The organism is Vibrio sp. McD22-P3 (assembly GCF_021568915.1).
GTDB lineage: Bacteria > Pseudomonadota > Gammaproteobacteria > Enterobacterales > Vibrionaceae > Vibrio > Vibrio mediterranei.
In genome coordinates, this window is sequence record NZ_JAKGTN010000018.1 from 57,672 (window position 1) to 115,342 (window position 57,671).

57 protein-coding genes (2 of these 57 cut by a window edge) are annotated in these 57,671 nt (G+C 45.0%); 35 read left to right on the forward strand and 22 right to left on the reverse strand.

The genetic code is table 11. The annotated features are described in order from the left end of the window. The 5 genes in view from L2W36_RS19885 to L2W36_RS19905 are tightly spaced (at most 31 nt apart) and all read left to right on the forward strand, a layout consistent with a single transcriptional unit that may run on beyond the window. Nucleotides 1-166, forward strand: partial view of a flagellar basal body P-ring protein FlgI gene (locus tag L2W36_RS19885; RefSeq protein WP_006072123.1) — the 3' portion only. 956 nt of this gene lie to the left of the window's left edge; only the last 166 of its 1,122 coding nucleotides appear in the window; its start codon lies off the left edge, out of view; its stop codon occupies nucleotides 164-166. 9 nt (nucleotides 167-175) lie between these two features. Continuing rightward, nucleotides 176-730, forward strand: coding sequence for a rod-binding protein (locus tag L2W36_RS19890; RefSeq protein ID WP_062462608.1), 555 nt, complete (start codon nucleotides 176-178; stop codon nucleotides 728-730). Nucleotides 731-732: 2 nt separating this feature from the next. Next, nucleotides 733-2,106, forward strand: a complete 1,374-nt coding sequence (gene flgK, locus L2W36_RS19895) for a flagellar hook-associated protein FlgK (protein WP_236111278.1) — start codon at nucleotides 733-735, stop codon at nucleotides 2,104-2,106. Between the two features lie 9 nt (nucleotides 2,107-2,115). After that, a complete protein-coding gene (gene flgL, locus L2W36_RS19900; protein ID WP_006072129.1) occupies nucleotides 2,116-3,015 on the forward strand; it encodes a flagellar hook-associated protein FlgL in 900 nt (299 codons plus the stop codon). A 31-nt stretch (nucleotides 3,016-3,046) separates the two neighbouring features. Further along, the gene (locus tag L2W36_RS19905) at nucleotides 3,047-4,084 is read left to right on the forward strand and encodes a flagellin (RefSeq protein WP_124940493.1); all 1,038 of its coding nucleotides are present in this window, start codon (nucleotides 3,047-3,049) and stop codon (nucleotides 4,082-4,084) included. Between the two features lie 296 nt (nucleotides 4,085-4,380). On the opposite strand, the gene L2W36_RS19910 is transcribed toward L2W36_RS19905, so the two are convergent. The 18 genes from L2W36_RS19910 to L2W36_RS19995 form a co-directional block, all read right to left on the reverse strand. Beyond that, entirely contained in the window at nucleotides 4,381-4,674 is a 294-nt protein-coding gene (locus L2W36_RS19910) for a hypothetical protein (protein WP_006072133.1), read from the reverse strand. A 90-nt stretch (nucleotides 4,675-4,764) separates the two neighbouring features. Beyond that, entirely contained in the window at nucleotides 4,765-5,754 is a 990-nt protein-coding gene (locus L2W36_RS19915; RefSeq protein WP_006072134.1) for a flagellar motor protein MotB, read from the reverse strand. Further along, entirely contained in the window at nucleotides 5,754-6,611 is an 858-nt protein-coding gene (motA, locus tag L2W36_RS19920; protein WP_006072135.1) for a flagellar motor stator protein MotA, read from the reverse strand. Before motA ends, L2W36_RS19915 begins: the two co-directional genes overlap by 1 nt. A 9-nt stretch (nucleotides 6,612-6,620) precedes the next feature. Continuing rightward, the gene (locus tag L2W36_RS19925; RefSeq protein ID WP_006072137.1) at nucleotides 6,621-7,349 is read right to left on the reverse strand and encodes a FliA/WhiG family RNA polymerase sigma factor; all 729 of its coding nucleotides are present in this window, start codon (nucleotides 7,347-7,349) and stop codon (nucleotides 6,621-6,623) included. Between the two features lie 9 nt (nucleotides 7,350-7,358). Beyond that, complete coding sequence (locus L2W36_RS19930; RefSeq protein WP_006072139.1) at nucleotides 7,359-7,847, reverse strand: flagellar basal body-associated FliL family protein; 489 nt, start codon at nucleotides 7,845-7,847, stop codon at nucleotides 7,359-7,361. A 34-nt stretch (nucleotides 7,848-7,881) separates the two neighbouring features. Then, entirely contained in the window at nucleotides 7,882-8,931 is a 1,050-nt protein-coding gene (locus L2W36_RS19935) for a flagellar hook-length control protein FliK (protein ID WP_236111279.1), read from the reverse strand. Between the two features lie 4 nt (nucleotides 8,932-8,935). Next, on the reverse strand, nucleotides 8,936-9,247 hold the full coding sequence (locus L2W36_RS19940; RefSeq protein WP_006072143.1) for a hypothetical protein: 312 nt from the start codon (nucleotides 9,245-9,247) through the stop codon (nucleotides 8,936-8,938). After that, nucleotides 9,231-9,617, reverse strand: a complete 387-nt coding sequence (gene fliS, locus L2W36_RS19945; RefSeq protein WP_006072145.1) for a flagellar export chaperone FliS — start codon at nucleotides 9,615-9,617, stop codon at nucleotides 9,231-9,233. The genes L2W36_RS19940 and fliS overlap by 17 nt, the downstream gene beginning before the upstream one ends. A gap of 18 nt (nucleotides 9,618-9,635) precedes the next feature. Beyond that, the gene (gene fliD, locus L2W36_RS19950) at nucleotides 9,636-10,973 is read right to left on the reverse strand and encodes a flagellar filament capping protein FliD (protein WP_236111281.1); all 1,338 of its coding nucleotides are present in this window, start codon (nucleotides 10,971-10,973) and stop codon (nucleotides 9,636-9,638) included. 457 nt (nucleotides 10,974-11,430) lie between these two features. Next, on the reverse strand, nucleotides 11,431-12,297 hold the full coding sequence (gene lafA / locus L2W36_RS19955) for a lateral flagellin LafA (protein WP_006072148.1): 867 nt from the start codon (nucleotides 12,295-12,297) through the stop codon (nucleotides 11,431-11,433). A gap of 238 nt (nucleotides 12,298-12,535) precedes the next feature. After that, nucleotides 12,536-13,348 (reverse strand): EAL domain-containing protein, encoded by an 813-nt coding sequence (locus L2W36_RS19960; protein ID WP_006072151.1) that lies wholly within the window; start codon nucleotides 13,346-13,348, stop codon nucleotides 12,536-12,538. Then, nucleotides 13,341-15,434, reverse strand: coding sequence for a flagellar biosynthesis protein FlhA (gene flhA / locus L2W36_RS19965; RefSeq protein ID WP_198558540.1), 2,094 nt, complete (start codon nucleotides 15,432-15,434; stop codon nucleotides 13,341-13,343). Before flhA ends, L2W36_RS19960 begins: the two co-directional genes overlap by 8 nt. A 33-nt stretch (nucleotides 15,435-15,467) precedes the next feature. Next, on the reverse strand, nucleotides 15,468-16,595 hold the full coding sequence (gene flhB, locus L2W36_RS19970) for a flagellar biosynthesis protein FlhB (protein ID WP_236111282.1): 1,128 nt from the start codon (nucleotides 16,593-16,595) through the stop codon (nucleotides 15,468-15,470). Continuing rightward, complete coding sequence (fliR, locus tag L2W36_RS19975; RefSeq protein WP_006072156.1) at nucleotides 16,592-17,368, reverse strand: flagellar biosynthetic protein FliR; 777 nt, start codon at nucleotides 17,366-17,368, stop codon at nucleotides 16,592-16,594. The genes flhB and fliR overlap by 4 nt, the downstream gene beginning before the upstream one ends. Continuing rightward, on the reverse strand, nucleotides 17,368-17,637 hold the full coding sequence (gene fliQ, locus L2W36_RS19980; RefSeq protein WP_006072158.1) for a flagellar biosynthesis protein FliQ: 270 nt from the start codon (nucleotides 17,635-17,637) through the stop codon (nucleotides 17,368-17,370). Before fliQ ends, fliR begins: the two co-directional genes overlap by 1 nt. A gap of 11 nt (nucleotides 17,638-17,648) precedes the next feature. After that, nucleotides 17,649-18,362: a flagellar type III secretion system pore protein FliP gene (fliP, locus tag L2W36_RS19985; protein WP_050798619.1), complete on the reverse strand. Its 714-nt coding sequence runs from the start codon at nucleotides 18,360-18,362 to the stop codon at nucleotides 17,649-17,651. Between the two features lie 75 nt (nucleotides 18,363-18,437). Further along, nucleotides 18,438-18,806, reverse strand: coding sequence for a flagellar motor switch protein FliN (gene fliN / locus L2W36_RS19990; RefSeq protein WP_006072162.1), 369 nt, complete (start codon nucleotides 18,804-18,806; stop codon nucleotides 18,438-18,440). Further along, nucleotides 18,803-19,621 (reverse strand): FliM/FliN family flagellar motor switch protein, encoded by an 819-nt coding sequence (locus tag L2W36_RS19995; protein WP_236111286.1) that lies wholly within the window; start codon nucleotides 19,619-19,621, stop codon nucleotides 18,803-18,805. The genes fliN and L2W36_RS19995 overlap by 4 nt, the downstream gene beginning before the upstream one ends. Before the next feature lie 519 nt (nucleotides 19,622-20,140). Between L2W36_RS19995 and L2W36_RS20000 the strand changes: the two genes are divergently transcribed. The 15 genes from L2W36_RS20000 (at nucleotide 20,141) to tatC (ending at nucleotide 34,242) form a co-directional block, all read left to right on the forward strand. After that, nucleotides 20,141-21,010 (forward strand): MotY family protein, encoded by an 870-nt coding sequence (locus L2W36_RS20000; RefSeq protein WP_236111291.1) that lies wholly within the window; start codon nucleotides 20,141-20,143, stop codon nucleotides 21,008-21,010. After that, complete coding sequence (locus tag L2W36_RS20005; RefSeq protein ID WP_006072168.1) at nucleotides 21,011-22,339, forward strand: sigma-54 dependent transcriptional regulator; 1,329 nt, start codon at nucleotides 21,011-21,013, stop codon at nucleotides 22,337-22,339. Between the two features lie 12 nt (nucleotides 22,340-22,351). Then, a complete protein-coding gene (gene fliE / locus L2W36_RS20010) occupies nucleotides 22,352-22,708 on the forward strand; it encodes a flagellar hook-basal body complex protein FliE (RefSeq protein WP_006072170.1) in 357 nt (118 codons plus the stop codon). A 3-nt stretch (nucleotides 22,709-22,711) separates the two neighbouring features. After that, the gene (gene fliF / locus L2W36_RS20015) at nucleotides 22,712-24,460 is read left to right on the forward strand and encodes a flagellar basal-body MS-ring/collar protein FliF (protein WP_006072171.1); all 1,749 of its coding nucleotides are present in this window, start codon (nucleotides 22,712-22,714) and stop codon (nucleotides 24,458-24,460) included. Further along, entirely contained in the window at nucleotides 24,426-25,442 is a 1,017-nt protein-coding gene (locus L2W36_RS20020; RefSeq protein ID WP_006072174.1) for a flagellar motor switch protein FliG, read from the forward strand. Before fliF ends, L2W36_RS20020 begins: the two co-directional genes overlap by 35 nt. A gap of 3 nt (nucleotides 25,443-25,445) precedes the next feature. Next, nucleotides 25,446-26,195 (forward strand): flagellar assembly protein FliH, encoded by a 750-nt coding sequence (fliH, locus tag L2W36_RS20025; RefSeq protein ID WP_006072177.1) that lies wholly within the window; start codon nucleotides 25,446-25,448, stop codon nucleotides 26,193-26,195. Continuing rightward, entirely contained in the window at nucleotides 26,188-27,534 is a 1,347-nt protein-coding gene (fliI, locus tag L2W36_RS20030; RefSeq protein WP_124940498.1) for a flagellar protein export ATPase FliI, read from the forward strand. Before fliH ends, fliI begins: the two co-directional genes overlap by 8 nt. A gap of 28 nt (nucleotides 27,535-27,562) precedes the next feature. Then, nucleotides 27,563-27,994 carry a flagellar export protein FliJ gene (gene fliJ, locus L2W36_RS20035; protein ID WP_124940499.1) on the forward strand — a complete coding sequence of 144 codons (432 nt, stop codon included), beginning with the start codon at nucleotides 27,563-27,565 and terminating at the stop codon, nucleotides 27,992-27,994. 172 nt (nucleotides 27,995-28,166) lie between these two features. Beyond that, nucleotides 28,167-29,576, forward strand: a complete 1,410-nt coding sequence (gene rmuC, locus L2W36_RS20040) for a DNA recombination protein RmuC (RefSeq protein WP_006072182.1) — start codon at nucleotides 28,167-28,169, stop codon at nucleotides 29,574-29,576. Nucleotides 29,577-29,621: 45 nt separating this feature from the next. After that, nucleotides 29,622-30,404, forward strand: coding sequence for a bifunctional demethylmenaquinone methyltransferase/2-methoxy-6-polyprenyl-1,4-benzoquinol methylase UbiE (gene ubiE / locus L2W36_RS20045; protein WP_006072183.1), 783 nt, complete (start codon nucleotides 29,622-29,624; stop codon nucleotides 30,402-30,404). 10 nt (nucleotides 30,405-30,414) lie between these two features. Then, the gene (locus L2W36_RS20050; RefSeq protein ID WP_006072185.1) at nucleotides 30,415-31,059 is read left to right on the forward strand and encodes a ubiquinone biosynthesis accessory factor UbiJ; all 645 of its coding nucleotides are present in this window, start codon (nucleotides 30,415-30,417) and stop codon (nucleotides 31,057-31,059) included. Then, nucleotides 31,056-32,690, forward strand: coding sequence for a ubiquinone biosynthesis regulatory protein kinase UbiB (gene ubiB / locus L2W36_RS20055; RefSeq protein ID WP_236111295.1), 1,635 nt, complete (start codon nucleotides 31,056-31,058; stop codon nucleotides 32,688-32,690). The genes L2W36_RS20050 and ubiB overlap by 4 nt, the downstream gene beginning before the upstream one ends. Before the next feature lie 54 nt (nucleotides 32,691-32,744). Further along, a complete protein-coding gene (tatA, locus tag L2W36_RS20060) occupies nucleotides 32,745-32,999 on the forward strand; it encodes a Sec-independent protein translocase subunit TatA (protein WP_006072188.1) in 255 nt (84 codons plus the stop codon). Nucleotides 33,000-33,002: 3 nt separating this feature from the next. Beyond that, the gene (gene tatB, locus L2W36_RS20065; RefSeq protein ID WP_236111297.1) at nucleotides 33,003-33,404 is read left to right on the forward strand and encodes a Sec-independent protein translocase protein TatB; all 402 of its coding nucleotides are present in this window, start codon (nucleotides 33,003-33,005) and stop codon (nucleotides 33,402-33,404) included. Between the two features lie 82 nt (nucleotides 33,405-33,486). Further along, entirely contained in the window at nucleotides 33,487-34,242 is a 756-nt protein-coding gene (gene tatC / locus L2W36_RS20070) for a twin-arginine translocase subunit TatC (RefSeq protein WP_006072191.1), read from the forward strand. A 160-nt stretch (nucleotides 34,243-34,402) separates the two neighbouring features. On the opposite strand, the gene L2W36_RS20075 is transcribed toward tatC, so the two are convergent. Continuing rightward, nucleotides 34,403-35,164 carry a TatD family hydrolase gene (locus L2W36_RS20075; RefSeq protein ID WP_236111302.1) on the reverse strand — a complete coding sequence of 254 codons (762 nt, stop codon included), beginning with the start codon at nucleotides 35,162-35,164 and terminating at the stop codon, nucleotides 34,403-34,405. Between the two features lie 142 nt (nucleotides 35,165-35,306). On the opposite strand from L2W36_RS20075, the gene hemB reads away from it, so the two are divergent. The 4 genes from hemB to L2W36_RS27540 all read left to right on the forward strand — a co-directional run bounded on the left by hemB (nucleotide 35,307) and on the right by L2W36_RS27540 (nucleotide 40,555). After that, the gene (gene hemB, locus L2W36_RS20080) at nucleotides 35,307-36,344 is read left to right on the forward strand and encodes a porphobilinogen synthase (protein ID WP_006072195.1); all 1,038 of its coding nucleotides are present in this window, start codon (nucleotides 35,307-35,309) and stop codon (nucleotides 36,342-36,344) included. A 91-nt stretch (nucleotides 36,345-36,435) separates the two neighbouring features. Continuing rightward, nucleotides 36,436-36,864, forward strand: coding sequence for a GNAT family N-acetyltransferase (locus tag L2W36_RS20085; protein ID WP_236111304.1), 429 nt, complete (start codon nucleotides 36,436-36,438; stop codon nucleotides 36,862-36,864). A gap of 651 nt (nucleotides 36,865-37,515) precedes the next feature. Beyond that, nucleotides 37,516-40,314 carry a DNA polymerase I gene (gene polA / locus L2W36_RS20090; RefSeq protein WP_236111306.1) on the forward strand — a complete coding sequence of 933 codons (2,799 nt, stop codon included), beginning with the start codon at nucleotides 37,516-37,518 and terminating at the stop codon, nucleotides 40,312-40,314. Between the two features lie 193 nt (nucleotides 40,315-40,507). Continuing rightward, the gene (locus L2W36_RS27540) at nucleotides 40,508-40,555 is read left to right on the forward strand and encodes a hypothetical protein (RefSeq protein WP_438356636.1); all 48 of its coding nucleotides are present in this window, start codon (nucleotides 40,508-40,510) and stop codon (nucleotides 40,553-40,555) included. Nucleotides 40,556-40,956: 401 nt separating this feature from the next. Here the strand turns inward: L2W36_RS27540 and yihA are convergent, their stop codons facing one another. Then, nucleotides 40,957-41,616: a ribosome biogenesis GTP-binding protein YihA/YsxC gene (gene yihA / locus L2W36_RS20095; protein ID WP_031493055.1), complete on the reverse strand. Its 660-nt coding sequence runs from the start codon at nucleotides 41,614-41,616 to the stop codon at nucleotides 40,957-40,959. A gap of 195 nt (nucleotides 41,617-41,811) precedes the next feature. On the opposite strand from yihA, the gene L2W36_RS20100 reads away from it, so the two are divergent. The 3 genes from L2W36_RS20100 to dinF all read left to right on the forward strand — a co-directional run bounded on the left by L2W36_RS20100 (nucleotide 41,812) and on the right by dinF (nucleotide 45,435). Next, nucleotides 41,812-42,429, forward strand: coding sequence for a c-type cytochrome (locus tag L2W36_RS20100; protein ID WP_031493056.1), 618 nt, complete (start codon nucleotides 41,812-41,814; stop codon nucleotides 42,427-42,429). A 752-nt stretch (nucleotides 42,430-43,181) separates the two neighbouring features. Then, nucleotides 43,182-43,994, forward strand: coding sequence for a class I SAM-dependent methyltransferase (locus L2W36_RS20105; RefSeq protein ID WP_038228738.1), 813 nt, complete (start codon nucleotides 43,182-43,184; stop codon nucleotides 43,992-43,994). 94 nt (nucleotides 43,995-44,088) lie between these two features. After that, nucleotides 44,089-45,435, forward strand: a complete 1,347-nt coding sequence (dinF, locus tag L2W36_RS20110; RefSeq protein WP_236111308.1) for an MATE family efflux transporter DinF — start codon at nucleotides 44,089-44,091, stop codon at nucleotides 45,433-45,435. A gap of 44 nt (nucleotides 45,436-45,479) precedes the next feature. On the opposite strand, the gene sthA is transcribed toward dinF, so the two are convergent. Further along, a complete protein-coding gene (gene sthA / locus L2W36_RS20115; RefSeq protein ID WP_038228742.1) occupies nucleotides 45,480-46,880 on the reverse strand; it encodes a Si-specific NAD(P)(+) transhydrogenase in 1,401 nt (466 codons plus the stop codon). A 395-nt stretch (nucleotides 46,881-47,275) separates the two neighbouring features. On the opposite strand from sthA, the gene fabR reads away from it, so the two are divergent. Beyond that, complete coding sequence (gene fabR, locus L2W36_RS20120) at nucleotides 47,276-47,917, forward strand: HTH-type transcriptional repressor FabR (RefSeq protein WP_006075522.1); 642 nt, start codon at nucleotides 47,276-47,278, stop codon at nucleotides 47,915-47,917. After that, on the forward strand, nucleotides 47,917-48,288 hold the full coding sequence (locus L2W36_RS20125; protein ID WP_006075523.1) for a YijD family membrane protein: 372 nt from the start codon (nucleotides 47,917-47,919) through the stop codon (nucleotides 48,286-48,288). The genes fabR and L2W36_RS20125 overlap by 1 nt, the downstream gene beginning before the upstream one ends. Before the next feature lie 71 nt (nucleotides 48,289-48,359). Here the strand turns inward: L2W36_RS20125 and trmA are convergent, their stop codons facing one another. Then, nucleotides 48,360-49,469, reverse strand: coding sequence for a tRNA (uridine(54)-C5)-methyltransferase TrmA (trmA, locus tag L2W36_RS20130; protein WP_006075524.1), 1,110 nt, complete (start codon nucleotides 49,467-49,469; stop codon nucleotides 48,360-48,362). Nucleotides 49,470-49,817: 348 nt separating this feature from the next. Between trmA and L2W36_RS20135 the strand changes: the two genes are divergently transcribed. From L2W36_RS20135 to L2W36_RS20160, 6 genes are all read left to right on the forward strand, one after another. Then, nucleotides 49,818-51,227: a tyrosine-type recombinase/integrase gene (locus tag L2W36_RS20135; RefSeq protein ID WP_168523722.1), complete on the forward strand. Its 1,410-nt coding sequence runs from the start codon at nucleotides 49,818-49,820 to the stop codon at nucleotides 51,225-51,227. 4 nt (nucleotides 51,228-51,231) lie between these two features. After that, a complete protein-coding gene (locus L2W36_RS20140) occupies nucleotides 51,232-53,691 on the forward strand; it encodes a hypothetical protein (RefSeq protein ID WP_236111310.1) in 2,460 nt (819 codons plus the stop codon). A gap of 146 nt (nucleotides 53,692-53,837) precedes the next feature. Continuing rightward, the gene (locus tag L2W36_RS20145; RefSeq protein WP_236111318.1) at nucleotides 53,838-55,892 is read left to right on the forward strand and encodes an integrase; all 2,055 of its coding nucleotides are present in this window, start codon (nucleotides 53,838-53,840) and stop codon (nucleotides 55,890-55,892) included. 3 nt (nucleotides 55,893-55,895) lie between these two features. Beyond that, nucleotides 55,896-56,435 (forward strand): hypothetical protein, encoded by a 540-nt coding sequence (locus L2W36_RS20150; protein ID WP_168523715.1) that lies wholly within the window; start codon nucleotides 55,896-55,898, stop codon nucleotides 56,433-56,435. A gap of 177 nt (nucleotides 56,436-56,612) precedes the next feature. Continuing rightward, nucleotides 56,613-57,194 carry a recombinase family protein gene (locus L2W36_RS20155; RefSeq protein ID WP_168523713.1) on the forward strand — a complete coding sequence of 194 codons (582 nt, stop codon included), beginning with the start codon at nucleotides 56,613-56,615 and terminating at the stop codon, nucleotides 57,192-57,194. Between the two features lie 184 nt (nucleotides 57,195-57,378). Then, nucleotides 57,379-57,671: the 5' end (the start) of a UvrD-helicase domain-containing protein gene (locus L2W36_RS20160; RefSeq protein WP_236111311.1), read on the forward strand. The gene runs 1,195 nt beyond the window's last position; only the first 293 of its 1,488 coding nucleotides appear in the window; it begins with the start codon at nucleotides 57,379-57,381; the stop codon falls past the right edge of the window.

Below are 57,671 nucleotides of genomic sequence, written 5' to 3' on the forward strand. Positions count from 1 at the left end.
TATCAGTGAAGACCAAGCGCAAATGGTGATCTGGCCTGAAGGGACAGAGCTCAACACCATTGTGAATGCCGTCAACAGCTTAGGGGCAACCCCAACCGATTTGATGTCCATTCTACAGGCCTTGCATGAAGCGGGTGCGCTCAATGCTGAGTTGGTAGTGATCTAGGAGAGTGTGATGAAAATAGACGCGATGAATGACAGCACGAGAATTAATAGCATGCTCTATCACGACAATGCCGCTCTGACCAACATTAAACACAGTGCCGATGAGCAAGGTGCACTAAAAGAAGTCGCAGGGCAGTTCGAAGCCATGTTCTTGCAAATGGTACTGCGCCAAATGCGCAGCAGTAGTGACGTACTGGCCGATGAAGACAGCCCTTTCTCGTCGCAGCAACATGGCGTGTTTCGAGATATGCATGATGGACAATTGGCTATCGAACTTGCCAAAAAGCAGAATTCTGGCATTGCCGATATGCTGGTGAAACAGCTAAGCCCTACTCAAGCATCAGCCTCGAACCTCGAGGTGCAGTTCGACCCTAGCTTGACACGCACCCTAGGGTCGGCTAACGATATGGAAGCAACTTCACAGGTTAGCACAACAGCTTCGCTTCACAGTGACGATGTGATTAATGGCATCGATCATTCCGTCGCCTTCACTATTCAGTCCCCAAGCGAGGCGGCCACGACCATGGCGTTTTCTCAGCCTCTTATTAGAACAACGGAGCTCTAGTTATGAACCTCGTCAATATTGCGCTTTCAGGCATGAATGCCAACCGAGTGGCATTGGATGTGACCGCTCAAAACGTCGCCAATATTAATACGCCGGGATACAGCCGTCAGCAAGCGGTGATGGCGTCGTTGGCTGGGGGGAAATACGATAAAACCAACCCCGGAATGGGGGTGGAAGTGACCAGTATTCGCCGAGTGACCGATCAATATTTGGTGAAGCAAACGTGGTCAACGGCCAGTGCCGCTAACTACGCATCGGGTTATACCAGCGCCATGAGTCAGTTGGAAAACATGTTAGGGGCTGATGGCTTCAGCTTATCGGCGGGTTTAGATTCTCTATTTGCAGCACTGAACGATGCAACGACAAAGCCTGAATCAACCCCACTGCGTCAACAGGTGATTAATGAGTCGGAGGCCTTAGCTCGCCGCTTCAATACTTTGACCGAATCGCTGCACAATCAACATAAAGATGTACATGACCAGCGTAACGCCGCCATTTCTCATGCAAATAGCTTGATGTCCAATATCGCGGATGTGAATAAGCAAATTGTTGAAATGCAAGGCACGGGTGGTAACCCTGCGCAGTTGATGGACACGCGTGATGCGCTTGTGGGAGAACTTTCCAAAGTGATGGAAGTGAAGACCACCAATCAAGCGGATGGCAGTATTCAAGTCTCATTGGCTTCAGGGCAGCCTTTAGTAATGGGCAGCGATGCCAGTGTGATTAAAGCGATTCCTGACCCAAGCGATCCATATCTTGCCGACATCCATATTGAGTTTGGCAATCAAACCTTTGCGGCTAAAGGTGACCTTGGCGGTAAGTTGGGCTCACTTCATGACTATCAAGTGGATGTACTCAAACCCTATCAAGACGCCATTGATAATATGGCGCGTAGCTTGGCGGATGAAGTGAATGCGGTCTTGGCAGCAGGTCAGGATCTTAATGGCAATGCGGGTAAAGCCTTATTTAGCTACGACCCAGCTAACCCAGCTGCCAGCTTAACTATCACGGATATTAAGTCGGATGAGTTAGCATTTTCGAGCGATGGTAACCCAGGTAACAGTGATAACCTCAAGGACTTGATTGCCATCAGTAACAAACCAGTGTCCATTACTGGCTTTGGTTCCCTGTCGCTGAATGACGCGTTTACTGCGATGGTCGGAGAAACGGCAATCAAAGCCCGCCAAGCGGATTCAGATTACCAAGCGAAACAGTCAATGTTTGAACAGTCGGTGGCAGCGCGCGATAACGTCAGTGCCGTTAATAGTGATGAAGAAGCGGCGAACCTAATGACCTTTGCCAATGCGCACAATGCCAATATGAAGGTGATCAGTACGGCTAACCAGCTGTTTGATTCCGTTTTGCAGTTATTTTAAGGAGTTAGTATGAGAATCAGTGATACTCAATTTAGCCAGATGATGCTGCAAAGCTTGCAGACCAATAATGCTGGGCTTGGCAAAGTGCTACAACAAATGGCGACCGGTGATCGGCTAACTAAATTGTCTGACGACCCAATGGCCTCGATTCAGTTGTTGAACCTCGACCGTGAAGGCAGCGCAATTAATCAATATCAACGCAATATTGCTAATGTGAAAACCACGCTATCAAGCCAAGAGGTTTATCTTGATTCGGTCAATGAGAGTTTAAAAAGTATGCGTGAATTGGTGCTGTGGGGTTCTAATGGCACGCTAACGGACGAAGACCGCGACGGCATGATCACCGAGCTGGAAAGTCTACGTGATTCCATTGAGTCTTCGTTTAATGCTCAGGATGAAGAAGGCCACTATTTGTTCTCGGGCACCAAAACTGATACGCCAGCACTGTCAAACTCTGGGGCAGGTTATGTCGTGGATGGTAACAGCGATAAGCGAGTGGTGACGGTTGCTAAAGGCGTCACCATGGAGTCGAACATGACGGCCAAGGATATTCTTGAGCTTGGCGGAGGAAACAACGTACTTAATCAAATCGATGCGTTGATTGTTGAATTTAAGAACCCGAGTCCAAATTTCCAAGCTGAAGTTGATGCTAGCCTGAACGCCATAGATGATACCTTGGGTAACGTGCTTGGGGCGATGACAGAGATCGGTGGTCGCCACAATAACCTTGATTTGATGGATGGCGCACACGGTGAAAACAAGCTATTCGTTGATAAAGTGACCAGTGATATTTCTGCGTTGGATTATGGTGAAGCATCCGTTCGTCTCAGCAACTACATGGCAGCATTACAAGCAACTCAAGCCAGCTATGTAAAAATTAACGATCTCTCGCTTTTCGACCGTATTTAGGTCTAAGAATTAGTTAACAAGGAAAGGTGTTATGGCAGTAAGTACGGTTGAAGTTAGACCGCATAGTATCAAGTTAACAGGGCAAGAAGCGGCCAGTATCGCGCCCTCACAAGCGTCCACTGATACCAGTACCTCACTGTCAAAGCGCCTGCTAAGACCTCAAGCTGACATTACGTCAGCTTATTCACTTTCAGGCGTGTTGCTTACACAAGGTCAGCAACACGCTACTTCAGTGCAGATTGCCACTAAGGCACTGCAAGGTGTCGGTAAAGAGCTCACCCAAGTTAAACGCCAACTGACCCAAGCGCTTTCGCATGGTGTTAACAGTAACATGCCTGATTCGTTGGCACGCTCTAAAGCCACGATTGAAGCGACATTGAATCAAGCGAGGTTTGATGGCAAGCGAGTGGTGGATAATGAGCTTAACCTTAAGCTCGATACCGCCGATGTGCGCCGTTTTTCTATTCCAGGACTCAACGTCCATCGTATGAGCGAAAGGGCCGAGCAAATTCGACTGGATTTCCCAAGTGGCGGTTCGGTTGTGTTGCAGTTTGATGGCCAATCTGATGGTGTTCGAACGGTGAAACAGCTTGATCGCAGCTTAATACCTATGGGTATGCGTGCCTCTTTATCGCAGGATGGCAGCATTTTGTTTGATGTCCATGAATCTGCTTATGCGGCCATGCAACAACAAGTGCTGGTTACTGGGCAAGGACACCGTTTCCCTGCCGGACAAGCGAACGCATTCAATATTCAAGCTGAGCCTGATGGCATGGCGGAGTTAAAATTCGACTTAGCGTCTCGAGATGGAATCAAACAGTCCATTGCTAAGGTCAATCAACATCTACAGCAAGCACAAGTAAGCTTAAACGAAGCCAGACAATTTCAATCTCAATTGAATACCCAAATGACGCGCATTCAAAGCCAGTCTAATGTGCCATCTTCAGAACAAGTTTCCCAAAAGCTCAATGACTTCACTCAGCTCTCTCAAGACTTCACCACTACATTTAAAGCCCTCAACGCACAAGCGAATGTTCGTCGTCATACTGTAGTTGCGTTGCTTAAATAATCCCTTCGAAAAACCTCGGAAACAAATCACTCTCCTCTCGGATGTGAGGATTTGCAGCTGCCCGTGAAAAGAAAAATTGTCACGGCAGCATCCTGTCTCCTGCAATCTCAAATAGACCGTCATCTTCGTGACAACGAATAATTTCTAATTCGCGTAGATGACTGAAAATTAGAGAGTAAGTCATGTTATTTAGGTTTGAGATGCACTGTATGAGATTCCCTTTTTCAAGGGAATGATGAACGTTTTTTTGGGGGGGATGACACCTGAGGTAAATGACTTATTAAATAGGGTTTAAGTCACACCAAAAAGAAAAAATACAAAAAGCAGATAAACGCTAACAGCGTCGCTGAAAGAGTTGGGTAGATGATGTAGGCGTCGCGCTTATTGGTTCGGCGGAAGCAGAGGAAAGTCAGTAGGCCGTTATAGACTACGAGCAGCAAGCTGATCCCCGTTCCTCCTTTTAAAGACAGCGTAGATAACTGACTTAAAAACAGAGCAAGCAACGCGTAATCAATAATGATCAGCCACAAAAATGCTTTTTGAAGCGGGTCAGATTTGCTGTCTGCAATGTGAGGATGAGTTTGACGCATAACACGCTCTACTTCGATGAAATCAATAAGAAATTATTAGCATATTTAGGTGTTCTACCTAAGCATAGAACACCTGATTAAGCACGCAAGCTAAAGTGCTTGTGGCTCAACGGAAGAGGTGCCTTCCGACTCAAAGCGAATGGTATCGGTTCGGAACACAGGTTGATTAAACTGAGCCTTCTCACGTGCCTTTTCGACCTCGTTAGTCGGCTGTTCGCCAAATAAGGTGCTGATCACTTCGGCAGCTGGAGTGGTCAAGATAAACAGTTCAATACGGCGGTTCTCACTCGATTTAGGATCCTGTTGATTGAGCAGCGCTCGGTCAGACATTCCGGTGACTTGTAGCACTCTTTGCTCAGGCATACCGCCAGCGACCAAGGTTTGTCGGGCGCTATTGGCTCGAGACGAGGACAGTTCCCAGTTAGAGGAGCTACTAAACGCTTTACGGTATTGAGTTGCGTCGGTGTGTCCACTGATGATCATCGGGTTTTCAACGCGTTGGAATACCGGTGCTAATGCCAATAACAGGTCTTCAAAGAAAGGAGTAAGCGTTGAACCACCTCGTCGGAACATGTTTTGTTTGTAGTCATCTTGCAGCACGATTCTTAAGCCTTGTGGGGTGACCGTGACGTCAACGTTCCCATCAGCATTAATCTGGCGCATCATTTCATTGACCACTTTCGCCAAGGCTTCTAAGCGCTCTTGGGTATCAAAGGTGCCGTTGATCAGCGAGTCCGACTCTGGTCCATCGCGATCACCCTGGAAAAAAGAGGTCACGGTATGCACTGAGTCATGACGGCTGGTCACCGATGAGTCGGAGGCAAGATCAATAGGGGAGATACTTTGTGAAGTATCGAAAAGGCTGCCAGTGCTCTTATCAAAAACACTGGCCATTTGTAGGTGGGCGACAATCGCTTTGCGCTCTTCTTTGTCGACCACTTGCATTACCCATAACACGAGGAACAGAGCCATTAACGCGATCATAAAGTCGGCTAAGGCGACTTTCCAAGCACCGCCATGGTACTCATGGTCATGGCGGCGTCCTGAACGCTTAAAGACGACTTGCTCTTGTTTTTGCATTATCCCTCCTGTTCAGCTAACCACCTCTCCATTTGATTAAAGGTTGGTTTGATGTCGAGCTGAATGTGTTTGCGGCCAGCATCAATCGCGAGCAATGTCGGCTTCTTCGCTACATAGGCGACCAGTGTCGCGCGGATGCAATCGAAGGCTGACATATCACGCTTAACGCGTTGAGCCATGGCATTACTGGCTGGGTCTAAACAGCAGTAACAACCAAAAATACCTAAAAATGTACCTACTAGAGCGGCGGCGACGTGATAGCCAATCAAGGCAATGGAACCATCAATAGCTTGCATGGTGATGATGATCCCGCCAACGGCTGCCAATATCCCAAAACCGGGTAGAGCTTCTGCCGTACGTTGCATTGAGCGAGATGGAAGCAGCAGGTCTGATTCAATCGCTTCAATCTCTTGCTCTAGTAGTCCCTCTAATTCATGAGGCGACATTTGTCCCATTGCCATTAAACGCAAATTGTCGGTAATGAAAGAAACAAGACGATAATCACGGCTAACCAGTGGGTAACGGTTGAAAATCGGGCTTTGTTCAGGGTTTTCGATATGTTTATCGAGTGCTTTGAAGCCACCACTGCGAACGGTTTCTAACAAGACTTGTAGTAATGCCATTAATTCCATGTAGAACGCTTGCTCATCCTTGTGAGGTGACATAATAGAGCGAAGCTGGCTGCGCATTTCTTTCAAGACTTGCGGAGGGTTACCTATGATCAATGAACCGACTGTGGCACCTATGATGATCAGAAATTCGGCTGGCTGCCAAATGGCCATCATGCTTCCCCCGGCCCAAACGTAACCGCCGAAGACACACATCAGAATAATGATCGCGCCCATAAACTTTTGCATATGAGACTCCTAAGAAGATAGTAATTGGTTGAGTTGTTTTAGCGCTTGTTTGTGGAGCTGACAGATCCGTGGTGGTGTCAGTTCGAGTACCAAGGCAATTTCATGTAGGTTGAGTTCGTGCTGATAAAACAGTGTCATCAGCAGTTGTTCTCGTTTTGGCAATTTTGCGAGAGCGACCTCTAGACTGCGGCGAATATGCTCATGGCTCATGCCTTCATAGGCACTATCTACCTGACCTTCCAGCCCTTTTTCTATCAACTGATCGAGACTTTGCATCTCGCCAGCCATTGAGGCGCTGAGCCGAGTGTGATAATCCGCTTGATCGGTGCCAAGGGCTTTAATGATCTCTTGCTCCGTCGGCATTCGTTTCAGTGCTTTGGTGAGATCGCGGGTGATATCGTTGAGCTCATGCGCTTGCTGGCGTGTTTTACGTGAACGCCAATCAAGTCGGCGTAGCTCATCCAAAATAGAGCCTCGAATACGACACACAGCAAATGCAGGGAAGTTGGGGTCATCGATATTGCCATAGCGACGCCCTGCTTCCAGTAACCCTATCAATCCTATTTGCTGCATGTCTTCGATGCTGCAATGGGTCGTAGCATGGTTACGCAGTTGATTGACCACTCGTTTCACCAAAATCTGGTGTTGGCTCAGAAGACGATTTTCATCAATGGGTGTCGTTGGCGAATTCACTTCGTCGGCGACACCATAACTGTCCGTGTAATTCATATCCAACATAAGCGGCCTCTACTGCACGACGTACTTGGTAAGCAGTACATCGTCGATATCGCGTATCACCTCAGTTTTAGCAAACGCCATCATCACAGTGTTTTTTACTTCGTCCTGTAGCGATGCAAGGGCTTGTTCGCCATGAAGGTCTTCATAAGTTTTTTGGCTGAACAAGTTGAGCATGGCATTGCGGACAATGGGCATGTAGTCATTGATGTTCTGCAGTCGATCTGGGCGGCGAGTTTCTACTGCTAGCTCGATCATTACAAAGTGAGTTTGCTTCTTGCCTCTGACACTCAGTACTACCTTGTCCAATGATTGAAAGCTTGGGCCTTGGCTACTTTGGTTGTCTTGGGTCAAAAACGACAGTGGAGTGTCTTCAATCATGCTGCGGTCATCGCCCGCTTGCTTTAAATACCAGGCTGCACCAAACACAGTAGCAGCAGAGACCAAGGCACTGGTCACTATCATGGCGATGAACATGGCGAAGAGTTGCGGTTTAGTCATAATTTATTTCCTATGAGGTACTTAGTGCATAGCACTAGGCTTGCGTACTGAGCCAGTGTTCAGCAGTGGTAAAGGTGGATTGAAATGAAGAGTCATCATCAAAGCGACGAGAGGCGAGAACCGTCGACTCTTCCTCCTGACTATGCTGCGGTGATTCGTGTTGGCCTTCTCCAGTACCGACCTGAACGTCAACATGCATAAAGTTCTGATTTTGCAGTTCAAATCGAAGACGTTCTGAGACCTGCATTAATGCCTCGCGTGTAGCAGCGGCATTGGCATTGATTTGCACACTTAAGCGATCGCCTTCAACACGAACCATAAGATCCAATTTACCAAGATCAGGCGGATCTAATCTGATCCGAGCCTCTTGCAAGTTTTGTTGAGCTTGTAGAGTGACTCGGTCGTTGAGCACTTGCAGCATTTGCTCCCCCCATTTACCTGCTTGAGTGTCCACTCGAACCGGTGCCCATTCTGTTGTGGAAGGTGTGGTGGATACTGGCGCAGGAGTAGTCTGGTGACCTTGAGTTTGTTGGGCTGTCACTGGCTGGCTACTTAAGTTTGTTAGTGAGTTAGCTATCTCTGCATTAATGGGGCGAGAGACGGTGTTGTCTGGAGCTGCTTGTGTCACCAGCAGAGCCGGGTTGACCGAGCTACGTGGTGAGTTTTCTTTACCTATCGCTATTGATGGGTGAGCGACATGTGCCTCAACTTGAGGTGCCGCGGAATGGCGTGTATTGGCATTGACCACAAACTGACTAAGTAGCTCGGAAGCTTGTTGCTGCAGTGAGGTTGCAGGTGTTTGGCTTGTTGCAACGGCAGAACCTTGAGGCAACTCTGGCTCGGTAATCAGTGTCGCTAGTGTAGCGTGCACAGCACTTTCGTCAGCGTTATCTGCCTCGTTGGTTAACAAAGGGTCATCAACCACGGATTGATCGTGTTGTTTTGGCGCTTTAACTAGCTGGCCAAAAGGGACAGCAGCGTCCTTAGGTGATGAGGTACTTGCTGCATTAATGCTCTGGTTTGATGAACCATCACTAACACGCGCCGAACTGTCACCACTTTGAATATTGGTCATGGTTAGCATGGGGTTACTCCAATGTCATCGCAAGTTGATAAGCCACCGTTCGCTCTTTTTCCTCGCTCACACTGTGGAGGCGTTTTTTGAGTTCACTGGTTGCAACGGACAACGCTTCGTACGCCGCTAAATGAGTCTGTCTAGCATGTCGAATTTCGGGCGCTAACCTAGGATCCTTTAAGTAAGGTCTATGGGTGTCCAAAAGCTCACGAAGCTGTACGTCGTAGCGTTTTAGTGCGTGCCAATCTTCCGTTTTTGTCGCGATTTCAATAAGTTTACTGAGGTGTCGGAATCGCTCAGGGGACACCTTATGCTTGATTGCCAAAATTCAACCATCCTTCTCTGATATTGCCCATCACACGCTCTACACTGGCGAGTTTTTCCACGTCATTGTGAATACTGGCTTGATAGAGTTCGATTTGGCAGAAGTCATAAAGTTGGTGCAAGTTCTCGGCGATTTCGCCACCATTTTCATCATCAAGTGCGCTATCGAGGCCGACAAGAATGTTCATACACTTGCTGATACCATCACCTTTTTCAGCTAAGCGCCCTGCGCCTATATGACCGCGCACACGTTCAATTTCATTAAGTAAACCGTCGATCAGCATCACCACTAGTTGATGTGGGTTTGCGGCTGCTGCTTGGGCATCTAAATCGACCTGCTGATATGAGTCGTAGCCTGAATCCATTAGCATAATTTTGTACTCCTAGCCCTAACCAAACATGCTCATGGTTTGGTTCATTTGTGTCATTAAGGTGTTCATTTGAGTGAATTGTTTGAGGTAGCGGCTGTACGCCATGTCGTACTTGCGCTCTAACGTTGCTTGTTTGTCGTCAATGCGCGAAATGTTCTGTTGTAAGGAGTCTTTACGGGTTTTGAAAAGACCGGTGGTCGACTTCAAAAATGGGTCAACCATGGTGTCGATGGAATCCAGAAGATTACCGTCGCCGTTAAACATGGCTTCTAGCGCGGCACTGTTATTTTTTTGCGCCTCTTCGAACTTGGTAGTATCCAGTGTCATCTTGCCGCTGCGATCAATCTCAATACCCACTTCACTTAGGCGCATTCCGTTGTATTCACCACGAATAATGCTGGTAAGTTGGCTTTCAATAGAGCGAAGTGTTGGGTCACTCGCTAACACGCCACGTGCTTTATCCTCCCCGCCGATACCAGTGTATTCATCCATGGTAGACATCAGAGTGTTGTAAGCGTCAATGAAGGCGTTAACTTGTTCTTTTGTCGCTTCATCATCGGCACCAATAGTCAGCGTCAGCGGTTGCTCTCCCGAGACCTGCGCCTTGCTAACCGTTAGGTCAACACCATCAATAACGCCAGTAAAGGTATTGCTACTGTTGGTCAGTTTTAGGCCGCTACCCTCAGCGCCTAGCCAAATGACGGCATCTTGCGGTGTACTGATATTGCTGGTGTTAGTAAAGGCATCTTCAAACCAGGATGCCCCAGTGCCTGAAGCTGACACGTTTACAGTATTGGCAACACCCGTTTCTGTACTCGATAACATAAAGTGCGTCTGGCCATTTGAACGAACCAGAGTGGCATTGACGCCTGGGTTATCAGGGTCATTATTAATAGCTGAAACCAAATCGGCCATAGTTGCTTTGCCATCGCCGTCGGTATCAACTGTTGATAGATCGAGTGATAAGGTTTTACCGTCAACCGTTAAATCGAGCGTGCCTGTTGTTGGAATCTCAGTGTTGGCATCTAGGTCGGCTGGCATACCCGTTGAGAGTTGGTGTGCGGTGGCAACTTGTTCCACAAACACCTGATAGCTGCCCGCCATAGCACTGGCATTGGCCGTCGCAGAAAGGAAACCCTCTTGTGAAACCGTTGCTGTATTCTTAATGATGTTCGAGCTACTGCTGTTCATGTTGGTTACGGCAGTTCGGAACTCACGCAATGCCGATTCCACTTTACCTAGCGCAGTAATTTGAGCCTGATACTTATCCGCTTGCATTTGATAACGCTGCTGAAATGGCTGCACATCATAAGTGGCAAGGTTGGTCGCCATAGTGATTGGGTCAAACGAACTCATTGGAGTGCTCCTTAGTTTTGCTGCTCGCCGTGCAATAGGGATGGACAGCACAGTATTCTTAGTGGGTTAAATCAAGATGTATGCCATGATTTAAAACATTAAAATTCAATTGGTTAGGATAGTTTTCTCTCGTGGGCGGAAGCGGGGTTTCCATTGTGCTAGTTCCGCTTTTCCACCAGTAAACTGCCTATTACTCAGAGGGTTAAGGCGACTTGACGGTGAGAGGTATTAATCGTTGGTGATAAGATAAGTGGCAATATGAGATCTGGGTTCAGAGTTAGTTTTGTTTTCATCTCTTCACATCCCATCAAGCACCACCTAGTAATGAAAAAACCTCCCGAAGGAGGCTAAAAGGACGGATGAATAGTTAACGAAGGAAAATTCATCATATCCAAAAATAACCGATGCGGTTGGCTGGTAGCGATCACCGCACCAATTATTAAGGATGCTTGCTTTATTAGCGAAGTAGTGACATCGCCATACCAGGTAGCTGGTTAGTTTGCGACAGAACTGTTGTACCCGCTTGCATTAGCATTTGGTTCTTCGTCATGTTTGAAGACTCAACAGCGAAGTCAGCGTCAGTGATACGACCTTTCGCAGCAGATGTGTTCTCAACCATGTTGCCAAGGTTAACTATAGTGTGCTCTAGACGGTTGATGTTCGCACCAAAGCTTGAACGTGTAGTACCGATATCAGCAAGAAGACCTGTGTCACCTGTTGCACCTGTTAGAGTAGTAAGTGCTGTCTGAGCACCAGCTTCTGTCGAGATATCACCTAGAGCAAAGCCACCAGCTGCACCGATTGCTGTGTTTAGAGCTGTGATGTCTGTAGATACGTCAACTGCTAGTTGCTCACCAGCATTAGTACCGATTTGTAGGTTAACTGCACCCGCAGCGAAACCAGTCGTGTTAAACAGCTTTTGACCACCGAAGTTAGTTGAATCCATGATGTTCACTAGCTCTTCGTTAAGCTGTTGGAATTCTTTGTTCAGTGCAGTTTTGTCAGCAGTAGAAGCAGAACCGTTTGATGCTTGAGTTGCTAGGTCGTTCATGCGGTAAACGATGTTTGTCATCTCGTCCATCGCACCTTCAGCAGTTTGCATCATTGAGATACCGTCTTGTGCATTACGCATTGCAACGTTCATACCGCGAGTTTGAGATTCTAAACGAGTAGAGATTTGAAGACCTGCTGCATCATCTGCTGCAGAGTTAATGCGGTAACCTGTGCTCAAACGCTCCATTGCTGTGTTTAGCAGACCGTTTGTGTTGTTCAGAGTGTTTTGTGTAACTAGCGAAGCGTAGTTAGTGTGCATCGATAAAGCCATTGTCATTCTCCTTGAATCTATATCAATGTGGGACATTCGCCCCGCTCACTAACAAGAGGCGGTCGGTTAATTTCTAGGATTAATTGGAAAATGAAAAAAACTTGGAAATTATTGATTTTGGGTGGGAAAGTGTGAGGTTTATTCCGAAAAATAGAGGTTTTGTTAGAGAAGTTGGCCTCTCTTTTCTGCTAGAAAGAGTGAAAGGAGAGGCGCCGATGTGGTTTAAATAAGTGCTTGGTTAGTACTCATCATTACCGGCATCACCGAATGACTTAAACGACATTGAGGTCGGAATATCACTAAAGTAGCCAAAGTAATGACTGGCTCCAAGGCGCTTAAATTGGGTGAGTTCATCTTGATTACTGATTCGTCCTGCCACCCAAGCTAACTTATGATTACGACAGAATTTCACCAAAGGTAATAACCGTGTTCGGTCTTGTTTGTTTTCTAACGTTGCTGCCACTTTGAGCGCATCGGGCTCGAAGGGCAGTAACTGTTCGAACATACCTTGGCTTGGGTCAACGTCGAACCATAATGCGAAAGCTTGCTCTTTGAGGGTTTCGGTTAATGCATTAACCCGCTCATGCAAAGGGGTGGTCTCACCCAGTTGCAGTGAAGGGATAATATGGTAGAACGCGCCTGCGTGGTATCGAATCACTTGTTTGAGAAAGTGCTCACCCGACTCCCACAGCAGGGCATCACTACTAATAGGCACGACGACATTACTGGTGAGATCTGGGTGAAAGGTCTCTATTTGGAACTTGGTTTGGCGCAAGGCGAGATACAAACTGTACAAATCGAGACAAAAGCGCATCGTATCAGAAAGGTCAAACTGGTAGACGCTTTGCTCACTTTGGCTGCCGAATCGCAGCGTTAAATGCTGAAACTCGACTTCCCCGTTTTTGGTGTCGCGAATGGCCTGACAGGCATGGCGAATATCATTTTGTTCAAAAGCGTCAAAAATAATCTGGTCGTCTTCCGTAACGACATGCTGCTCCACTAGCTGATGTAGGTAGCGATACAGCGCTTGGTTTGAAGTTAGGTTATCCAAGGTTTCCTACCACGTTTATCTGTTTGTTTTCTGGGATTTCGTTATAAGACAGTACCGCCAATCCTTGCGAGAAGGTGCGGGCATATCGAGCGATCAAAGGTCTTAGCTGGGGCATGACCAATAAGATGGGCGCAAGCCCTTGTTGCTTAAGCTGCTGTTTTATCAGCGGCAAGTTTTGCTGGAATTGACTTAGGATATTGGGCTCAATTGGGAAGCTATCTAACATGACGCTGCCATTGGCTTGAGCTTGTTGTAGTGACGTCATCAACATCTGTTCGAGCTCATCAGAAAGTGCGTACACGCTTAGCTCTTTACGTTGCCCAGCCACAAGGTTAACTAAAGTGCGGCGCAGTGCACAACGCACGTCGGCAGCAATAAGAATAGGGTCCTTAGTATTTTCTGCTGATTCCAGCATGGTATTGGCAATGGTGCGAATGTCCTTAAGAGGAACCTGATCGAGCAGTAGTTGCCTGTACACCTTTAACTGTTGTGCTGGGTTTAAAGCTGCACCGAGCGCTTCGGAGAGTTTAGGTGCTTGTTGGGTTAAGCGCAGATTCATTGCATCCACGTCATCATGAGTAAATAACTCCGCTAGATGCGACTTCATCACCTTACTAATGTGTGTGGCGATAACGGTGCCATCATCGACGACTTGATAGCCCATATTAAGCGCTTTAGCTTTGTCTTTATGTTCGATCCAAACCGCCGGCAGATGATAAGCAGGGTCACTGCCTAAGATGCCATCCACTTCGCCATAAGTTTCACCAACAGCGATAGCCATCAGACGATCGGGTTCGATAAAGCCTTCTTCGATGATTTCACCGTTAAGTGATAAGGTGTACTGGTTAGGTTTAAGACTCAGGTTGTCTCGAATACTCACCTCTGGAACTAAGAAGCCCACTTGTTCGGAAAGATTTTTACGTACCCCTCGAATACGCTGTGTCAGCGGCGCACCTTGCTCTTTATTCACTAGGTGAACCAATCGATAACCCAAAGCTAGCGATAAGCTGTGTACATGTGGGATATCATCCCAAGATAGTGGTTGCTCATTGTCTGCTTGCATGGCAGCAGAAATCGCTTCAACTTCATCAAGCTGCGGGTCGCTAACAGGAGCTTTGGATTGACGCCAGCCTGCAAACGCTAATACACCAGAAAACGTGAAGAAGGCGAGATGTGGCATGCCTGGTACTAGACCAATAATCAGCATAATGGCGGCAACCGTGTATAAGGTTGCTGGCGTCGCCAATAACTGCTTATGCATGGTATCGGTCATATCGTTATCGCTATCATTGATACGAGTAACAATGATGGCCGCTGCCGTTGCCAGTAACAGTGATGGAATCTGTGCCACTAAGCCATCACCGATGGTCAGTAGTGCATAGGTCTTGAAAGCTTCAGAAGCGGGTAAGCCGTGTTCAAACACACCGATACTGATACCGCCGATAATGTTGATAAACAGAATCATTAAGCCTGCGATAGCATCGCCACGCACAAACTTAGAGGCACCATCCATCGAACCGTGGAAATCAGCTTCGTTGGCGACTTCTTTACGTCTTTGTCTTGCCGCTTCTTGATCAATCAGTCCTGCGTTTAAGTCTGCATCGATCGCCATCTGTTTGCCAGGGAGCGCATCAAGGGTAAAACGAGCCGAAACTTCAGAAATACGTTCACCACCTTTGGTGATCACCACAAAGTTAATTATCATCAAGATGACGAAGACAACCATACCTACGACGTAGTTACCACCAATCACGACTTCACCGAAGGCTTGGATAACTTTACCAGCCGCGTCTCCACCATTATGGCCTTCGAGTAGAACAATACGAGTCGAGGCCACGTTCAAGGTGAGTCGCATTAGGGTTGCGATAAGCAAAATGGTTGGGAAGATGGAAAAGTCGAGCGGTCTTTTGGCGGTGGTACTGACCAGTAACACCAAAATAGCCAGAACAATATTGAACGTGAACAACGCATCGAGTAGCAAAGGTGGCAATGGTAAAATCACCATCGCCAAAATCATCAGCAACACAATAGGGATGCCAATATAGCCTTTTCCTGAGCGTCTAAATTGTTTAAGACGATTCAACATGAGAGTTCCTTTGTTACTTGTTCTAGTTATCCGTTAGTGTTGCAAATGTTTAGGTATTGAGAACACGGGAAGTGGTAGCGGTTTGTCTCCCGAGCCTTGGCGAAACGCCTTTAATTGCATCACGTAAGTTAAAATATGTGCCACGGCGATGTAGAGTTGGCTTGGGATCGCTTGCTCTATGGCGGTGGTGTAGTAGATAGAGCGCGTTAATGGCGGCGAGTGTAATATTTCTACCTGATTTTCGCGGGCAATACGTTGAATGTGCATCGCCGTCTCATCGATACCTTTCGCCACCACAAATGGCGCATCTGACAAAGAGGCGTCGTATTTTAGAGCCACGGCGTAGTGCGTTGGGTTAGTGATTACCACATCAGCCTTGGGGACGGCTTTGTCGATTTTTCGGCGTGCAAACTGCTGTTGAATCTGACGAATACGCTGTTTTACTTCCGGACGCCCTTCATTATTTTTGTACTCTTCTTTCAGCTCTTGCTTGGTCATTTTAAGCTGCTTGAGATGCTCCCAACGTTGGTAAGGAATATCAATCACGCCGAAGATAAGCAGAGCCACACCCATCAGTAATAGACCTTCAAACAAAATCGTCATCACCATAGTGATGCCCTTAGATAGGGTGAGCTTTTGCATGCCAAGTAGTTGAGAAAAGTTGCTATCCAAATAGGTATACAGTAAGGCAAAAATCACCGTGACCTTGAGTGACGACTTCAGTAATTCAACCAATGAACGTGTTGAAAACATACGACCAACACCGGAAATGGGGTTGAGCTTACTCAACTTGGGTTGGATATTTGCTGGGCGAAACATCCAACCGCCAAGTATCATGCTACTGCCGATAGCGGCAATGACGATTACCATAAACATGGGCAGCAGTAATTCGATGATGATGCCAAGGCTTTGACCCAGTTGCTCAATCATTTGTTTAGGGTTTTCTAGGTCCTGACGTGTTAGTGCCATATTGAAGCGAAATACACCAGAAATGTGCTCCCAAATACGACCGATTTGGCTATAAAAATAGATGGCAACAATCAAAAACAGCACCGCAGTAGTGAACTCTTTGGCACGAGGAATTTGACCTTCCTGCCTCGCCTTTTTGATCTTCTGGGGTGAGGCCTTTTCGGTTTTATCTTGGCTGGACTGCTCGCTCATGCGCCCCCCACCATAAACAGGTTAAGTTGACTCAATGTTTCGTGTACCAGCGCGGTATAGCGACTAGGGATGCCACTAACTGTTAGCAAGATGCTAAACAAACCAAGCAACATGGTCATTGGGAAGCCAAGGGCGTAAACGTTTAGGCTGGGTGCCGCTCGGTTCATGACACCAAAACTGATGTTCGCCAATAGCATGGAGACGATGGCTGGTAACGCCAAGGCTAAGGCTGAAGCAAACATCCAACCAAACAAAGAAACGATATTGTCTAAAGAGGCGATGGTGATGCCAGAGCCGACCGGCCATACCACAAAGCTCTGCACCAAAATATCAATGACCAGAAGATGCCCTTCGAGTGCAAGGAATAATAACGTACACAGCAGCAAGAAAATTCGTCCCAAAATGGCAACGGAGAGTCCATTGACCGGGTCGTTCATGATCGCCATACCAAGCCCCATTTGTAGCGAGACGATTTGCCCTAGCATGGTGAAGATGGTGAAAAAAAGGTGCAGTATGAGTCCGAAAAAAAGTCCCCACATAGCCTGTTCAAAGGCCAAAAACAGAGAGGTCATCGATAGTAAATCAACGGCAGGCATTGCAGGCATAAGCGGTGCCGTGATCACCACTATCGATAAAGCAAGTAGGGCTCTGACCCATACTGGAATTAACGCATCACCGAAAAATGGCATGGCCAGAAAGGCAGCCCCAATCCTGAAAAAGGGCCACCATAACTGACCTAACCATTGAGATATTTCGGCGAACGTAATCTGCATTAACCAATCATCCCTGGAATGTTATGGAACAAGAAGTCGAATAGCTCCATGATTTTGCGTAGCATCCAATGCCCGGCAAAAATGACCATCAACAGGGTGGCCAATAATTTAGGTAAAAAGCTAAGTGTTTGTTCTTGGATTTGAGTTGCAGCTTGAAAAACCGCGATAACCAAACCCACAAGCAGTCCTGGCACTACCAGTACCATCACGATACTGATGATGAGCCAGACGGCGTTTGAAAACAGAGTAACGGTCAGTTCTGGAGTCATGATTCACGCTCTCATCCACTGCCAAAGCTGGCGGATAGGGTTCCGACTGTCATCGCCCAACCATCAACCAAAACGAACACCACCAATTTAAATGGTAATGAGACAATCAATGGCGAAAGCATCATCATACCCATTGCCATCAAGACACTTGCGACTACCAAATCTATGATTAAAAAAGGAATAAACAACATGAAGCCGATCTGAAACGCGGTTTTCAGCTCACTGATCACAAAGGCTGGAAGAACAATAGCAAAGGAAATGTCCTCCACTTTTGAATCCACTGGCTCGTTGGCAATGCGCAGCATTTGTTCGAGTGAATTACGTTGTGTTTGTGCGAGCATAAAATTGCGTACCGGCTTTTCTGCGGTAGCAAAAGCTTGCATCAAAGTGATTTCGCCTTGGTCATAAGGAACGAAAGCGTGCTCATACACATCGCTCCAAACAGGCCGCATGATGAGGATGCTCAGACTGAGTGCAATACCGATTAATACTCGGTTGGGGGGACTTTGTTGTAAGCCCAGAGCCTGACGCAAAATCGCTAACACGACAATGATGCGAGTGAAGCTGGTGGCCATCAAAATGAACGCAGGTAAAAAGCTCAAAGCTGTCATCAAGAGCAATATTTGCAGCTTTACGCTGTATTCTTGTTCTGATTGACCATCGTTAACGGTCAGAAAAGTCAGCCCGTTATCCGCTAAAGCGGGATGAGCAAACAAACCGAGCATGACGATGACCAGGCCTATGAGGAGCAGGCGTAGGTTCGAAGGATAAGCGATACCAGCTAAACGCAGTTTCACGAGCTACTTACCCATAGAAGTGAGCGCAGAATCAACGACATCAATCAGTCTCAGGCCGTACTTTTCATTGACGACGACGACTTCGGCATGCCCCATTAGAGAACCATTCACCTTCACATCCAACGGTTCGCCATTTAGCTTATCAAGTTCGATAATACTGCCCTCACCAGCAGACATCAGATCGCCCAGTGCGACCTCTTTGCTGGCGACTTCAAGCGTCACAGTGACGGGGATATTTTTGAAGAAGCTAATATCTCGCTCAGATTGAACTGGAGCGGCCATTGGGGCGTCGGTATCAAAGTCCTCAAGTTGAAAGTCATCGAAGCGCAGTTCGTCACCGTCGAAGACACTTTGTTCTGGCGAATCGCTCATCGGTTGGTTTCCTTATCATCATTTAAAATTAAAACAAGTTGCCCCTCTTGCTCTGCCACGCGCCCTGTGAATAGGGTCTCTTTACCAATGTTCACTGGAGCGTTATTGAGCAGTTCAATAGGGAGAATGTCGTCGGCTTTGAGTTTGAGTACTTGTGTTAAAGGCAACACGGTCTTACTCAATTGAACGTTTAAGCGGACCGGGGTTTTGTGCAAAGCATGATTGAAGTCACTTGCCATGTGTGGGTTGGGTGTTAGTTCCAGTTCGTCGATCAGCGTTTGAATCAGAGCACTATCTAATGTGACGGCCAATAGAGCTTGTTGGTTACGCACATAAATGGATAGCTTGGCAGCAATACCAATGCCCGGAATAACCTCGAATTCATGTTGCTTCCATGTGGTTTCTGGCGCTATCCACTGTGAGGCGCACTTGGCAATGCGCTGTAATAATCGCAAGTCGCTATTAGTGAGCTCCCCGCCGCTGCGTTCCATGCTAGTGCTATAAAATTGGTCAGATAAGCGCATTAGCATGGTGGGTTCCATCGACACATAGAGCATGCCGTCATCGTTGTGTTTGAGGACTGAAACACTGGTGGCATCTACGTTAGTTTGTGGTAGTTCAGTAAGCGAAACATGGTCCAATTCGACTAACACTTGTTGTGTTTTTAACCAAGCTTGTAGTTCAAGGCTTAGCTGTTGGCATGAGTTAATCAATAACTCTTCGAGCTTATTGCGAATGATATGAATGGGTTTACCTAATAATTCTACATTAAGAGTTTGCACCTGTTCAGGCATCTCTGTTTTTTGCATATCCATATCTTTACCAAACGTAATCTGAGTGGGGTTTCATTTGTAATTATGTGTTGCTATTTAATAACAAAGCGTCATTTTTCGTCAGTCTACTCTGGTTTTTTTATTTATTTTTAGCCCTCTAATGTAAATTTGTGAACTTGGTTCATATGTTTGTTTTCGCTATATAAAGCATCTTTAAATATAAAATAAATACAGGTAGCTTAATTAAATAATAATTATATTTCATGGGCAAAATAGCGACTAAATAATGCGCATAGCCCTTGTATAGCAACAATCAGAGTGAGTATTTTATCTAAATTTATGTTTTATAACGCCTATCAAGGGATTTTATAAAACGTCTCTCTCATATGAAAGTAGGCTTCTATGTATTATGTGAAAGAGATATAGATGGACAGCAATATGATCTATGGCTTAGTTAAAAAATATTATTTCTCATTATGTCGAGATTTTTCTCGGTCAAGAGAATGTAAAATACAAATTCACACTTTCGCTGTTAATAAGATGTATCCATTGGCGTTATTAATGGGGATGTTTTTTGGGATTAAGATCTCACACGCAGCGGAAGTAAATATTCCGATGGATTTGGTTAATTGGAAATTTGTAGAGGGAGAATTTGAGTGCCAGCTTGTTCAGACCTTGCCAAATAATAGGGGGAAGTTTTACTTCCATGCGGAACCTAATAACCAATTGTCGGCAGTTCTGCATTTACCTAACAATAACATCAAACAAGCACAGCTATTTCAACTGTCAGCACCATGGCATACCCCAGTGCAACACACCATGATTGATGATGCTGCGAAAACAACGCGTGGCTACGCCATCTTTGATGTGGATATTGATGCTTTATTAGCAGCCACCACTCGTGGGGCTTGGATCAGAGTGAGCTCTATGCAAGCTGCTAATCAAGTAGGTGATGCCTTTGTTTTACCTTCCACTCGAATTGAATCGGCGTACTTTAGCTTCAATCAGTGCCGCTCCAAATTACCTGAAATGAACTACAGCCAAGCGAGAGATGTGGTGTTGAAGTTTGATTTTGGCCAACGAGTGGTCACCAGTGAACAGCGTCAAACACTGCAATCATTAGCTAGCTATATCAAAGCAGATGGCCACATATCAAAAGTGCTAGTGGATGGACACACGGATAATGTTGGTTCGTCATTGAGCAACCTGCAGGTGTCACGAGTACGTGCCGATGACGTCGCCAGTGTACTCACTGAGTTAGGGACGCCAGCCAAACTGATCGAAGTACGAGCCCATGGCGCCCGTTACCCCGTGAGCAGCAATGAGACTGAGTTTGGTCAAGCTAAGAACCGCCGAGTTACGGTTCGAGTGGTTCGTCACCCTTCCACCAACACAGCGTCTTCAACGGATCTGAAGACGGAGGTTCAGTAAATGAAAAAGGATATTCTCTACGTTGAGCCTTGTGAGCATAACGCTCAACCTATTATCGACCTATTAACGGAGCAGGGCTTTAGCGTAAATCATGTTCGAACTGGTCGTTCGGCACTGTTAACCACTTCAAGCTCCATCAGTTTAGTCAGCTCCAATCTGCCCGATATGAGTATTCGTGAGTGGATTGCCTGTCATCAGCGAAAAGCTAACCCTGGTGTAGCCATTGCCATCGTCGAACAAGACCAAGGTATATTAGCTGCAGAAGCGATGAAGGCGGGGGCGACAGATTACTTGCTACGTCCATTTGAAGCAGCGCAACTGGTCAACTTGATTCGTCGCGTTGAAGCGCTAGAGAAGCCAATGGCCAATATTGTGGCGGAATCTTGGCGGAGCAAACAAGTTTTGCAATTGGCGCACCGTGCGGCGTGCACCAGTGCTAGTGTGTTGATTACTGGGGAATCGGGTACCGGCAAAGAAGTACTCGCTCGTTACGTCCATGATCAATCGCCTCGCGCACAGCAGCCTTTTGTAGCCGTTAACTGTGCCGCTATTCCTGAGTCCATGTTAGAAGCGGTACTGTTTGGTCATGTGAAAGGAGCATTTACCGGCGCGACGGGTTCACAAACCGGTAAGTTTGAAGAAGCTAACGGTGGCACAATTTTGTTAGACGAAATTGGCGAAATGTCACCAGCCGTTCAAGCTAAGTTATTGCGAGTGCTTCAGGAAAGAGAAGTAGAGCGTGTGGGTAGCCATAAGTCGATTGCTTTAGATATTCGAGTGATTGCGGCCACTAATAAAGATCTTCGCGAAGAGGTTCAAAAAGGGACGTTCAGAGAAGATTTGTATTACCGCTTAGACGTATTGCCGCTGCATTGGCCGCCACTTCGTGATCGCAAAGATGACATCCTACCTATTAGCCAATTCTTTATTAATAAATACAAAGAGCAAGCCAATTGCTACTTATCTGAGGATGCGCAGCAAGCGCTTAGTCAATACCACTGGCCCGGCAATATTCGTGAATTAGAGAACGTGATTCAACGTGCGCTCGTCATGCGCCACGGCGACTATATTACGGCTCACGACTTGATGTTGCCGATTGAGATACCTGCTTTTAATCCTGTGGTGTCCAATGAAAACCTAATGGGACACGTGGAAGTCAAAAAGCAGGCGGAATTCCAATTTATCTTAGAAAAACTACGTCAATTTGGCGGAAACCGAACTAAAACGGCGGACGCTCTAGGGGTTTCTACGCGAGCACTGCGCTACAAATTAGCTGCGATGCGAGAGCAAGGAATCGATCTACAGTCAGCCATTGGCTCGGCTGCGTAAAGGAGAAATTTGATGGCGATGCAACCTATAAATAACGCGTTATCCGCAGAGCAATTAATGCTGACAAAAATGCAGGTAATGCAGCAGCACGTGCAGCCTGATTTTGTGGTGTCCAATAACCCAATCGATGTGAACAAGGTTAATGAACCGATGGCATTTTCTGGTGCAATGAAAAATGTGCTTGATATGGTGAACCAGCATCAATCTACGGCATCACAGAAAATCACAGCAGTAGAGACTGGGGAGAGTGATGATCTTGTTGGAGCCATGATTGCTAGCCAGAAAGCGAGCTTATCGTTTTCTGCTCTAATGCAAGTTCGCAACAAGGTAGTTGCTTCCTTTGAAGATATTATGAAGATGCCGGTGTAGAACATGTCAGAATTAGCACCTCAAACTGTGGCGGCAGCGGGACCAATCGATGTTGCCCCCAAAACAGCAAACTCATCGAATATGAACGATATCAACGCCAAGGTGAAGCAACTGTGGTCAAGCTCGCAGCGTAACTTGGTATTGTCAGCAGTACTGGCTGCTATTGTTGCAGCTATTATTGTGGTGGCGCTGTGGAGTTCTTCGCAAAGTTATCGTCCGCTATACAGCCAACAAGAACGTTTTGATATTGGTGAAATTGTCTCGGTATTAGAGTCCGAAGGTATTGCCTATCGACTGCAAGAGCAGAACGGTCAAGTGTTAGTCGCAGAAGGTCAAGTGGCGAAAATCCGTATGTTATTGGCGGCGAAGGGCGTTAAAGCTCAGCTGCCAACCGGATTGGACTCACTTAAAGAAGACAGTTCTTTGGGAACGAGCCAGTTCATGGAAAATGCCCGTTACCGTCATGGACTCGAAGGTGAACTAGTACGCACCATCATTTCTCTTAATGCTATCTCTAATGCTCGTGTTCACTTAGCCATTCCAAGACAGACATTGTTTGTTCGCCAACAAGGTGAAGAGCCGTCGGCGTCGGTGATGATTGAGCTTAAGCCGGGCGAAGATCTGAAACCCGACCAAGTCGAAGCCATCATCAACTTGGTGGTGGGTAGCGTAACGGGAATGAAACCAGAGTTTGTTTCGGTTATTGACCAATATGGCCGTCTGTTGAGTGCCGATGTTGGCTCGGCAGAAGCAGGTAAGGTCAATGCGAAATATCTGGAATATCAAAAGAACGTTGAAAAGCAGATCATTCAACGTGCGGCAGATATGCTTACGCCGATTGTAGGTCCGAGTAACTATCGTGTTCAGGTTGCGGCGGATATGGACTTCAGTCGAGTGGAAGAAACGCAAGAAATCCTCGATACTAATCCGGTGGTGCGCAACGAGCACAGCATTCAGAACAATACCATTGATAAAATTGCACTTGGTATTCCGGGCTCTCTGAGTAACCAACCGCCAGTGACAGGTGAAGTACCAACCAATGATAGTCAAAATACCAATGCACGCAGTGAGCTAAATCGTCAATACGCGGTAGGCAGCAGCGTGCGCCGTACTCAATATCAGCAAGGTCAAATCTCTAAGCTAAGTGTCTCTGTACTCCTTAATGAGAGTGCTGCGCCAAATGGTACAGCATGGACACCAGCCGAACGCGCACAAATATCAACGATGATCACCGATGCTGTAGGTATCTCCGCCGATCGTGGAGACAGCTTGAGTCTAATGAGCTTTAACTTCACCCCAATTGAAATCGAAGCGCCACCGGCTATGCCGTGGTGGCAAGACCCGACAGTGCAACAGCCTCTGCGTTATGTCATTGGCGGTATGCTCGGAATGGCGATGATCTTCTTTGTACTTCGTCCATTGATTATGCACCTAACGGGAGCGGACAAGCGTGGCAACGAACTTGAATTCGCTGAGCCTCAAGAAGAGGAATACCAAGAGAATATTCAGACTCGTGAAGAGCGCGAACGTGAAGAGATGCTCAATCGTCGATTGTCTGAGAAAGGCATAGAATCCACCTCTTCAGGTCTTGATGCTAGCAGTGACATGCTGCCCCCTCCAGGGTCGCCATTGGAAATTCAACTTAAACATCTACAGCTTATTGCCAATGAAGAGCCTGAGCGCGTAGCGGAAGTACTTAAACAATGGGTAAATGTGAATGAAAACAGCACAGTCAACGCCAGCAACGCTTAGTCATGTTGAGAAAACCGCTCTTGTGCTTTTAGGTATGGGGGAGGACGCCGCTGCTCAGGTGCTGCGTCATTTCTCTCGCGATGAAACACAGCGTGTCACCCGAGCGATGGCACGCCTAAGTGGCATCAAAAGTGATAATGCCAAAGGGGTGATTCAACACTTCTTCGAAGACTTTAGACAGCACAGTGGTATTCGTGGCGCCTCAAAAGAATACCTGTCGAACACATTGCGTAAAGCTCTAGGTAATGATTTAGCTAAGGGATTACTTAACAACCTGTATGGTGATGAAATTCGCAATAACATGCAGCGACTGCAATGGGTTGATGCGGAGATCTTGTCGAGATTTGTAGCGAAAGAGCACCCACAGATGCAGGCTATATTCTTAGCGTATTTACCTCCAGAGACCTCATCGGCGGTACTGAGTTACCTTCCTGCGGATTATCACGATGAGTTGCTGTATCGTATTGCTCGTTTACAAGATATTGACCATCAAGTGGCAGCGGATCTTAACGAATTAATAGAACGCTGTATTGAGCAGGTCTCAGTAAGTCAAAGTGCACCTATGTCTGGCGTTAAACAAGTAGCCGACATTATCAACCGTTTCTCGGGTGACCGAGCAATGTTGATGGAAATGCTCAAACTGCATGATGAAGACGTCGTCAGTGAGATTGAAGAGAACATGTTCGACTTTATGGTGCTAGGTAGGCAGCGTGAAGACACTATGGATACGTTGGTCCAGCAAGTACCAATTGAGCTTTGGGCGGTGGCGTTAAAAGGGGCGGAAATTACCTTGCAGCAAGCGATCAAACGTTCGATGCCACAGCGTATGGTAAAAGCACTGGAAGACGATATGCAATTGCGCGGCGCGGTGCCTGTTAGTGCGGTTGAGCGTGCTCGCAATGACATTATGCAGATCATCAAAGAGCTATCGGAAGCGGGCGAGATCGAGTTGTCGCTATACCAAGAGCAGACAGTGGAGTAAGCCATGAAGGAAAAAGCGATTTTTACCTTGCCACCTAGTGGTTATAGACAACACCGCTTCCCGCCATTGGCACAACCTTCGGCAGTGGATGAGTTTACCGCTGAACTCAGTTGGGATGACGCACCGACACAAATCGACGTACAGGAACGCCTTGAAGAAGGCTTTCAACAAGGGCTAGAGCGTGGTCATCGAGAAGGGTTAAACCAAGGTATTGAACAAGGTAAGCAACAGGGTTTATTGGAAGGTCAAAAAGAGGGCTTTCAAAAAGGTTTTGTCTCGGGTGAACAGTCGGGCAAGCAAGCGTTCCTTGATGCCGTTAAACCTGTTAATGATATCTATGTGTCACTGTCTCGCTGGCAGGAAGAAAAAGAACAGCAACAACGCCATATCATCTGTGAGTTGGTGCAAAAAGTGGCGCAGCAAGTCATTCGTGCTGAGTTGACGCTGATGCCTCAGCAAATTCTGGCATTAGTCGATGAGACACTGGAGGCCATGCCGGGTAAAACTGAAAAGGTCACCGTACACCTAAACCCACAAGACCTAGAGCGTATTACCCAGATTAACCCTGAGTTAGCTGACGGTTGGAAGTTAGTTGCCAAACCAGAACTGCCCGTTGGTGGCTGTCATTTGGTGACAGAAGATGCTGAAGCTGATGCCAGTTGCGACTCTCGATTGGAGTCGTGTATGGATGCAGTAAAAGAGCACTTATTGGATGAAGTGACACCTATTGATTTAGCGAGTAACGATGACTAGTGCTTCCTCCCCTCTACTTCATGACCGCCTAAACGATGCGATTGCGTCGCTTAACCTAGTACCTGTTGCGCGAGTCACAGGTCGATTAGTAAAGGTAAACGGTTTAATGCTGCAAGCGGTTGGGTGTCGATTTAAGCTTGAGCAACGTTGTCTGGTTGAGACAGATGAAGGCGATATGATTGAAGCGCAAGTGGTGGGCTTTGACCATAATATTGCCTACCTCATGCCCGTTCGTCAGTTGGGGGGATTATTTGCCGGTGCCAAAGTCATACCGCTTGATGGTGATAGCTCGGTTAATTTGGGCAGCCATTGGTTAGGGCGTGTGGTGAATGGACTTGGTGAAGCATTGGATGATGGCGCGGTGCTAAAAGGGGGCGATCGTGTCTCTTTAGAGCCGAAACCAATAAACCCATTAAAACGTCGTCCCGTTGATACGCCACTGGATGTTGGTGTTCGTGCGATCAACGGTTTACTCACTGTCGGCAAGGGTCAGCGCATTGGTTTAATGGCAGGTAGCGGTGTGGGTAAAAGTGTGTTGATGGGGATGATTACTCAAAACACCGAAGCTGATGTCATTGTTGTTGGCTTGATTGGTGAGCGTGGCCGTGAGGTGCGTGAGTTTATCGAACGTAATTTGACGCCAGAAGCGCGTAAGAAAGCCATTATTATTGCGGCTCCTGCGGATGAGTCACCATTAATGCGCTTACGAGCCACATTACTTTGTCATCGAGTTGCCGAGTATTTTCGGGATAAAGGCAACGATGTGTTGTTGCTTATGGATTCTTTAACTCGCTATGCCATGGCGCAGCGTGAAATTGCGTTAGCATTAGGTGAACCTCCGGCATCAAGAGGATATCCACCTTCGGTTTTCAGTGTCTTGCCTCAGCTGTTGGAGCGTGCCGGTAACAGTGAGCATCCCGATGGCAGTTTGACTGCCATTTACACGGTTTTAGCCGAAGGGGATGACCAACAAGATCCTGTGGTGGATTCTGCCCGCGCAATTCTAGATGGGCATGTGGTACTCTCTCGCTCATTGGCGGAGCAAGGACACTATCCCGCGATTGATATTAATGCGTCGATCAGCCGTTGTATGTCAGGATGTACTCCTGAAGCGCACAGTACGCTAGCCAATCAATTTCGTCAGCTTTATTCCAACTATTTGCAAGTGAAAGAGCTGCTTCCTTTAGGCGGTTATCAGCCAGGCCAAGACCCTGAACTCGACCAATCGGTGGCGGTGCACCCTCAACTCAAAAACTATCTATTGCAAGCGGCCAATGATGCGGTGGATTTTCAGACATCGTTAACGGAGTTGGCGCAGCTATTTCAAAACCCTAATTAAGCAGGAAGCCAAACGCTAACCAAAAACTATGGACAGTAAAATTCGTGCAGTCGGTAAAATAACCCAAGTAGAGGAATTACGACGTGATCAGATTGGTGCGCGTTTGGAATCCATGCGCCACCAAAATGAGCATTTGGCTAAGCAGCTACTAGCATTGTCTGAACTGAAAACACTAAATCACAGTGGCTCAAATCAAACCAATAGCATGGGGTTGATGAACCTTAACCTTGTCGACCAAATGCTGCAAAAAATGCTGAATCATCAAAAGCATGAGCAAGCGGTGATGGAAGCACAGTGTCATTCGGTTCAGAAACAGCTGCAACAAAAAGCGGCAAGAGTACACGGACTAGAGCAAGTGCTGGATCGTTGGAGTAAAAAACAAAACTACGAAAAAGCAAAGCGTGAACAGAAGCTTATCGAAGATATCATCAACTCACGTATCAAGCGGCGTGCCTTGTAAATATCTGGACATTTATCCAGTATAAATTACCATTAGCTATAGAACCTAGGCTGATGGCACGTATACAATGCAATGGATAATTGATAACCAAACCCTCCTACTTTCAATCACTTCTATTTCAACTTGTCTCGGATTTTCCGCCGCTGCAATTCTGCACTTTAAGTCACGTCAGATGGAGCAGATGTTTGAGCAAAAAGCGCAGTTAGAAAAGACCGCTTTAGAGCAAGAAATTGAACGCTTACGCCACGACCTTCAAGACGCAAAGCAAGAGCTTGACGAACTGGATGACGAACGAGATAAATCGGCGTTTGAGCTTAAGCAAGCGCATGGCAAAGTCATGGCTGCAATGGAAAAGTTGCGTTACTTTGAAGCGGTGAAGCAAGAACGTCAGCAGTATGCGACTGACCTTGAATATGTGAAGCAGCAGCGGGCTCAGTCTGAAGCCGAGCTGCGTGAACAGTTAGCGACCTATCAGCAGCAACAGCGCTCTGACCAAGAAAAGCTTGAGCTTCTACAGCAATCTGAATTGCGCTTAAAAGAGCAGTTTGAGCGTCTAGCCAACCAAGTGTTTGAAGCCAAAACGGCTAAGGTTGACGCACAAAACCGACAAAGTTTAGAGGGCATCCTGTCGCCACTCAAAGAGCAGTTGGAAGGGTTTAAAAAGCAAGTTAATGATAGTTTCAGCCAGGAAGCCAAAGAACGCCATACCTTGGTTCATGAACTAAAGAACCTACAACGTCTTAACGATCAGATGACTAAAGAGGCGATGAACCTCACCCAAGCGCTAAAAGGTGATAATAAACAGCAAGGTAACTGGGGTGAGGTGGTTCTTGCGCGCGTGCTGGCTGAATCAGGGCTGCGTGAAGGTCACGAGTATCAAACCCAAGTCAGCCTGCAAAATGAAGCGGGTAAACGATATCAGCCAGATGTGATTGTTCATCTTCCCCAAGAGAAGCAAGTGGTTATCGACTCGAAAATGGTGCTGGTGGCCTATGAGCGCTACTTTAATGCTGAGACAGACGCCGAACGCGATCGTGCATTGAGTGATCATCTGATTGCGCTACGTAATCATATTCGAGGATTGTCGCAAAAAGATTACCATCAACTAAAAGGTATCCGTTCGCTCGATTACGTCTTGATGTTTATCCCGGTAGAGCCTGCATTCCAAGTGGCGATTCAAGCCGATCCGAGTTTGGTGAAAGAGGCGATGGAGAGCAACATCATCTTGGTCAGCCCGACGACCTTGCTGGTGGCGCTGCGTACTATTGATAACCTTTGGCGCAACGACCGCCAGAATCAGAATGCACAGGTGATTGCTGACAAGGCGAGCAAACTTTACGACAAGTTGCGTTTGTTTGTTGATGATATGGAAGGGCTGGGCGGCGCACTCGATAAAGCGAACCAAAGTTATCAAGGTGCAATGAACAAATTGGCCACCGGAAGGGGCAATGCGATCCGTCAAGCGGAGAGTTTTAAGCAACTCGGTGTGGAAGTGAAACGCTCCATTTCTCCTTCTCTGACAGAAATTGCACAAAATGATGCGTTGGTGGAAAGACAACCAGACATGGATAAAGTAAACTGACCGTCTGCGGCGTAGGTGATGTTGCGCCGCCTAAGAGGAAGAATAATGACGGATAGTAACGTGCAATCAAATCAGCTTAATCAACAAGACGAAACCACACACTTTGGTTTCACAACAGTCGCGAAAGAAGAAAAAGTGACAAAAGTTGCTGAGGTATTTCACTCGGTAGCAGCAAAATACGACATCATGAACGATTTGATGTCTGGTGGTGTTCACCGCTTATGGAAGCGCTTTACTATTGATTGCAGTGGTGCAAGACCGGGTCAACGTATCCTCGACCTTGGTGGTGGTACTGGTGACCTGACGGCTAAGTTTTCTCGTATCGTTGGTGACAAAGGTCATGTGATTCTCGCTGACATCAACAACTCCATGTTGAATGTGGGGCGCGACAAATTGCGTGATACTGGTATTGTCGGTAACGTTCATTACGTTCAGGCTAATGCTGAAGAGCTGCCATTCCCAGATAATTACTTTGACTGTATTACTATCAGTTTCTGTCTACGTAACGTGACCGATAAAGACAAGGCGCTGCGTTCTATGTATCGCGTATTGAAGCCGGGTGGTCGCTTACTGGTACTTGAGTTTTCAAAACCTATCCTTGAGCCTCTATCTAAAGTTTACGATGCGTATTCTTTCCATCTGTTGCCGAAAATGGGCGAATTGGTAGCGAACGATGCAGAAAGTTATCGTTATCTTGCTGAATCTATTCGAATGCATCCAGATCAAGAGACTCTGGAAGGCATGATGAAAGACGCTGGCTTTGAGCAGACCAAATACTTCAACCTAACGGGTGGTATTGTTGCGCTGCACCGTGGATACAAATTCTAAGGACTGAGCTATGCCCTTTGACCCATTAGTCACCGCGGTGGTGGAAACCACGCTCAATACCTTAATCAAAGATGACGATGCGTTGGTTAAGCGCGTTGCACGTCTTAAAGGTCAGATTATTCAAGTTCATTTGCGTGAGTTTAATAAGTCACTCACTTTTGTGTTTAGTCATCAGTTGGATGTTCTTTCCAATTACGAGGGTGAGCCGGACTGTTATTTATCTTTAAACCTTTCGGTACTTCCTGAACTAAAAGAGCAGGCGAATATCACCAAGCTTATCAAACAGGATAAGTTGCAATTGGAAGGTGACATTCAGCTGGCTCAGAAGTTCTCTGCTCTGCTAACCGATTGCAAACCAGATCTAGAAGAGTGGTTATCCCGTGTAACTGGTGATGTGGTGGCACATACTGCGGTTCAAGGAGCAAAAGGGCTCTTTTCCTTCTTCGCATCACAAGCTGCAAAGCACCAAGACCACTTTGGTCAAGTATTAACGGAAGAGTGGAAAATTGCTCCGCCACCGTTAGCGGTAGCGGCATTTTGTGACGACGTTGATGAAGTGCGTAGCCAAGCAGATAGACTGAGTGTGCGTTTGGAGCGTTTAATTGAAGCGACATCAAGCGATGATTCTAATGATGCATCGGCGGAGCGCGCATGACTCCAAGTGAAATCAAACGTCTTTATCGAATCATAAAGGTTCAGCTTGAGTACGGCTTAGATGAGTTGATGCCCACGCATCAGCTCACCAAAGCACCGTTGCTAGCGCGCAAATCTTTGTTCTGGATGAAGAATAAACATCCAGACAAGCCGCTTGGTGAAAGGCTTAGGTTGGCACTGCAAGAGTTGGGTCCAGTATGGATTAAGTTTGGTCAAATGATGTCAACGCGTCGGGATCTATTCCCTCCGCATATTGCTGATCAACTTGCGCTACTTCAAGACCAAGTGTCGCCATTTGATGGACACTTAGCTAAGTCGCAAATGGAACTGGCTCTCGGTGGCCCTATTGAACAATGGTTTGATGATTTTGATATTGAGCCTTTGGCATCGGCCTCAATTGCTCAGGTTCACACTGCTAAGCTGAAAGACTCTGGGCAAGAAGTTGTCTTGAAGGTGATTCGTCCAGATATTCGCCCTGTCATTGATGCAGATCTTAAGCTGATGTATCGCATGGCTAGGATAGTGTCGAAAGCTCTACCTGACGCTCGCAGGTTAAAACCTGTTGAAGTGGTGCGCGAATACGAAAAAACCTTATTGGATGAGCTTGATTTAAGACGTGAAGCGGCCAATGCAATTCAATTGCGTCGCAACTTCGAAGGCAGTGAAGAGCTTTATGTTCCTGAGGTTATGCCGGACTTTAGTAGCGAAAGCTTAATGGTCTCTGAGCGAATCTACGGTATTCAAGTGTCTGATATTCCGACACTTGAAGCGAATGGCACTAATATGAAGCTGTTAGCGGAACGTGGTGTGAGCGTATTCTTTACTCAGGTGTTTCGTGACAGTTTTTTCCATGCCGATATGCATCCAGGCAATGTGTTTGTTAGCTATGAGCACCCAGAGAATCCGCTTTGGATTGGCTTAGATTGCGGCATTGTTGGCACGTTAAATAGCGAAGATAAACGTTATCTGGCGGAAAACTTCCTTGCTTTCTTTAACCGTGACTATCGTAAGGTGGCTGAGCTGCATGTCGACTCTGGTTGGGTGCCAACCGATACTAACGTCGATGAATTTGAGTTTGCTATTCGCATGGTGTGTGAGCCAATTTTTGCCAAACCTTTGTGTGAAATCTCTTTCGGCCATGTGTTACTGAATCTATTTAATACCGCGCGCCGGTTCAATATGGAAGTACAGCCCCAGCTTGTCTTGCTGCAAAAGACCTTGCTCTATGTCGAGGGGTTAGGCAGACAGCTCTATCCGCAGCTAGACTTATGGGAGACGGCGAAACCATTTTTAGAAAAATGGATGGCGAACCAAGTAGGGCCGCAAGCTGTTATAAACGGAATTAAAGAACGCGCTCCGTTTTGGGCAGAAAAGTTACCGGAACTACCAGAGTTGCTGTACGATAGCCTTAAACAAGGTAAGGCTATGAATCAACGCATTGACATGCTGTATCAAGGATACCGTGAAACAAAACGGCAACAAGGTACAGGTAAATTTTTGTTTGGCGTTGGTGCAACTTTAATCGTATGCTCTGCCATATTACTGGGAGGGCCATATCAGCAGTTATCTGCATTGTCAGGCGCTGTTGGTATCACATTTTGGCTGTTAAGTTGGCGTACTTACAGACGTTAAGCGATAAACTCGTATTAATTTTTTATTTGTTAATCAAGACCCGAGGTAGAAAGAATGGGTGGTATTAGTATTTGGCAACTTCTTATTATTGCCGTGATCGTTGTTTTGCTATTTGGTACTAAGAAATTACGCGGTATCGGTGGCGATCTTGGTGGTGCGGTAAAAGGCTTTAAGAAAGCCATGAGTGAAGATGACAACACAACGGCGAAATCAGACACGAAAGACGCTGATTTTGAGCCAAAGAACATCGAGCAAAAGCAAACAGCAGACGCATCGACAGAAGCGAAGAAAGATAAAGAGCAGGCATAATTCGTGTTTGATATCGGTTTTTGGGAACTGGTACTCATTTCAGTAGTTGGTCTAGTCGTTCTAGGACCAGAACGTCTACCAACTGCAATCCGAAGTGTTTCTCGTTTTATCAGCTCTGCGAAGGCTATGGCAAATAATGTCAAAGATGAGCTTTCACACGAACTCAAGGTGCAAGAGCTTCAAGAGAACCTGAAAAAAGCTGAGAAAATGGGCATGGAAGACCTCTCTCCTGAACTGAAAAGTTCGGTGGAGGAACTGAAACAGGCCGCGCAAGAGGTGACTCGTCCTTATGCGAGTGACAAACCAAAAGTGTCGACATCGGAAGCCAGTGCAGAAGCACCAGCTGCTGAAGTGGCAAAGCCTGTTGAGAATGAGTCTCCAGAAAAAGATCTTAATAAGGGCTGAGCTTCAGCCCTTATCGTTTTCATTCCGAAAGTGCCAATGAGATAAACCTTCTCTTAGCACTTTTATTTTATTCGAGGTTTTCATGTCTAGCGTCGAACAGACACAGCCTTTGATCAGTCACCTGCTTGAGCTAAGAAATCGACTACTACGCGCGATTACGGCTGTGTTAGTGGTTTTTCTGGCTTTGGTTTATTTCTCCGGCGATATATACGATTTCGTTTCTAAGCCTTTGGTAGAGCGACTACCTGAAGGTGCAACGATGATAGCAACTGACGTTGCTTCGCCATTTTTTACGCCACTGAAATTGACGCTCATTGCGTCCATCTTTATTGCGGTTCCTTTCATCCTTTATCAAGTATGGGCGTTTGTTGCCCCTGGTTTGTATAAGCATGAAAGACGGCTGGTGATGCCATTGATGTTCTCAAGCTCGCTGCTGTTTTACTGTGGTGTGGCATTTGCGTATTTTGTTGTATTCCCACTAGTGTTTGGCTTCTTTACTGCCATTTCCTTAGGAGGGGTAGAATTTGCGACGGACATTTCGAGCTATCTCGACTTTGTACTTGCACTCTTCTTGGCGTTTGGTATTGCCTTTGAAGTGCCTGTCGCGATTATCTTATTGTGTTGGACAGGTGCGACGTCGGTAGACAGCCTCAAGCAGAAGCGACCATACATTATTGTTGGTGCGTTTGTTGTCGGTATGATGCTGACGCCACCAGATATGATTTCTCAAACCTTGCTCGCCATACCTATGTGTTTGCTGTTTGAAGTCGGGTTGTTCTTTGCAAGATTTTATACTCGCAAAGATGACGAGGAAGAGTCTGAAGCAGAAGACGCATAAGCATCCAAAAACAATAAAAAATAGCGGCTACTTTGGCCGCTATTTTTTTATTGTTGAATCGTTGATATATTGTACAGTCACGAACTTTATGTTCTTGATATGCAATTGTGCCATCTCAAAGGAGAGGAAATGTCACGGTTTGATATGAATAAACAACAATTTATAATTTAAATAGTGATTTAGCATTTTGTGTAGTGATGTCCAAGATCTGCTGCTCACTCATAGTTCGAACGTCTGCGATACGCTTTAAGACTAACTCAGTGTAAGCCGGTTCATTTCGCTTACCACGATGTGGGACGGGCGCTAGGTAAGGACAATCTGTCTCAAGAATCACCCAATCTAAGTTCAATTCTGGAATCACTTTGTCCATGCCGGAGTTTTTGAACGTTGATACGCCACCAAGACCAAGATGAAAGCCTAGGTCATTAATGGCTTTGGCTTCATCCAAGTTACCGCCAAAACAATGGAATACGCCAGAAAGGTTGCCATCTTGCTCACTTTTTAGCAGAGCTAGGGTTTCTTCAATTGAATCTCGGGTATGAACAACAACTGGCAAGTCGAGCTCTTTCGCCCAGTTTAGCTGGGTAATAAAAGCGCGTTCTTGTTCCGCTTTATAGGTCTTGTCCCAATATAGATCTATGCCTATTTCACCAACGGCGATAAAGTTGTGCTTATCAAACCAAGAGTAAATGGTTTTTAAGGTCTGCTCGACGTCGCCATCCACGTAGCAAGGGTGAAGTCCCATCATTGAGCGACACACCTCTGGGTAGGCGGCTTCGGTGGCCAGCATGGGCTCAATAGACTCTAAATCGATGTTGGGTAACAGGATATGTTCGATGCCCGCAGCGCGAGCTCGTTGTACGACTTCGTCGCGATCGTTATCAAATTCTGTAGCGTAGATGTGAGCGTGTGTATCTATCATAGTCGCGTCATTGTAGTTTCACTGATCAAATAATAGGTTGAGTATATCGTTTCTGATTTAGCATTTTCCAATTTTACTACTAGCATGATGAAACAAGAGTGATATGCTTGGTTTTCGCATTTGTCCAGACAAGGAGAGAAAGGTGTCTGTATCGATTCAAGGTCAATTCCCAGCACGACGTATGCGCCGTATGCGCAAGCATGATTTCAGCCGACGTTTGATGGCGGAGAATAAAGTGTCGGTGGATGATTTGATCTATCCAATGTTTATTCTTATGGGGAAAAACCGCAGAGAGACGGTAGATTCTATGCCGGGTATTGAGCGTCTATCTATAGACTTGATGCTGGAAGAAGCGGAATATTTGGCTCAGCTTGGCGTTCCTGCCATTGCTCTTTTCCCAGTCGTCACCCAAGACGCGAAAAGTCTTTGTGCAGCTGAGGCTCACAACCCAGAGGGTTTGGTGCAACGTGCAGTGCGCCTACTAAAACAGAATGTACCCCAAATGGGTGTGATTACCGATGTGGCGCTCGACCCGTTTACCACGCATGGTCAAGATGGCATCATCGATGAAGACGGCTATGTGCAAAATGATGAGACGACAGAAGTACTAGTCAAACAGGCGTTATCTCATGCAGAAGCTGGTGCGGACGTGGTTGCCCCATCAGACATGATGGATGGGCGTATTGGTCGAATTCGTGAAGCGCTTGAAGAAGCTGGCTATATTCACACGCAGATCATGGCTTACTCTGCAAAATACGCGTCAAATTACTACGGTCCATTCCGAGATGCCGTTGGTTCCGCTTCGAACTTGAAGGGCGGGAATAAGAAAAACTACCAAATGGATCCAGCTAACAGTGATGAAGCCTTGCATGAAGTAGCAATGGACATCAATGAAGGCGCAGATATGGTAATGGTGAAGCCAGGTATGCCTTATTTGGATGTGGTGCGTCGTGTACGAAGTGAGCTACAAGTGCCGACTTTTGCTTATCAAGTGTCCGGTGAATATGCGATGCACAAAGCTGCGATTCAAAATGGCTGGTTGAAAGAGCGTGAGACAGTCTTAGAGTCTTTGCTTTGCTTCAAGCGTGCTGGCGCAGATGGTATTCTTACTTACTTTGCTAAAGATGTCGCGGAGTGGTTAGCTGAAGAAAATGGTCAAGCAAAGACCTTCTTGAAATAGTTAGCTTAGATTAGCGACATTCTTGAGTGTGAAAGCCGGTTGTATAAACCGGCTTTTTTGGTTTTGCCAATAACAGTTAGGAGTGAATGATATGTTGGTTCGTGAAGGAACGCTTGACGAGGTGGTGAGTATCGTTGAACTTATCGAGGAATTTGCTCACAAAGAAACCATCGAAAGCCTGCAAGCACGCTTGAATGGCCACAAGCACCTGATATTAGTAGCAGAAAAAGCGGGAGTCTTGCTGGGCTTTAAAATTGGCTATCAGATTGATGAAGCTAATTTTTATAGCTGGTTCGGCGGAGTCTCTCCTGTGGCAAGAAAACAGGGTGTTGCTCAAGTTCTGATGGAGTACCAAGAACGCTGGGCGAAGCAACAAGGTTACCAACACATTACGGTTAAATCGCGTAATCAGTTTCCATCCATGTTAAGGCTGCTGATAAAAAATGGATACTTTATCTATGATTGTGAGCCGAAGCAGTTAGTGATTGAAACCAGAATTAAGTTCATTAAGTATCTGTAAAATATAAATAAATGGAATATTGGTGATGGTAATAAAAATTTAATGAGAAAAATTCTCAATTAGTTGTTGACGATTTAAATGAGAATGATTACTATTAACTCGTCCTAAGGAAAAAGGTTCTGATTACTTCAGTCGCACTAGTGACCAGATTTCAATCAAGCTTGGTTCTTTTTGACACGACATTGCTCACATTGCTTCCAGTGTATTTATAGCTTTTTGGTCGGTTAGATGTACTCAGATAATGAGATAACCTCCTCCTATTTTTGCTAGGCGACATCCTTGATGTCGCTTTTTTTCTGCCTAGTGATTGAGCATTATTTGAGCGGTTATAAATAGAACATAATTCTGCAACGATTGCTTTCTGTAAAAGAAGGTTTTCCACATGGCTTGATCCTGAAAGGATCATAGTTATACATGTAGATCTGAATATATTTACATATAAAACAAAGGCTTATTATAAAGTTTTTGTTCTTTTCTAGTTATCCACGTCGATTTAAAACAACTATATAAACAGACTTATCCACAGAAGGTGATGCCATAATCGCCAATATTATTCTTAAGCTGTGTATATAGCCAGTGAAAGGTCGTGGCATAGTGCCATGAGACGTGGCATTCTTATAGCTTATAACCTGCAATCTTGGATAATTAGACATGGCTCATATACCAGACAACCCACTGATTCTCATTGATGGATCTTCCTATCTTTACCGAGCTTTCCACGCCTACCCAGAAACGATGAGCAATGGTGAAATACCAACCAATGCGGTTTACGGTGTAGTGAACATGCTGAGAAGCATGATGCGTCAATTTGCTTCTGAGCGAATTGCGGTGGTGTTTGATGCGAAAGGTAAAACTTTCCGTGATGATATGTATCCGGAATACAAGGCAAACCGTCCTCCAATGCCTGATGATTTGAGATGTCAGATTGAGCCTCTGCATAATGTGATTAAAGCAATGGGTCTGCCATTGATCTGTGTACCTGGCGTGGAAGCGGATGACGTTATCGGTACGCTGGCGCATCAAGCATCGCAAGCAGGTATGCCTGTGCTTATTAGCACGGGTGATAAAGATATGGCTCAGCTTGTGGATGATAATGTTACGTTGATCAATACCATGACCAACGTAGTGATGGATCGAGAAGGTGTGGTAGAGAAGTTTGGTATTCCTCCAGAGCTTATCATCGATTATCTCGCTCTAATGGGCGATAAAGTGGATAACATTCCAGGTGTCCCTGGTGTCGGCGATAAAACCGCGACGGCATTGCTTCAAGGCATTGGTGGGATCAAAGATCTTTATGAACGCTTAGATGATATCGCACCGCTTGGTTTCCGTGGTTCTAAAACCATGGCTAAGAAACTTACAGAGCATAAAGATAATGCAGTTTTGTCTTATGAGTTAGCGACGATTAAGCTTGATGTCGAATTAGACTGCACGCCAGAGTCTCTTCTAAAGCAGCAACCGAACGTGGATGAACTGACAAAATTGTACGGTCAGCTTACCTTTAAGTCATGGTTAAATGAGCTACTTGAAGGTGGTACTGGTGAAGTTGAAGCAGTGGAGAGCGCAGCAAGAAAAACCACCAGTGCATCTCAAAGTGACGAACAATCTGAGATGGACACGTCACAAGTCACCATTGATCGTAGTGCCTATGAAACCATCCTGACTGAAGAGGGTTTTAACAGCTGGTTAGAGAAACTGAAATCTGCTCCTGTTATCGCTTTTGATACTGAAACCGACAGCCTAGATTATATGGTGGCGAATCTTGTTGGTCTGTCATTTGCGATTGAAGAAGGGGTGGCGGCATATGTCCCTGTAGCTCACGACTATATTGGCGCGCCTGAGCAGCTTGATCGTCAGTGGGTTTTAGAGCAGTTGAAGCCGCTATTAGAAGATGATGCTATTGCTAAGGTTGGGCAAAACCTAAAATACGATGCCAGCGTATTAGCTCGTTACGATATTGAGCTTAAAGGCATCAAATTTGACACTATGCTAGCGTCTTATGTCTACAACAGTGTTGGGGGCAAGCATGATATGGATAGCCTTGCTCTGCGTTTCTTGCAACATAGCTGTATCTCTTTCGAACAAATTGCAGGTAAAGGTAAAGCGCAGCTCACTTTTAACCAGATCGATCTTGAGCAAGCATCGCCTTATGCTGCTGAAGATGCTGACGTGACCTTCCGACTCCATCAGCGTTTGAATGCAGAGCTTGAGAAGAATGAAGCGCTGAATCGTATCTACCAAGATATTGAAGTACCGCTGGTGCCAGTTCTGTCTCGTATTGAACGTACGGGGGTACTGATTGACGATATGTTGTTAGGCGCGCAGTCTCAGGAAATTGCAGCAAGACTGGATGAGCTGGAGCAAAAGGCGTTTGAAATTGCCGGACAAGAGTTCAACTTAAGCTCGCCAAAACAGCTTCAAACCATTTTCTTTGAGAAGATGGGCTTACCTGTAGTCAAGAAAACACCATCCGGTGCGCCTTCTACTAATGAAGAAGTGCTACAAGAGCTAGCGCTAGACTATCCATTACCAAAGCTGATTTTGGAATATCGTGGGTTGGCTAAACTGAAGTCGACTTATACTGACAAGCTTCCTAAGATGATCAATCCAGAGACTGGCCGTGTTCATACGTCATACCACCAAGCCGTAACGGCGACTGGCCGTTTGTCGTCGACTGATCCAAACTTGCAGAATATTCCAATTCGTAATGAAGAAGGACGCCGTATTCGACAAGCGTTTATTGCACCGCATGGATGGAAGATTCTTGCAGTCGACTATTCTCAAATTGAACTACGAATCATGGCTCATCTGTCTGGTGACAAAGCGTTATTGGATGCGTTCAAAAATGGCAAAGATATTCACGCGGCAACCGCGGCAGAGATCATTGGTGTCGATATTGATCAGGTGACCAGTGAACAACGTCGCCGTGCAAAAGCGATTAACTTTGGTCTTATCTATGGCATGAGTGCATTTGGCTTATCTAAGCAGTTGGGTATTCCTCGTGGTGAAGCACAACAATATATGGATACCTATTTTGAGCGTTATCCAGGTGTGATGCAGTACATGGAAGACACGCGCTCGTTGGCTGCTGAAAAAGGTTACGTGGAAACCATCTTTGGTCGTCGCTTACATCTACCAGAAATTAAATCGCGTAATGGTATGCGTCGTAAAGCAGCGGAGCGAGCGGCGATCAACGCGCCTATGCAAGGTACTGCTGCAGATATCATCAAGAAAGCGATGTTACTCGTTGATGAGTGGGTGCAAGCGGAAGGTGAGGGTAAGGTTAAGCTTCTTATGCAAGTACACGATGAACTGGTATTTGAAGTGGAATCGTCATCTTTGAGCGAAATTGAAAGTAAAATACAAAAATTGATGGAATCAGCAGCAGAGCTTGATGTTCCATTGGTTGCGGAAGCTGGTCACGGTGACAACTGGGATCAGGCTCACTAGACAATTTTTGAGCAATTTGAGCAAATTAACATGAGCCAGCGCACAGTCGCTGGCTTTTTTTTGTCATTAAAAAAGTTTTTATATCTAAAACAGTTATGTCTATTAACAAAACTTTCATGAAAAAAAACTACAAAAACGGTTTCATTTTCTGATCAGTTGTTGTACATTAGAACGCGTAGGGTACAGAGGTAAGATGTTCTATCTTTCAGACCTTTTGTTTCACGTTATTGGATTAGGCTGATTCAGCCGCCCCAGTCAGTATTTGACTGGGGCGTTTTTTCTTGTGGCAAAGAAAATTTCTCTACCGCATCATCTCTTAAACGCCTTGTCATTTTTCTTCTGTTTTGACGCCCATTTACCATCCAATTTGTAATTTAACGACCTTCACAGTATTGATAATTTACACATAGAACTAAGCCATCTTTAGAGGTTTGTCATTCAGGTGTAACTATATGAAAAATAAAGATTAGGATGAGTTTTGTTACGAGAGGGATTTGGGGTGGTAGAGAAGACTAGCTCACATTTTGCGTGGTAGGCAATTGAATTATCAACGGACTTGATAGATTCTTTTTGCAAACAATAACTAAATCTTCTCTCTCCCATTGCCCTGCCAGGATGGCGGGGCGTTTTGTTTCTGAAGGCTTACTCTTCGATATCGTCGTTGATATCGTCTTCTAACATTTCAAATGCTGGAGCAAACCAAGTATCAAGTTTGCTGCGCAGTTGGTCGACACCAATTCCTTTCAAAGAAGAGAACGCATCTACTTGAACATCGCCACCAAAGGCCAGTGCAGCTTCACGAATTTTAAGCACTTGCGCTTTACGAGCACCGCTCTTTAGTTTGTCTGCTTTAGTCAGAAGCACTTGTACTGGAATATGAGATTCTACTGCCCATTGAATTAGCTGTTGGTCGAGATCTTTCATTGGGTGTCTGATGTCCATTAGGACCACAAGACCTTTTAAACATTTGCGCTTCTGTAAGTACTCACCCAGTGACTTTTGCCATTTCTTTTTCATTTCTAGGGGTACTTGAGCAAAGCCGTATCCTGGTAAGTCAACGATATGACAACCTTCATCAACCTTAAATAAGTTAATAAGTTGAGTACGGCCTGGAGTTTTACTGGTTTTAGCCAGAGCTCTTTGGTTCGTTAGACGGTTTAGTGAACTCGATTTACCTGCATTGGAGCGTCCTGCAAACGCGATTTCGATTCCTTCATCTTCTGGCAAGTGACGAATATCAGGTGCACTTGTTATGAAATGCGTGTTTTGATAATGAATTTTTACGCTCACTGTTAACTCCATCTCGACTTTGTGTAGTCGATTGATTACTTTTTTGTGAAATTGTGTAAAATAACCGTGCTCGGCATATGGCCACACATTGTACCATGAACGGTATTAATTGCCCGTGTTACCTCACTTTGTCCTTTTGGCACCATTCTGTTGGGTTTCGCGAGGCGTGTAGTGGTACTGGAAGCTTGATAATTATAATGGAATGTCATGAAAAAATTAGCGCTAATCTTGAGTCTTGTAGTCAGCTGCTCAGTATGGGCCCAAGGCGATATTGAAGCTGGTAAAGCAAAATCCCAAACCTGTGTTGCGTGTCACGGAGCTGATGGTAACAGTCAGTTAACCATGTACCCTAGCATTGCTGGTCAACACGCCAAATATATTGAAAAACAACTAAAAGATCTGAAACTCGGTATGACGAGTAGTGGTAAACAAGGTCGTTACGATCCTGTGATGAGTGGTATGGCAATGCCGCTATCTGAGCAAGATATGGCGGATCTTGCTGCGTATTACTCTTCAATGCCTCTAGCACCAAACAGTACCCCTGAGAATGTCGTTGACCAAGGTAAAGTACTTTACATGGCTGGTGATGCAGAACGTGGTATTACGGCTTGTATTGCTTGTCACGGCCCTCGTGGTAACGGTACAGAACTTTCTGGTTTTCCTAAAATTTCTGGTCAACACGCTGAATATGTTAAAGCTCAGTTAGAGAAATTCCGCAGTGGTGACCGTGCTAACGATATGAACGCTATGATGCGTGATATCGCTAAGAAGCTGAATGATGATGATATCGACACCCTATCTAAGTATGTAGGCGGTCTACACTAATCCAATTCAACGTTGCAACAACTTAGCAGCCCAACAATAGTTTCTTTACGCCAAACCGAGCGAACAATGCCCCTTCGAATGAAGGGGCATTGTTGTTTTTGGTGACTTATCTCACGAGTTGCTCGTTAAGCGTGTTGCTCTCATTGTTCTACTTGGCTGATGAGGTTGTGAGATATTTGCCATACTTGCTGTCACTAAACTGCCAGTAACTAAATTTAAGTGTTTGAAATTAATGATTTTTGTTCATTCTTCTGTAAAGGCAACATGAAAAAAGCGCTCTGCAGGTTGTTTTCAATCCTCGCTCGGGTAAATTGTTCCTTGTCGACAGGAAGTAGGCACAGGGATTTCAGACCAAGATGGTTTTCAAGGATGTCTAACTAGGAAGGTTAGAAGAAACACAACGGATTGGCTTGTACTAGGAGTACAGGCGGATAAGGATGGTCAACTTTTCTCAGGATGAGAACTTAAACGGACAGGGTTTAGGAAGAACTCGCGCAAATGGCTTTGCTAGGGAACGCGAAAACGCATCAGGATGATGACAAACAAGAATTAGCAGTGGAAGCACAAATAACAAACGGATATTTGTGAAGCATCAAAAGATGCTAACAGTTTCGCCGTATGGCGATAGAAAGCGACAGGTCTTCCTGTCGCTTTTTTTACGTTTGCTCACAAGATAAATGACATTAGTTATCATTTGTCTTGTGAAGTTAATTGATATCGATTATCATTTGCACTCTTTCGGAGGGTGGGAAATGAAAAATCAAACGAGTCGTGAGTCAGAGCATTTTGATGTGCCAACTAAGTTGCTTCGACCTCTTTGGTTTCGAAGTCGCGAAAGCCTATTAGATGATGGCATTATTTATGACCCTATTGCAGCTCATGCTTGCCGTCGTTGTCATCTCGCTCCCGATTGTCTCACCGGTAATGTAGATCAAAGTCAGCTTCTCCATGCCACTCTGACACAAATTTGTGATCTTCAAGTAAAGCGCTTTCTCGAAACCAACCCTGATGGCTGGGTTATCAACGTTGGAGCTCGGCTCGATACCCGATTTTATCGCCTTGATAATGGTCGTTGTCATTGGGTTGAAGTAGATACCAATGAACACCTTGTTTGGCGACAACGATTGTTCCATAAAAGTGAACGTTATCAATTAAGGTGCGGATCTATTGATGATATGAGCTGGCTACAATCTTTATCGGTTCCAAATGACAGACCTGTACTAGTGGTTTGTGAGCAAGCACTACTTGAAAGAAGAGAAAACCGCATTGCACACTTTATCCAATCGATCGGTTGCTATTTTCAACATGCTCAGGCGTGTGTGGTGTTGGCCGGTGATTTGACGACCTCGCGGTTGGGTAAAAGGATGGGAGGCGAGCGTTATCAACATGGTCTGCGCCGCCCAACTCAGAAATTGCTGAATTGGTTGCCGTGGATTCATAAAGTGTCACTCCTTTCACCCATCGACCAACATTGTCAGCGCTGGTCTAAGTGGCAACGTATTATCGCCAAGCTGCCACTTTATAAGCATCGATTAACACCGAACGTGATCAATGTTGAATGGTAGGAGTAGGAACCTAGGGTCAACTAACGCTACTATAGCCCCAACTATTTTTTAACCACCACCATAGTTTCTATGGTGGTGTTGTTTTGGGGTCAGTGTGTTTCGACAATATTTCTCTATTCTGTCTAATATTGAACTTCATCGCCGTGTCTTGCTATTAGCCATTCCCATGGTGCTTTCGAATATTACCGTGCCGCTTCTGGGGTTAGTGGATGCCGCAGTTATTGGTCATTTAGAGCATTCTTGGTATCTCGGTGGTGTGGCACTCGGTAGCACGATGATCAGTGTGACCTTTTGGTTACTCGGCTTTCTTCGAATGTCGACAACTGGGCTGACAGCTCAATCTTTTGGTGCTCAGGATAATCGGCAGCTCGCCTTAGTATTTTTGCAGGGAACACTGATGGCGTTGGGCTTTGCGTTGGTATTTTTATTGCTGCACAGCGTCATCGCCGACCTTGTCTTCTCATTGAGTAGTGCTAGTGAGGATGTGAAATACTATGGTCACCAGTATTTTTCGATCCGTGCTTGGAGTGCGCCTGCGTCACTACTCAACTTTGTACTACTGGGTTGGTTACTGGGTACACAAAATGCCAAAGCACCGATGTGGATGGTAATCATCACCAATGTAGTCAATATTGTGCTTGATGTTCTATTTGTCATCGGCTTGGGCTGGAAAGTCGAAGGGGCGGCGTTAGCATCTGTGATCGCCGATTACTCGGGTTGTGCTTTCGGACTTTGGTGCGTATGGCGCACTTGGAGTCATCGTCAGTTGCCTGCTATACGCTCATTGCTGTCCGGTGTCGCAAGTGATATTGGTCGTTTTGTAAAACTGAACCGAGATATTTTCTTACGCTCTCTTTGCCTACAAGCGACGTTTAGCTTTATGACCTTCCAAGGTGCGGCTTTTGGTGATGACATTGTGGCTGCTAACGCTGTGTTGATGAGCTTTTTAATGATCATCTCTTATGGCATGGATGGTTTTGCTTATGCGATGGAAGCCATGGTCGGTAAGGCGATCGGTGCAAAGAGTCGAACGGCGCTAACCGAGTCGCTGCTTGCTACCTTCTTCTGGAGTTTGATTATTTGTAGTGGTCTGACGGTGGTCTTTATGGCGTGGGGCAGTAATTTGATTGGTTTAATTACCAGTATTCCCGATGTCCAACAACAAGCGATGGTGTTCTTACCTTGGTTGATTGCTATGCCTTTGGTGTCGATGTGGTGTTTCTTGTTTGATGGCATCTTTATTGGAGCCACTAAAGGTCGAGATATGAGAAACAGCATGTTTGTTGCGACCTGTAGCTTCTTTGCCATTTTCCACATAACAAGTGGAATGGGTAATCATGCACTTTGGTTAGCCATGCTGAGTTTTATGGGAATGAGAGGCTTTGGGTTAGCCATGATCTTTTTGCATCAATGGCGCAGCAAAACCTTCCTCGAAGCATAAAAAAGGCGGCTATCAAGCCGCCTTTTTTTTACTTTCGTTAAACACTAGAATAAGCGATTCAAACCATTAAGCGCCGCTACGCGGTAGGCTTCAGCCATGGTTGGATAGTTAAAGGTCGTGTTAACAAAGTACTCGATGGTATTTGCTTCGCCTTTTTGCTCCATTATCGCTTGGCCGATGTGGATGATTTCTGCAGCACGCTCACCGAAACAGTGGATACCTAAGATTTCTTTGGTTTCGCGATGGAACAAAATCTTCAAGCTTCCTACGTCTTTGCCAGCAATCTGAGCTCGAGCAAGATGTTTAAACGATGAACGCCCTACTTCGTAAGGGACTTTTGCTTCGGTAAGTTCTTGCTCTGTTTTACCGACTGAACTGATTTCTGGAATGGTGTAGATACCTGTTGGAATGTCTTCAATCAATTTACCGTCTGCTTCACCTTGCGTGATGGCTTGGGCGACGAAACGGCCTTGGTCATAAGCTGCACTAGCCAAACTAGGGTAACCAATTACATCACCCACGGCATACACGTGGTCAACATCGGTTTGATAGTTACTATCGACTTTCAGTTGTCCACGAGAATCAGCACTTAGACCCACTGCAGATAAGTTCAACGCGTCAGTATTACCCGTTCGGCCATTTGCATACAGTAAGCAGTCAGCGCGCATTTTCTTCCCTGAGTTCAGATGAATGATGACGCCGTCTTCGGTCCCTTCTATTTTGGCGTAGGTTTCATCATTACGAATCATCATGCCGCTGTTCCAGAAGTGGTACGACAGTGAGTCAGACATTTCATTATCTAAAAATGCCAGCAGACGCTCGCGAGTATTGATAAGGTCTGTTTTGACATCTAAGCCACGGAAGATCGAGGCGTATTCACAACCAATAACCCCCGCACCGTAAATAATGATGTGCCTTGGGTCATGTTCTAGTGACAATATAGAGTCGCTGTCGTAGATTCGAGGATGGGTAAAGTCAACATCGTCTGGGCGATAAGGTCTAGAGCCTGTCGCGATAACAAATTTATCGGCCGTGTAGGTATCGACGGTGCCGTCAGTTTTCGTGACTTCCAGAGTATTTGAATCGACGAAGCGAGCCGTGCCAAACAGTAACGTACACTCATTTCGGTCATAGAACCCTTGGCGCAGTCGAGTTTGCTTATCTATCACGGTTTTGGCATGACCAAGAATATTAGAGAAGGTAGAGTGGAGGCTGGTGTTATTGCCACAGAACAGTGGGTTGCTGTTGAACTCGATAATACGGCTGACCGCATGTCTGAGTGCCTTTGATGGGATAGTGCCCCAGTGAGTACATCCACCACCAACGCTGCTTTCTTTTTCTATGATGGCAACGTTCAGTCCTGCTTTAGTCAGTCCCATAGCAGCACCTTCACCACCGGGTCCACTTCCTATCACGATGGCATCAAAATGTTTGGAGCGACTCATAGTGTATATCCTCGTTGTACCTAACTGCATCACGCAAAAGACCTCCAGTTAGGCTTGCCTATTTAGGCACAACAGCAGGCATTGCGGCGTTAACATTGCTTAAATTCTTGTTAGCGAGATTCTAACGGATTATTAACCTTGGTAAACCAAGTTGCCGTGATAGGGTGTGAAAGATCACGAGATTTGTCTTAAGTTGCCATACCTTATGTGGTTTAGCCTTTGTATGCTGCCAATTTTATAGAATATGTTGAGTTGCAAAGTGAAGTGAGACTTACAAAGTGTTTTATTAAAAATCCTTTTGCATAGGCTTATACAAACAGGCTATTCGCGCTATATTACCAGCACTCCCTCAATTACCGTATGAATGGTAGTCAACAAGTAAACCTAGGTAAAACATGAAATCAATGGGTATCCGTGCACAACAAAAAGAGAAAACGCGTCGTTCATTGATCGATGCTGCTTTTAGCCAGTTAAGTGCTGATCGCAGCTTTTCAAATTTGAGTTTACGCGAAGTGGCACGAGAGGCTGGTATTGCACCAACGTCCTTTTATCGTCACTTCAAAGACATGGATGAATTGGGACTCACCATGGTAGATGAAGGAGGCTTGTTGCTGAGACAATTGATGCGACAAGCGCGCCAACGTATTGTCAAAGAAGGCAGTGTGATTCGTACTTCGGTTGAAACCTTTATGGAGTTCATTGAAAGTAGTCCTAACGTTTTTCGCTTATTGTTGCGAGAGCGTTCGGGTACATCATTTGACTTTCGAGCCGCAGTCGCTCGTGAGATCCAGCATTTTTCAGCAGAATTAACCGAATACCTTGTGAGCACGGGCATGGACCGTGATGAAGCGATCGCTCAAGCTGAAGCTTCGGTTATCTTGGTATTCAGTTCTGGTGCTGAAGCACTCGATCTTAATAAGAAAGAAAGATATGAACTGGCAGAAAGGTTAATTGTCCAACTTAGGATAGTTGCCAAAGGCGCACACTGGTATCGCAAAGAACGTGAAAGAAACCGTCAAAAAGAAGGGTTGAACTAATGTCCAATGAAGTATCCTCCGAAAGCCGTAATAGCGGTAAGAAAACTCTAGTGCTAGCGCTGATTGCTGGTATGTGTGGTAATGCAATGTTGTCTTGGCTAACTGTTAGCGAAGTTGCATTCTCTATTTTTCCTCTGATAGCTCTTGTTCTATCTGTTCAAGCTCTATATCAAGAGTACCTAAAGAACCCAATTCCAGAAGACTTCCCGATGGTAGGTTTGGCTGCGTTTTTTGTTGGCGCATTTGGTCATTCGGCTTTCACTAAGGCCCAGTATCCAGATGCCGGCTCTAACTTCTTCGCGATCATCGTTGTATTGGTTCTACTGTTCTGGATTGGTAAGAAACTTGGCTACATTATGAAAGAAGCCTAATAGGCATTATTAATGTCCGCGAATAAAAAACGAGCCGCTTGGGCTCGTTTTTTTGTTTACGCTGTGGCGGATTACGCTTTACGTTCTAACAACACACCGGCTTCGATGTGATGAGTAAACGGGAACTGATCGAATAGCGCAAATCGAGTAATAGTGTGAGTTTCACTCAATACATCCAAATTGTCTTTCAGTGTTTCTGGGTTGCACGAAATATACAGAATACGTTGGTAACCTTGCACCATTTTACATGTATCAATATCCATACCTGCGCGCGGTGGGTCGACAAAAATCGTGTTGCAGTTATAGCTTTTCAAATCGACATTCTGTTGCTGTAGACGGCGGAATTCACGCTTTCCTTCCATCGCTTCAGTGAATTCTTCAGCAGACATACGAATAATTTGTACATTATCAATCTTGTTTTCAGCGATATTGAATTGTGCCGAGTCAACGGAAGGCTTGGCTAACTCTGTCGCGAGAACGCGTTCAAAGTTTTGCGCCAATGCAAGTGAAAAGTTGCCATTACCGCAGTAAAGCTCCAACAAGTCACCTTTGCTTTCTTGGGTACAGTCCACCGCCCATTCCAGCATTTTCTGAGCCACGGGACCATTTGGCTGAGTGAAGCTATTCTCTACTTGTTGGTAGTGGTATGGCTGACCATTTACATGCAAGGTTTCTAGCACATAGTCTTGGTCTAAGACGATTTTCATTTTACGAGCACGGCCAATGAGGTTGAGTTTGAACCCCTCATCATTAAGGCGTTGCTTAAGGGCTTTTGCTTCTGCTTTCCAAGCATCATCTAATTGACGGTGATACAGCAACGAAACCAGAATTTCACCACTGAGTGTAGAGAGAAAGTCTACTTGGAATAGTTTCTTGCGCAGAACGTCATTACCTTTCATTGCATCCATAAGCAATGGCATCAAATCGTTGATGAGGCGGCTTGCTGCTGGAAATTGGTCAACGCGATACTTTTCACGAGTTTCTTGATTGAACATGATGTAATACATGTCCTCTCCTTCATGCCAAACGCGGAATTCTGCACGCATGCGATAGTGCTTCTCTGGAGAAGTAAATACTTCGAGTTCAGGAGCAGAATAAGGCGCCATCATATCGATCAATCGTTGAGATTTTTCTTCGAGCTGAATTTGGTAGCCTTCTGGTGTGAAGTCGAGATTTGCCATTGTGGTTGCCTATCGTCGGTAATGAGTTTTTAAAAGGAGGGCAGATTTTATTCAATCTCCCGTCGTTGTCCAGTTTTTCCCAGAATTGTCTCTCAATATGGCTGGATATCTATAGCTTAGTTCAATCTGTTATAGACAAATTACCATGTTGTTAATACCATTCCGCCTAGCTGGTGTGAGAATGACAAAGGAATCTCACTGAAAAGGGAATCTGGTGTAAATCCAGAACTAAGATTGGGAATTATGTTAGACGTCGCAGGTTGGTAAGTTAGTCCTTAAAAAAATTAGACAGAAGGCGTTTGTTAAGTCAGAATAATGCCATAAATATTAGAGGACGTTGGTGTTAATTTGATTGAGCAGAATGAGTCGTTTCCAGATGACTTCGGAGTTGATTACTGTCTTATGTGGATCAACACGGATAAATATCCTTCATATATCAGCAGACCGCACCCTGATAGCGGTGAGATAACCCACGAAGTAGAAGACAATTCAAAATCATTTACTTATACACTCCCGATTTTAATTGATCCCGATGGCATTAATGTGGTGCCAGCGAATTTATACCTCCACTCTTTATTGTCAAACTCACAAATATCCTCAGTTAAGACGATTGAATCCCATGCGGTTGCGTTATTAAGTTTCTATCGTTGGATGAATTTAGAAATCCCTGAACATACCGACCCCAGAACAGGTGTGTTGGTTGAAGAGAAGCGCCCTTTAACAATATATGACTGCACTGAGAAGGTAGAAGAAAGTCCAGTCGTTAGATATCGTGATTATCTACTAGAGAATCTTTATATCAAAGATGAAAACGGAAAAATCGGAGGCTCTCCCAATACGGCGTCGAGTTACGTGCTAAAAGTTGTCGCTTACTATACCTACCTTCACCGCCAACGGATCGTCCCACTCAGCAAGACTTTTCGCCCATTTGAGTTTTCAGCAAAGAAAGTTCGCATACGTGACAAAAATAAGAGAGCGCAACATGACATGCTCTCACATCTCTATGGCTATAACGGTAACGATATTATCGTGTACACAACGGGTCTCACGAAACCATTTAAGAACATACAAAAACCTCAAAATGCTGATATCCGAGAGCTTCGTCCACTCCGTGAAGATGAAAAACAAGCACTTTATCGATATCTCGATGTTGAAAATTCCTCTGATACTAAAGCCCTGATGCTTTACTTAAAAACTGAGGTTGGGTTGAGGTTGGAGGAACTGATAACCTTTCCTACCTCTGTCGTAGATAAACCAAAAGCTAAAGTGGTTAAAGTGCCAATTGGTGAGCGTATTAACGGTTGCCTAACCAAATACAGAAAAGACAGAACGATTGAGATCCCAGCCCATGTTATGGAACTTTTGTACGAGTACAAGCTAAGCAAGGCAAGGAAGGAGGCAATTGAAAACGGGTTATTACGCCATAACCATCTATTCGTTCAATCGAATGGCAATATCTACGCCCCAAACACAATTCAAAAGTATGTGGAAGCTATACGCAATGATTTGATTATTAGTGGACTTGATATTTATTTTTCTCCTCATGATTTACGTGCCACTTTCGCAACTGACTGGCTGTACAACAAACACATTGAAACGGGTAAGCCCTTTGAAGCTCTGATGTCGGAGTTGGCTGATTTAATGGGGCATAAAAGCACTGATATTACCCAAAAATATATTAGCTACATGAATGACGATAAAACCTGGTCGGAGTTCGCTCAGCGTAAAAATCAATTCGCACAACAATCGTTGAGGTGAGCATATGGCAAAAAGTCGCTTATCATTTTCCAGAAATCAAAATAAACCAATCACACAACTGAAGGCTAAGGATAATGTCACTTCATTAGATTTGAGCTTTGAACTGCATCAACGAGGGATGGCATACAGTATCAAATACAACCTTCTTGACTGGTGCCATGAGCAGTGTGATCCTCAAAAGCCATTAGTAAAACCATCTCGATTGAATAGGATGCAAAAGTTATGGGCGTGGGTTAATCAAGAGAGAAAAAATCAAAGTAGTGAAGCCTCTATCAGAGGTAAGTTGGCTAGTTTAAAGCAGTATATTTCTTTTTGTGACTTTAATAAGCTCGATCCTTTTTGTCAGGTGGGATACCTTTCCTACGCTGGTAACTCAGGTCAATTGTGGCGTTTAGTTAACGCAGCTAATGAGCCGAAAAGATATCATTTTCAGTATTATGATGGTGAAGAGGCTGGCTTGTTGGAGGGCACAGCTTTTAACCAAAAGATCTTTCTCGATATACTACTTTCAGTGCTTGATTTTGATGTGTCAGAGTGGCAAGCCACGATTAAACCCTTTTCAAAAAAGACTAGTGAATCATCAACACAGCCTTATACATCAAGTGAATGGTATGCATTAGTTAGGCGAACTCAACTTTTCTTTTTCTCACTGGCAACTCAACTTATTGCGTGTAAAGAGGAAAACCCCGAAGCACCTCCGCCTCAATGCTTAGAAGACATTGTAGTTGATAGGAATAATGGTCGGGACATCACAATTACGCTGAGGGGCACTGAAGGCTCTGTGAGTCCGTTTAATCAATGCATGGCGGCAGCTTACACCCTATTTGCCTACTACACTGCATTTAACGACACGGTAATAAAAGATGTTCGCCATCCCATTAAAGTTATTACATCGAAGGCAGAAGGTCGTACATCGAAAACTGCTCAAGTCCGTGCATACAAAAGTCGTGCTTCAAAAGATGTAAAAGCGTTGTTTTCAGGTTCAGATGAAAACTTACATCCCGAAGCCATTGAAAAAGAGGCAGGGTTTATTGTTGCCGACATCAATAAGCGCGACGCTGTTGGAAAAACAGACGGTATCGCTTTCATTCAAACTCTCGAACTCCTTTCTAAATCCTATAGCGATGATCCTTTTGATACATTGATATATTTTCTTGATAACAAAGGTGAAAAAGACAAGGTAAATGTAAGTCATGCTTTACTAAAGCTATCGCAGAACTTAAATTTGCTTTCTAGCCGCAGAGGTGAACTAACCGATCATTTAATAAAAACCTACACCGACATTGTTGAGAATCAAAAGATGGCTATCTTCAACTGGATTCAGAGAGAAGATGGCGCAAGGATAATGAACAAACAGGTCATCGAACTTGATAAAAGGACTGCAACAAGAAGGGCAACCCCTATAGCTTACGCTGCTTTCTCATGTATGACGGATGTTTCGCTTCGAAACGCACTAATACCACTGAACTATTCAGAGAAAGATGCTAATGGAGAGATCACGGTTTCCTTTAAATATGTCGATGGCTCGGAAGGCGAATTTACTGTTGCAGCCAAACACAGTCCTTTTCTTCAATTAGTTGAACGTTATGCAGCAACTAGAAACCCGCCACCAAAGGAACGTAGTCTTGGTGGTATAGGTAGACGTTCGAATTCAACCAAACCTCCTTTCCTACTGCCTTTAGGTACAAAGTCAATGACTTACCAGTGGCAGGAAGGTGAGTTTCCTATTAGCGCGAGCATGTTAAGTTATTGCGGCATTGGTTATGGTGATTACTTTTTAAATATTAACTCTCGACGAATTCGTGTTACTCACTCTGATTTAGAATACAGACCAGAAGAGCGTGGACTGACCGCCCAAAAGATTTTGCAGCACAGCATCAACACGGCTGATAAAAGATATCGTAACGGGCATCCTGTGCAAAACAACAAGCAAGTTTCGCAAGGACTAATGGTGCTATCTCACATTGCAGAAGGCAAGACACGCAATGAAGCCATAGAATCGGTCAAAGAAGAGCTAAAAATTCCCGTATTAGAGTACGAGATTTGGAAAAAACGCAATCAACCAACGAACCCGAACGGCATTAGTTGTGACGGTAAAATTGATTTGAATTCAGAGAAAAATTGGCATTATGCAGCGCGTAAATTTGCAGAGGAAAAGGGAATTATTAAAGAGGGGGACGATATCACCTGCTATCAATACGATCTTTGCATCTTTTGCAAAAGCGCCAAACTCGTTGATGACCCTTACGCAATTTATAAATTACTGAGCTTTCTCGACGTATTAAGCGAGGCTATTGATCAATATCCAGAACGCGCTTCGGTTATCCAGTCAAAGATAGAACGCTTTCAAGTCCATCTTGATGACCTCCCTTTTGAAACTATTGAGCAAGCTGAAGATTTACTTGAAGAACAAGGACGTTACCCGCTTTTTCACTCGTTATCTTCCGTTACCCAATTTCTATAAGGAGTATACCTATGTTGGCTTTCGAAAACCCAGAAAATATGGACTTAACATTAGGTGTCATGCGCTCTATTGGCGATCAAGAAGATTATTTGCAGCAGGTGCTTCTCCCTGCACTACTGCGAGGTAATTGGGAAGAATTGGACAAGATGGTTGTCTATCAAGATGAGAAAAAGACTATCTTGTTTGGGGAAGATCTATGGGCGTTTAGAGAGGCGGCTTGTAAAGCAAAAGGAATAGCGAATCTCTATTTTAATATCGAGCTAGGACAAGGTGAGAACGTCATTGTTCTTCGTCAAAATGAGCGTCATTTGGTTAATCAAATGAAATGCGTAGCATTAGCTTATATATGGTTTTCAGCTAAGCACATAGAGTTGGACTCCATCAAAACTAAAGTAAACGTTCTTCGGAATGATATAGCTCAACTTATTAAGCGTGGCATCACTTCGTTTGAAGATTTAAACCTAGAGCACTTTGAAATTTTGGTTGATGAGGGGTGTTTTGAATTATCTAAAAGCCACCCATTTAGAGGGATAAACTCTCTTCCCGCTTTAAAAGGTTTACTGCCCTTCAAGGTTAATTTTTCGCACCTGAATCATAAGATGTTTAACGCAAGCGCTGAGGTGTCGGAAGGTAAATTGGTGATTCCTCCTAGGATCTATTTTTCGGCATTAACAGGGTACAGCAAAGATGTCGTAAAAGCCTATGGATTGAGAGATGAAATCGAACAAGCGGTTGAGCTGATGATTTCCTATTATGATGATGAAGTAATAAATAGAACTCTAAAGATAAGAAATGGATGTAGTTATTCGCCTATTAAGAGTTATCGAAAAACATGGGAGCGATTTACCCAAGCGCTCGACAATGAAGGGGTGGCCTTGGCTGATAAAGGTGAAGACCCACGATGGATGAAAATTTTCATCTCGCTTGAAACCTTTATTCCACCACGTAAAAGCGTACTTAAGAACTTCAAAGTACGGATTGGTGGTACTTGTTATGGGTGGAGAGACTTTAAACAGTATTTGGTCAGTCTGAGCGCAAAGTCTTCGTGGTTATGTTTGGCGCTATCAGGGATGCGTGCAGATGAGTTGTACAAAGTTAGTCCTGTCTACGGGGCGCAAAAAATGATGTTCGATAAAAATGGCTGTGAGTCCGATGCTGGTAATGAAACCATTTACTTTTTGAGTACACGCCAATCAAAAATCACACTAAACAGCCAAACCAAAAACGATACCTTTGTTACCACCGAAATAGGTTGGAAAGCATTTCATGTGTTGAACTCCATTCATACGCCTTATCGAAACAGGTTTGCAGAAAATGACAGACATCGAATGTTCGCAAATTTGGCTAACAATCAATATTTCAAGCCTGTAACAAAGGCGGCGCTAGGTAAATCAATTAAACAGAATTTTAATAAGGACAGCTTTGATTTTATTCTGACGGCTGAAGATATGGGCTATTTACAAGCTTCCGACCCAACTCAGAAATCTTTTACACAGGGAGATAAGTTTCACTTTACGCCACATCAAACAAGACGTTCGCTTGCTTATTACCTAATTGGTTATGAGCTGTGTTCGTTCCCTGCTTTGAAGCAACAGTTGTCACATTTGTCGATGGCGATGACTAGCTGGTATGCCCGTAATGCCCATTCATTTGAACAGCTTTACAGTGAAATTAGAAAAGAGCGGATAACGCAAAAGGCTGAAATTTTTGCTCGCATATATCAAAAAATGGCGAACGGTGAACGGATTGCAGGTGGCAAAGGTCAAGCAATGGTTGCTGAAATCAGCCGTGAAGGTGAAAGCTATTTTGAAAATGGGGTAAACAAACGAAAGTTGTCAACTGATTATTGGATAGATCAGTTAACTAACGGAAAGGCGCACTTACATGCAGTTGCTCCTAGTATGTACTGCACCAACACTCAATGTTCAATGCGCATCAATATTGATTTAAGCGAGTGTGTGGACTGTGAATACGATTTTATTGAAAACGCTGTTTATGCCGAATCTTCTCGCATGGACGCGATGAGAAATATTGAGTTTCTAAAAGAATGCGATGAATTAAACTCCAGTGCGGCAACCAAATACTTTATGCAGGTAAAGGCGGCAGAGGCAATCATGGATGACTTGGGATTCGACCATGATAAGTATGAGTTTACAGAAGATGTACTGAGCTTAGTTATAAACACGATAATGGTGGCGTAAGACATGACAGATAAAAAAACGGAGTTAAGCTCAACAGAAAAGCAGTTGAGAGAAGCGTTGAAGCGTCTTATCGACAAACAGCCGACTCACAGGGAGCTGAAGCGAAAGCTCAGTGCCAACAAGCTTAAGATTGTTGTTTCTAATGTTGAGAAAGAGGCTGGGCTATCTAATGGTGCGGCAAAGCGTTATCCCGAAACAAAAAAAATGATTGAAGGTGCAGAAGCAGAGCGTATTCATGGAGAGAGCGATCTGTCAGATGATGTAGTGCGTGCTCACCCGATTTATATCAAAGCTAAAGAGGACGTAGAAAAAGCTAGAGAGGGAGTGAAAAAACTCAAAGCGGAGTTAGAGCAGAAGGATGAAAGACTAGCTCACTACAAAGAACTTTTAAAGTCTCAAGCCGTAAGAATGCATCAAATGAATGTTGCCATGTGGAATGACATACCCGAAGAAAACAAGAATGTTGAAGTGATTATTGATGTACAAGACATGGGATCTCAAGACAATATTTTAGCCTTCAAAAAGCGTGAGAAACTGGATTAGCATAGTTAGTGATCTAACTCACGATAGAGGGCGTAAATAAAACGACCATTTTATTTACATGTGGTGAAAACGTCATAATTACAACAAAAACCTTGATGGATGTGTAAAACAATATGTAAATCAATTAATGTAAAGAAATGATAGCTTTGTTTTACAACATCTAGGGAGTAGTACTCTATGAAAATTGGCTATGCTCGTGTCTCAACAGATGACCAAGAGCTTCACCTTCAACTTGATGCCCTTAATGAAATTGGGTGTGACAAGATATACACAGAAAAAGCGTCAGGAAAGGTTACTAATCGCCCTGAGCTTGAAAAGGCACTAGATAATCTGCGTGACGGTGACATCTTAGTTGTATGGCGTTTAGACAGGCTTGGGCGGAGCTTACCTCACCTTATTGAGATAGTTAATGAGCTGAAAGAGAGAAGTATCGGTTTTGTATCAATTGCGGAAGCAATTGATACTTCAAGCCCTGCTGGTGAGCTTGTCTTCCACATATTTGGGGCCATCGCTCAATTTGAGCGTACTCTTATCAGTGAAAGAACGAAAGCAGGCTTGGCCGCAGCCAAAAGGCGAGGAAAAAACGTGGGTAGAAAACCCAGTATGTCGAAGAAAGATATCAGGTTGGCTGCAAGTATGTTACTCAGTGATTCGATCACGAAAACTGAGGTTGCAAAACATTTTGGTGTTTCGAGACCGACGTTAGACAAAGCTTTAAAAACAGTTTTACTTGAAGAAGAACAAAATCATTTATTTTAAACCACACCTATGCAGCTAATGTTTGATGAATGCTCTTGAAATATTGAGCTGCCAACGTATGCCCGTTTTACTATTCAAATCAATTCAATAGGCTTAGTCCTTACCTCAGCTCATCTAGTTACTCGCTTGTGCAATCATGTGATATGCTCTTGGTTTGTTCTCGCATTAGTTAGTGAAGGGTGACATGACGTCAAAGTTGCAAATGAACTACGGTGAAAAAGTTTTGTCTGACGAGCAATCTGAAATTGTTTTAGAAGCTCAAAAGGGAAAAAATATAATTATCAATGCGTTTGCTGGTACAGGGAAAACCCTAACATTAAGGGCTATATCCTCGCTGGCTTTGGGGGATAAAAAAGGCTTATATTTAGCTTTTAACAAAAAAATCGTAGATGAAGCGTCTGTTATTTTTCCTAGTAATGTTGAATGCAGAACCGTTCACTCACTCGCATATAGGGCTGTGGCAAATCAATACGTTAT

Coding starts and splice junctions, on each gene's coding strand:
- L2W36_RS19890 (WP_062462608.1), top strand. CDS start 176: ATGAAAATAGACGCGATGAATGACAGCACGAGAATTAATAGCATGCTC.
- flgK (WP_236111278.1), top strand. CDS start 733: ATGAACCTCGTCAATATTGCGCTTTCAGGCATGAATGCCAACCGAGTG.
- flgL (WP_006072129.1), top strand. CDS start 2,116: ATGAGAATCAGTGATACTCAATTTAGCCAGATGATGCTGCAAAGCTTG.
- L2W36_RS19905 (WP_124940493.1), top strand. CDS start 3,047: ATGGCAGTAAGTACGGTTGAAGTTAGACCGCATAGTATCAAGTTAACA.
- L2W36_RS19910 (WP_006072133.1), bottom strand. CDS start 4,674: ATGCGTCAAACTCATCCTCACATTGCAGACAGCAAATCTGACCCGCTT.
- L2W36_RS19915 (WP_006072134.1), bottom strand. CDS start 5,754: ATGCAAAAACAAGAGCAAGTCGTCTTTAAGCGTTCAGGACGCCGCCAT.
- motA (WP_006072135.1), bottom strand. CDS start 6,611: ATGCAAAAGTTTATGGGCGCGATCATTATTCTGATGTGTGTCTTCGGC.
- L2W36_RS19925 (WP_006072137.1), bottom strand. CDS start 7,349: ATGTTGGATATGAATTACACGGACAGTTATGGTGTCGCCGACGAAGTG.
- L2W36_RS19930 (WP_006072139.1), bottom strand. CDS start 7,847: ATGACTAAACCGCAACTCTTCGCCATGTTCATCGCCATGATAGTGACC.
- L2W36_RS19935 (WP_236111279.1), bottom strand. CDS start 8,931: ATGCTAACCATGACCAATATTCAAAGTGGTGACAGTTCGGCGCGTGTT.
- fliS (WP_006072145.1), bottom strand. CDS start 9,617: ATGCTAATGGATTCAGGCTACGACTCATATCAGCAGGTCGATTTAGAT.
- fliD (WP_236111281.1), bottom strand. CDS start 10,973: ATGAGTTCGTTTGACCCAATCACTATGGCGACCAACCTTGCCACTTAT.
- lafA (WP_006072148.1), bottom strand. CDS start 12,297: ATGGCTTTATCGATGCACACTAACTACGCTTCGCTAGTTACACAAAAC.
- flhA (WP_198558540.1), bottom strand. CDS start 15,434: ATGTTGAATCGTCTTAAACAATTTAGACGCTCAGGAAAAGGCTATATT.
- flhB (WP_236111282.1), bottom strand. CDS start 16,595: ATGAGCGAGCAGTCCAGCCAAGATAAAACCGAAAAGGCCTCACCCCAG.
- fliR (WP_006072156.1), bottom strand. CDS start 17,368: ATGCAGATTACGTTCGCCGAAATATCTCAATGGTTAGGTCAGTTATGG.
- fliQ (WP_006072158.1), bottom strand. CDS start 17,637: ATGACTCCAGAACTGACCGTTACTCTGTTTTCAAACGCCGTCTGGCTC.
- fliP (WP_050798619.1), bottom strand. CDS start 18,362: ATGCTCGGTTTGTTTGCTCATCCCGCTTTAGCGGATAACGGGCTGACT.
- fliN (WP_006072162.1), bottom strand. CDS start 18,806: ATGAGCGATTCGCCAGAACAAAGTGTCTTCGACGGTGACGAACTGCGC.
- L2W36_RS19995 (WP_236111286.1), bottom strand. CDS start 19,621: ATGGATATGCAAAAAACAGAGATGCCTGAACAGGTGCAAACTCTTAAT.
- L2W36_RS20000 (WP_236111291.1), top strand. CDS start 20,141: ATGGGGATGTTTTTTGGGATTAAGATCTCACACGCAGCGGAAGTAAAT.
- L2W36_RS20005 (WP_006072168.1), top strand. CDS start 21,011: ATGAAAAAGGATATTCTCTACGTTGAGCCTTGTGAGCATAACGCTCAA.
- fliE (WP_006072170.1), top strand. CDS start 22,352: ATGGCGATGCAACCTATAAATAACGCGTTATCCGCAGAGCAATTAATG.
- fliF (WP_006072171.1), top strand. CDS start 22,712: ATGTCAGAATTAGCACCTCAAACTGTGGCGGCAGCGGGACCAATCGAT.
- L2W36_RS20020 (WP_006072174.1), top strand. CDS start 24,426: ATGAAAACAGCACAGTCAACGCCAGCAACGCTTAGTCATGTTGAGAAA.
- fliH (WP_006072177.1), top strand. CDS start 25,446: ATGAAGGAAAAAGCGATTTTTACCTTGCCACCTAGTGGTTATAGACAA.
- fliI (WP_124940498.1), top strand. CDS start 26,188: ATGACTAGTGCTTCCTCCCCTCTACTTCATGACCGCCTAAACGATGCG.
- fliJ (WP_124940499.1), top strand. CDS start 27,563: ATGGACAGTAAAATTCGTGCAGTCGGTAAAATAACCCAAGTAGAGGAA.
- rmuC (WP_006072182.1), top strand. CDS start 28,167: ATGGAGCAGATGTTTGAGCAAAAAGCGCAGTTAGAAAAGACCGCTTTA.
- ubiE (WP_006072183.1), top strand. CDS start 29,622: ATGACGGATAGTAACGTGCAATCAAATCAGCTTAATCAACAAGACGAA.
- L2W36_RS20050 (WP_006072185.1), top strand. CDS start 30,415: ATGCCCTTTGACCCATTAGTCACCGCGGTGGTGGAAACCACGCTCAAT.
- ubiB (WP_236111295.1), top strand. CDS start 31,056: ATGACTCCAAGTGAAATCAAACGTCTTTATCGAATCATAAAGGTTCAG.
- tatA (WP_006072188.1), top strand. CDS start 32,745: ATGGGTGGTATTAGTATTTGGCAACTTCTTATTATTGCCGTGATCGTT.
- tatC (WP_006072191.1), top strand. CDS start 33,487: ATGTCTAGCGTCGAACAGACACAGCCTTTGATCAGTCACCTGCTTGAG.
- L2W36_RS20075 (WP_236111302.1), bottom strand. CDS start 35,164: ATGATAGATACACACGCTCACATCTACGCTACAGAATTTGATAACGAT.
- L2W36_RS20085 (WP_236111304.1), top strand. CDS start 36,436: ATGTTGGTTCGTGAAGGAACGCTTGACGAGGTGGTGAGTATCGTTGAA.
- polA (WP_236111306.1), top strand. CDS start 37,516: ATGGCTCATATACCAGACAACCCACTGATTCTCATTGATGGATCTTCC.
- yihA (WP_031493055.1), bottom strand. CDS start 41,616: ATGGAGTTAACAGTGAGCGTAAAAATTCATTATCAAAACACGCATTTC.
- L2W36_RS20100 (WP_031493056.1), top strand. CDS start 41,812: ATGAAAAAATTAGCGCTAATCTTGAGTCTTGTAGTCAGCTGCTCAGTA.
- L2W36_RS20105 (WP_038228738.1), top strand. CDS start 43,182: ATGAAAAATCAAACGAGTCGTGAGTCAGAGCATTTTGATGTGCCAACT.
- sthA (WP_038228742.1), bottom strand. CDS start 46,880: ATGAGTCGCTCCAAACATTTTGATGCCATCGTGATAGGAAGTGGACCC.
- fabR (WP_006075522.1), top strand. CDS start 47,276: ATGAAATCAATGGGTATCCGTGCACAACAAAAAGAGAAAACGCGTCGT.
- L2W36_RS20125 (WP_006075523.1), top strand. CDS start 47,917: ATGTCCAATGAAGTATCCTCCGAAAGCCGTAATAGCGGTAAGAAAACT.
- trmA (WP_006075524.1), bottom strand. CDS start 49,469: ATGGCAAATCTCGACTTCACACCAGAAGGCTACCAAATTCAGCTCGAA.
- L2W36_RS20140 (WP_236111310.1), top strand. CDS start 51,232: ATGGCAAAAAGTCGCTTATCATTTTCCAGAAATCAAAATAAACCAATC.
- L2W36_RS20145 (WP_236111318.1), top strand. CDS start 53,838: ATGGTTGTCTATCAAGATGAGAAAAAGACTATCTTGTTTGGGGAAGAT.
- L2W36_RS20150 (WP_168523715.1), top strand. CDS start 55,896: ATGACAGATAAAAAAACGGAGTTAAGCTCAACAGAAAAGCAGTTGAGA.
- L2W36_RS20155 (WP_168523713.1), top strand. CDS start 56,613: ATGAAAATTGGCTATGCTCGTGTCTCAACAGATGACCAAGAGCTTCAC.